Source organism: Pseudomonas sp. stari2, assembly GCF_040760005.1.
Taxonomy (GTDB): domain Bacteria; phylum Pseudomonadota; class Gammaproteobacteria; order Pseudomonadales; family Pseudomonadaceae; genus Aquipseudomonas.
On record NZ_CP099760.1, the window covers coordinates 228,308 to 284,251 of the forward strand.

Below are 55,944 nucleotides of genomic sequence, written 5' to 3' on the forward strand. Positions count from 1 at the left end.
CCGCCACCAGTTGCGCCTGGCCTTCGGAGAAGTCGATCACCTGCAAGGCGCCGGGATGCTGGATCAGGCGCTTGATGTAGTTGGTGACCACTTGCTCGGGGCTGATCAGCACGTCGACCGGAATCGCTTCGTTCTGGAACAGTTGCTCCTCGCGCGTCAGATACGAGGCTTCGCGTACCCGGGCGATCTTGGTCGGGGTGTGGAACAGGGTGTGGGCAACCTGGCAGGCAACCATGTTGGTTTCGTCGCTGTTGGTCACCGCCACCAGCATGTCGGCGTCGTCGGCACCGGCCTGACGCAGCACGGTCGGCAGCGAGCCACGGCCCTGCACGGTGCGGATATCGAGACGGTCGCCAAGGTCGCGCAGACGGTCGCCATCGGTGTCGACCACGGTGATGTCGTTGGCTTCGCTGGCCAGATGTTCAGCCAGCGAACCGCCGACCTGCCCTGCACCGAGGATGATGATTTTCATCCAGTCACTCCATTGAATCCGTTTAGCCGCGCGCGGCAGCGATCTTGATCAGCTTGGCGTAGTAGAACCCGTCATGCCCGCCCTGCTGGGCCAGCAATTGGCGACCATGGGGTTGCTTGATCCCGGCTGCGGTGGCCAGATCCAGTTCCCGGGCACCTGGCGTGCGCTCAAGGAATGCGCCGATGACTTCGGTGTTCTCGGTCGGCAAGGTCGAGCAGGTGGCGTACAGCAGGATGCCGCCCACTTCGAGGGTTTTCCACATCGCGTCGAGCAACTCGCCTTGCAGTTGCGCGAGGGCGACGATGTCGTCGGCCTGACGGGTCAGCTTGATGTCTGGATGGCGGCGGATCACCCCGGTGGCCGAGCACGGCGCGTCGAGCAGGATGCGCTGGAACGGTTTGCCGTCCCACCATGCCGCCGTGTCGCGACCGTCGGCGGCGATCAGTTCGGCGTTCAGACCGAGGCGTTCGAGGTTTTCTTTCACCCGCACCAGACGCTTGGCTTCCAGGTCCACCGCGACCACACCGGCCAGTGCCGGTTCGGCTTCGAGGATGTGGCAGGTCTTGCCGCCCGGTGCACAGCAGGCGTCCAGCACTCGTTGGCCCGGCGCGAGATCAAGAAGGTCTGCGGCCAGTTGCGCGGCTTCGTCCTGCACGCTGATCCAGCCCTCGGCGAAACCCGGGAGGCTGCGCACGTCAGCGGCGGCGTCGAGGACGATGCCGTCGCGGCTGAAGGTGCACGGCTGCGCGGCGATGCCCGCTTCAGTCAGCAGACCGAGGTAGGCGTCACGGCTGTGATGACGGCGGTTGACCCGCAGGATCATCGGCGGATGCGCGTTGTTGGCCTCGCAGATCGCTTCCCATTGCTCAGGCCAGAATGCTTTCAGGGATTTTTGTAGCCAGCGCGGGTGGGCGGTGCGCACCACCGGGTCGCGTTCCAGTTCGGCGAAGATCGCCTCACTTTCGCGCTGGGCGCTGCGCAGTACGGCGTTGAGCAGGCCTTTGGCCCACGGCTTTTTCAGCTTGTCCGCGCAACCGACGGTTTCGCCGATGGCGGCGTGCGGCGGGACGCGGGTGTAGAGCAACTGATAGAGACCGACCAGCAGCAACGCCTCGACATCGGCGTCGGCGGCCTTAAACGGCTTCTGCAGCAGTTTCTCCGCCAGCGCCGACAAACGTGGCTGCCAGCGGGCGGTGCCGAACGCCAGATCCTGGGTGAAACCGCGATCGCGATCCTCGACCTTGTCCAGTTGCGTCGGCAGAGAGCTGTTGAGCGAAGCCTTGCCGCTCAGGACGGCGGCGAGTGCCTTGGCGGCAGCCAGACGCGGGTTCATTGAGCGTCCACCGTTGCGCCCAGTACGGTGCCGGTGGCGAATTTCTCACGACGGCTGTTGAACAGATCGCTGAAGTTCAGTGCCTTGCCGCCGGGCAATTGCAAGCGGGTCAGGCACAGCGCCTGTTCGCCACAGGCGACGAGCAGACCGTCCTTGCTGGCGCCGAGGATGGTGCCCGGTGCGCCTTTGCCTTCGGCCAGTGTCGCCGCCAGCACTTTAAGTGCTTCGCCGTTGAGCGTGCTGTGGGTGATCGGCCATGGATTGAAGGCGCGGACCAGACGTTCCAGCTCGACGGCCGGACGGCTCCAGTCGATGCGCGCTTCGTCCTTGTTCAGTTTGTGCGCGTAGGTGGCGAGGTCGTCGTTCTGCACTTCGCCTTCCAGGGTGCCAGCAGCCAGACCGGCAATCGCTTGCACGACGGCTGGCGGGCCCATCTCGGCGAGACGGTCGTGGAGGCTGCCACCGGTGTCTTCGGCGCTGATCGGGGTGACGACCTTGAGCAGCATCGGCCCGGTATCGAGGCCCGCTTCCATGCGCATCACGGTCACGCCGCTTTCGGCATCGCCCGCTTCCACGGCGCGCTGGATTGGCGCCGCACCACGCCAGCGTGGCAGCAGCGAGGCGTGGCTGTTGATGCAACCCAGGCGCGGAATATCCAGCACCACTTGCGGCAGGATCAGGCCGTAGGCGACCACCACCATCAAGTCAGGCTTGAGAGCTGCGAGCTCGGCTTGAGCGTCAGCGTTGCGCAGGGTCGGCGGCTGCAACACCTGGATATTGTTTTCCAGAGCGAGCTGTTTGACCGGGCTCGGCATCAGTTTTTGCCCACGACCGGCCGGACGATCCGGTTGGGTGTAGACCGCAACGATCTCGTAAGGGCTGTCCAGCAAGGCCTTGAGGTGTTCGGCGGCGAATTCCGGGGTGCCGGCAAAAACGATGCGCAGTGGCTCAGTCATGGGGGAGTCTCATAAAAAGAAAAAGGCTTGCCGCAGCAAGCCTTTGGAGAGGGGCATCAAGCGTTCTGGCGGTGCTGCTTTTCCAGTTTCTTCTTGATCCGGTCGCGTTTGAGCGTGGACAGGTAATCGACGAACAACTTGCCGTTGAGGTGGTCGCATTCGTGCTGGATGCACACGGCGAGCAGGCCTTCGGCGATCAGTTCGTAAGGCTGGCCGTCACGATCCAGAGCCTTGATCTTGACCTTCTGCGGGCGGTCGACGTTTTCGTAGAAACCCGGCACCGAGAGGCAGCCTTCCTGGTATTGCTCCATTTCGTCGGTCAGCGATTCGAACTCGGGGTTGATGAACACCCGGGGTTCGGTGCGGTCTTCGGAAAGGTCCATCACGACGATACGTTTGTGCACGTTGACCTGGGTCGCGGCAAGGCCGATGCCCGGCGCTTCATACATTGTTTCAAACATGTCATCGACCAGCTGACGCACTTCGTCGTCCACTACAGCCACAGGTTTGGCGATAGTGCGCAGACGCGGGTCCGGAAATTCGAGGATGTTCAAAATGGCCATAAGCTTGATTGCTGCACGTGTGAGGTAAAGTCGGGCGATGGCCTGGCGGGTCCGAAGATGCAGGCTACCGTTGTGAAACGTAGCTCCTTGCTTTTAAGCATAGAGCAGGGAGCGAGCCACGGGGGCTCTGGCGTTTCACGCGAACGCACATAATAAAGGGATTCACCGCATGAGGAAATCACTACTCGCCCTGCTGTTTCTGGCTTCGGCCGGCGCAGCGCACGGGCAAGTGCAACTCAAGGAAGGTTTTCCACAGCAATACACAGTGGTTTCCGGGGATACGCTCTGGGACATCTCCGGTAAATATTTGCGCGAACCCTGGCAGTGGCCGCAGCTGTGGCGGGCCAATCCGCAGATCGAAAACCCCAACCTGATCTATCCGGGCGACACGCTGACGCTCAGTTACGTCAACGGCCAGCCCCGCCTGACCCTCAATCGCGGGGAGTCGCGCGGCACGATCAAGCTGTCGCCACGGATCCGCAGCAGCCCGGTGGCCGAAGCGATCCCGAGCATTCCGCTCAAATCCATCAACAGCTTTCTGCTGAGCAACCGCATCGTCGACAAGGTCGAGGACTTCGACAAGGCGCCGTACATCGTTGCCGGCGATGCCGAGCGGGTGCTCAGCGGCACCGGCGACCGGATCTTCGCCCGCGGGCATTTCGATCCGAACCAGCCGGTCTACGGCATCTTCCGCCAGGGCAAGGTCTACACCGATCCGCAGAGCAAGGAGTTTCTTGGGATCAACGCCGATGACATCGGCGGCGGTGAAATCGTCGCCACCGAGGGTGACGTTGCCACCCTCGCCCTGCAACGCACCACCCAGGAAGTGCGCCTCGGCGACCGTCTGTTCAGCGGCGAAGAGCGTTCGATCAACTCGACCTTCATGCCCAGCGCTCCCTCCACCGACATCAAAGGCCTGATCATCGACGTGCCACGGGGCGTAACACAGATCGGCGCAATGGACGTGGTGACCCTGAACAAGGGCAAACGCGACGGTTTGGTCGAAGGCAACGTGCTGGTGGTGATGAAGACCGGGGAAACCGTGCGTGACCGGATCACCGGCCAGCCGTTGAAAATCCCCGATGAACGTGCCGGATTGCTGATGGTGTTCCGTACCTACGACAAGCTCAGTTACGGCCTGGTACTCAACGCATCGCGCTCGCTGGCGGTGCTGGACAAGGTGCGAAATCCTTAGCTGGCTTCACAAGTTACCAACAGAGTTATCCACAGCTTGTTCCGAAAGGTTCGGGGCTTATAACGATCAAGGATGATCCATGATGATGTCTGTCTCTACGCCGGTTTCCCCGGCGGAACTGGAAGCGCGTTTGCGCCTGCACCGCTTGCCGGAAATCGGCCCGAAACGTTTTTCCCGGTTGCTCGAAGCGTTCGGCTCCGCCTCCAAAGCCATCAGTGCGCCGGCCAGTGCCTGGCGCTCGCTGGGTTTGCCGGTGGCGAGCGCCGACGCCCGCCGTTGTCCTGAAGTGCGTGATGGTGCCAGTCGCGCATTGGCCTGGCTAGAGCGCCCGGGCCAGCATTTGCTGATGTGGGACCAGCCGGATTACCCGGCATTGCTGGCGCAGATTCCTGATCCACCACCGCTGCTGTTCGTCGCCGGTAAACCGCTGATCCTGGAAAAACCGCAACTGGCGATGGTCGGTAGCCGCCGCGCTTCACGTCCGGGCATGGACACCGCCACGGCGTTTGCCCGCAGCCTGGCCGGAGCCGGTTTCGTCATCACCAGTGGCCTGGCGCTGGGCATCGATGCCGCCGTGCATCAAGCCGCGCTCGACGTCGGCGGGCAAACCGTGGGTGTGCTGGGCACCGGGCTGGAAAAATTTTATCCACAGCGCAATCGGCGGCTGGCGGAGACGATGATTGCCTCTGGCAGCGCGGTGATTTCGGAGTTTCCACTGGACGCCGGACCGACGGCGAGCAACTTCCCCAGGCGCAACCGGATCATCAGCGGTTTGTCCCTCGGCGTACTGGTGGTCGAGGCCAGTGTGGCCAGCGGCTCGCTGATCACCGCGCGACTGGCAGCGGAACAGGGTCGTGAGGTCTATGCGATTCCCGGCTCGATTCACCACCCCGGCGCGCGCGGTTGCCATCAACTGATCCGCGATGGCGCGGTACTGGTAGAAACCATCGAGCATATCCTCGAGGCCCTGCGTGGCTGGCAGCACTTGCCGGTATCCACCACTGCACCGGCTACGGACAATCCGTTGCTGCGCCTGCTGCACGCGGCACCTCACACCAGTGAGGGCTTGGCCGACAGCAGTGGCTGGGCTTTGCCCAAAGTGCTGGCGGCGTTGACCGAATTGGAGATGGATGGCCGCGCGGTATGCGAAAACGGCCGCTGGTTTGCGCGGGTAAGCTAGGTTTTACATTGAAGATCGGTAAACTGCGCAAAACCTGTTTTCGGAGAGTTTTTCATGGTCAACAGTTGGCGTGTGCAACAAGCCGCACGAGAGATTCGCGCCGGGGCGGTGATTGCCTATCCAACCGAAGCCGTCTGGGGGCTGGGGTGCGATCCGTGGAATGAAGAAGCGGTGGATCGCCTGTTGGCGATCAAGAACCGTTCGGTGGACAAGGGGTTGATCCTGGTCGCCGACAACATTCGTCAGTTCGATTTCCTGTTCGAGGATTTCCCCCAGGACTGGATCGATCGCATGGCCAGTACCTGGCCGGGGCCGAACACCTGGCTGGTGCCGCACCAGAACCTGTTGCCGGAGTGGGTGACCGGGGTGCATGACACCGTGGCATTGCGGGTCAGTGATCATCCGCAGGTGCGGGACTTGTGCTCGCTGGTCGGGCCGTTGATCTCGACCTCGGCCAACCCGCAAGGCAGGCCGGCGGCGAAGAGTCGCTTGCGGGTCGAGCAGTATTTCCGTGGTCAGGTCGATCTGGTGTTGGGCGGAATGCTCGGTGGGCGCAAGAACCCGAGCCTGATTCGCGATCTGGCGAGTGGCAGGGTTGTGCGCCCGTCCTGACTCCGCGTTGCCTGCAATAGCCGGCTTGCCGGCGATGGCGCACTCAAGGCAATAGAACAGTCGAACCTGTCGTGCGTCGCGCCGACAACTCGGTCTGCGCTTTTGCCGCTTCAGCCAGTGGATAACGCTGGCTGATATCCACTTTCAGCTTGCCGCTGGTGATCATCCCGAACAGCTCATCCGCCATGCGTTGCAGGTTCTCTGCGTTGTTGGCGTAGGTCGCGAGCGTTGGCCGGGTGACGTACAGCGATCCTTTCGCCGCCAGAATCCCCAGATTCACGCCTTCCACCGCGCCCGACGCATTGCCGAAGCTCACCAGCAGCCCACGGGGCGCCACGCTGTCCAGCGAGGCCAGCCAGGTGTCCTTGCCGACGCCGTCGTAGACTACCGGGACTTTTTTCCCGTCGGTCAATTCCAGCACCCGCTGGGCAACGTTTTCGTGGCTGTAGTCGATGGTTTCCCAGGCGCCATGGGCCTTGGCCAGATCGGCTTTGGCTTGCGAGCTGACGGTGCCGATCAGCTTCACTCCCAGCGCTTTCGCCCATTGGCAGGCCAGCAAACCGACGCCGCCGGCCGCCGCGTGGAACAGAATGGTTTCGCCGCCCTTGAGTTCATAGGTCTGACGCAGCAGGTACTGCACGGTCAGGCCCTTGAGCATCACGCCGGCGGCGGTTTCGAAGCTGATGGCGTCCGGCAGGTGCACCAGATTGGCCTCGGGCAGGACGTGCACGTCGCTGTACGCGCCCAGTGGGCCGCTGCCATACGCCACGCGGTCACCGACCTTGAACCGGGTGACGGCGCTGCCCACTGCCTCGACGATGCCCGCGCCTTCCGCCCCTACTCCGGACGGCAATGACGGTGGCGCGTAGAGACCGCTGCGGTAGTAGGTGTCGATGAAATTCAGGCCGATGGCCTTGTTGCTCACGCGAACTTGCTGCGGGCCGGGTTCGGCGGGCTGGTAGTCAACGTATTCGAGCACTTCGGGGCCGCCATGGGTGCGGAACTGGATTCGCTTTGCCATCTGCCTACTCCTTGGGACGATTCGGAAGGCCCCTATCGAACTCCCCTGCTTGATCTTCGTCAACTGCGGCGTGCCTACCTGCGATGGTATGCTACGCGCCCATTTGCGCCACCCCCTCGCCCACGGGGCGATGCCCGATCCAAGGTGAAGCCATGACGACCCGCACCGACGCCGTAAAGGCCTATCTGCTCGACCTGCAAGACCGCATCTGCGCGGCCCTGGAATCCGAAGACGGTGGCACGCGCTTCGTCGAAGACGCCTGGACCCGTGCAGCCGGCGGTGGCGGTCGCACCCGGGTGATCGAGAACGGCACAGTAATCGAAAAGGGCGGCGTCAACTTTTCCCACGTCTTCGGCAGTGGCCTGCCACCGTCCGCCAGCGCCCATCGGCCGGAACTGGCCGGGCGAGGTTTCGAAGCCCTCGGCGTGTCGCTGGTCATCCATCCGCACAACCCGCATGTGCCGACGTCCCACGCCAACGTGCGCTTTTTCATTGCCGAGAAGGAAGGCGAGGAGCCGGTCTGGTGGTTCGGCGGTGGCTTCGACCTGACGCCGTATTACGGCAACGAAGAAGACTGCATCCACTGGCACCGCATCGCCGAGCAGGCCTGCGCGCCGTTCGGCCCGGACGTCTATCCGCGCTACAAGGCCTGGTGCGACACCTATTTCCACATCAAGCATCGCCACGAGCCGCGTGGCATCGGCGGCCTGTTCTTCGACGACCTGAACGAGTGGGACTTCGATACCAGCTTCGCCTTCATGCGCGCCATCGGCGATGCATACATCGACGCTTACCTGCCAATCGTGCAACGCCGCAAGAACGATGCGTTCACCGCCAAACAGCGTGAGTTCCAGGAGTTCCGTCGCGGTCGCTACGTCGAGTTCAACCTGGTCTACGACCGTGGCACCCTGTTCGGCCTGCAGTCGGGCGGGCGAACCGAGTCGATCCTGATGTCGCTGCCGCCACAAGTACGCTGGGCCTACGACTGGAAAGCCGAGCCGGGCAGCGAAGAAGCACGCCTGACCGAGTACTTCCTGCAAGACCGCGACTGGCTGGCCCAGGCCTGAGGACTTCTGATGGATCGTTACGTCGTTTTCGGTAACCCGATCGGCCACAGCAAGTCGCCGATGATTCACAAACTGTTCGCCGAACAGACCGGGCAGAGCCTTGACTACAGCACGCTGCTGGCGCCGCTCGACGATTTTTCCGGCTGCGCCACGGCGTTTTTCCAGGAAGGTCGCGGTGCCAACGTGACCGTGCCGTTCAAGGAAGACGCCTACCGCCTGGCCAACAGCCTGACTGACCGTGCCCAGCGCGCGGGCGCGGTGAACACCTTGAGCAAACTCGCTGACGGCACCTTGCTCGGGGATAACACCGATGGTGCCGGGCTGGTGCGCGATCTGACGGTCAACGCCGGGTTCAGCCTCACCGGCAAACGCATTCTGCTGCTCGGCGCCGGTGGCGCGGTGCGCGGTGCGCTGGAGCCGTTGCTGGCAGAAAAACCGGCCTCGGTGATCATCGCCAACCGCACAGTGGACAAGGCCGAGCTGCTGGCTGAACTGTTCTGCGACCTCGGGCCGGTGTCGGCCAGCGGTTACGATTGGCTGCGCGAGCCGGTGGACGTGATCATCAACGCCACCTCTGCCAGTCTCACCGGCGATGTGCCGCCGATTGCAGAAAGTCTGATCGAACCCGGCAAGACCCTGTGCTACGACATGATGTACGGCAAGGAACCGACCGCGTTCTGCCGCTGGGCCAGCGAGCATGGTGCGGGCGTGGTGATGGATGGCTTGGGCATGCTGGCGGAACAGGCGGCGGAAGCCTTCTTCCTGTGGCGCGGTGTGCGTCCCGACACTGCGCCGGTTCTGGCGGAGTTGCGTCGACAACTGACGCTGTAAGGCGCTTTAGTCTTCGAAGCGGATCGGGCATTTCTCCGGCCCTTCGAGTTTGCGCAACTCCTCCACTACCTGTGGTCGCGCCTGACGCAAGGTCAGGCTGCGATCCTGACGCAGCAGGCGCCGGGCCTCCTGATGAAGCATTTCCACGCCGGAATAGTCGATGAAGTTGATCTGCTGCGCCTCGATCACCACCCGCGCGCCATGCATCCGTTGCAGACGCACTTGCAGGTAGTGGCTGGCGCCGAAAAAGATCGACCCGCCGACCCGCAAAACATCGTCTTCGCCATCGCGCCAATGCTGCACCCGGGGTTGCGAGGTGCGCTTGAGGTAGAAAAACAGCGACGCCAGCACCCCGGCATAAATCGCCGTCTGCAATTCCAGCAGCAACGTGGCAACGCAGGTGAGGCTCATCACCACAAACTCGGCCCGGCTGACCCGCAGCAACGCACGAATGCCACGGTAATCCACCAGCCCCCAGGCGATCAACAGAATGCTGCCGGCCATGGCCGGGATCGGAATGTGTGCAATCAACCCGGCGCCGAAAATCGCGAACAGCGCCACCCACAACGCCGAAAACACCCCGGCCAGCGGTGAACAGGCCCCGGCCTCATAGCTCAGTCCGGAGCGGGTGAACGAGCCGGCTGACAATGATCCCGAAAAGAACGCCCCGACGATGTTGGAAAGTCCCTGGGCACGGACTTCCTGATTGGCATCGAGCAGTTGCTGGGAACGCGCGGCAATCGAACGGGCGATCGACAGACTGGTGACCAGCCCGAGCATGCCCACCGCTACGGCGCTCGGCAGCAGGCGCAGGACCAGATCTACATCCAGCGGTAACCCGCTGAACGGCGGCAGGCGCCCGACAAAAGCGCTGACCAATTGAACATGGCCGAACATCGCCGGCCACAGCCACACCACCAGACTGCCGAGCACCAAGGTCATCAGCAGCGTCGGCCAGCGTGGCAGCAGTTGTTTGAGCAATACGCCAACCACCACCGTAGCGACACCGAGAACCAGCGACGGTTTATCCACAGCCCCCAGATGCCGCAGCAGATCCATCAGGCTGGCCAATGCCGTGGCCTTGGCCGGCAGATCCAGCCCCAGCAGATTCGGCAGTTGACCGATGGCAATCACCACCGCCGCGCCGAGGGTGAAACCCAGCACCACCGAGTGCGAGACGAAATTCACCAGCGCGCCGAAGCGCAACAGGCCAAGCAGCCACTGGAAAATCCCCGCCAGGAACGTCAGCAGCAGAATCAGGGTGATGTAGTCCTGTGATGCAGGCACGGCCAGTGGACTGACACTGGCGAACAGGACAATCGAAATGGCAGCGGTCGGGCCGCAGATCAAATGCCACGACGAGCCCCACAGGCAGGCGATCAGTACCGGGATGATCGCGGCATACAGGCCGTACTCGGGTGGGAGCCCGGCGATCAGGGCGTAGGCAATCGACTGCGGCAACGCGAGAATCGCGCCGCTGAGGCCGACGACCAGATCCCGCCCGACGCTGGCGCGGGTCTGCCGGGGCAGCCAGGTCAGGAAGGGGAAAAGTGAGCGACGGCTGGGGAGGGCCATGGATCCTCTCGGGTGAAATTTTGCGCATTGTACGCAGCCCGGGACGCCGAGCGTCCATTGCGGCGTTCCCACGCAGAGCGTGGGAACGATCGGCCGCGTAGTTACAGTTTGGCTTTTACGGCCGGCAACGCATCTTTGCCGTCCACGGTTTTCACACCATCAAGCCACTTATCCAACACCCCCGGATTTGCCTTGATCCAAGCCTTCACCGCATCCGCATTGCTGACCTTCTTGTTCACCACCTCAGCCATGATGCTGTTCTCCATCTCCTGAGTGAACGAAAGATTGGTCAGCAATTTACCCACATTCGGACAGGCCTCGGCGTAGCCCTTGCGGGTCAGGGTGTAGACGCTGCCCGTGTCGCCGAAGTATTTCTCGCCGCCCTTGAGGTAATGCATTTTCAGCTGCACGTTCATCGGGTGCGGGGTCCAGCCGAGGAAGGTGACGAATTTCTGTTTCTTCACCGCCCGCGAGACCTCGGCAAGCATCGCCTGTTCGCTGGACTCGATCAGCTTCCACTGGCCCATGTCGAAGTCGTTCTTCTTGATGATCTCTTGCAGCGAAATGTTCGCCGGCGCGCCGGAGCCGATGCCGTAGATCTTGCGCTCGAACTTGTCGGCGAATTTGTTCAGGTCAGCAAAGTTATGCACACCCGCATCCCACACATAATCCGGCACGGCCAGGGTGAATTCGGTGCCGTCGAGGTTCTTCGCCAGCTGCGTGACATCGCCGGTGGCGACGAACTTGTCGTAGAAACCCTGCTGCGCCGGCATCCAGTTGCCGAGGAACACGTCGACCTGGCCGTCCTTCAAACCACCGAAGGTGATTGGCACCGCGAGGGTGTCGACCTTGGCCTTGTAGCCCATGCCATCCAGCAGAAACCCGGTGATGGCATTGGTCGCGGCGATGTCGCTCCAGCCGGGATCGGCCATTTTCACCGTGTCGCAGCTCTCGGCGAACGCGGATGCGCTGCCCAGTGCCAGCAGACTGACCGTCACGACTGTGGATAACTTGACCATGGACTTCCCCTTAACGTTATTGGTTTTGGCAGGGTTGTGGATAACGGGCCTTGCGCTCCAGGTCATCGAGGTCGATGTGGTTGCGCATGTACTGCTGACTGGCGTCCACCAGCGGCTGGTGATCCCAGCTCTTCAGCTTGCCGATGGTCAGCGCCTCGGCAACGAAGCGCCGGCGCCGCTGGCTTTCGAGGACATCGCGGTGGATCGCCGGAATGTCCCACTTGGCCCGTGCTTCGGCGAGAAAATCGTCGAAAAGCTGGCGATGTTGCGAGGATTGACTGAGTTCTTCCTGTTCCCGTGGATCGTTATCCACATCGAAGAGTAGGCAAGGGTCGGTCTCGCTGTAGATAAATTTGTAGGCGCCACGCCGGATCATCATCAGCGGGCTGACGGTGCCTTCGGCCATGTATTCGCCGAACACCTCGTCATGGCCACCCTGCCCTTGCAGGTGCGACACCAGCGAGCGGCCATCCAGCGGCAGATTTTCTTCCAGGCTGCCGCCGGCCAGCTCCACGAAGGTCGGCAGCAGGTCGGCAGTGGACACGGCGGCGCTCACACGGCCCGCATTGAACTGACCCGGAGCACTTATCAACAGGGGCACTCGCGCTGCCATCTCGAACCAGTGCATTTTGTACCAGAGGCCTTTTTCCCCAAGCATGTCGCCGTGATCGCCGGAGAACACGATGATGGTGTCATCGATAAGCTCTGTATCCTCAAGGGTTTGCAGGAGTTTGCCGACGTTGGCGTCGATATAGCTACAGGCGCCGAAATAAGCGCGACGCGCATCGCGAATCTTATCCACAGGCAGCGGCTTGTCCCACAGGTCGTAAACCTTGAGCAATCGCTGGGAGTGCGGATCGAGCGAATGCTGATCCGGCGTTGTCGGAAGCGGGATATCCGCATCGTCGTACAAATCCCAGAAGGCCTTGGGAATCGTGTACGGGTCGTGGGGGTGAGTCATCGACACGGTCAGGCAGAACGGCTGGTCGCCGTCCTCGCGAATATGGTCGAACAGGTATTGCTGCGCCTTGAACACCACCTCTTCGTCGAAGTCGAGCTGGTTGGTGCGCACGCACGGCCCGGCCTGCAACACCGACGACATGTTGTGATACCAGCTCGGCCGCACGTCGGGCTCGTCCCAGTTCACCGCCCAGCCGTAGTCGGCCGGGTAGATGTCGCTGGTCAGGCGCTCTTCGTAACCGTGCAGTTGATCGGGGCCGCAGAAATGCATCTTGCCCGACAGCGCGGTGCGGTAACCGAGGCGGCGCAGGTAATGGGCGTAGGTGGGGATGTCGGCGGGGAAATCGGCGGCGTTGTCGTAGGCGCCGATCTTGCTCGGCAACTGGCCGCTGACCAGGGTGAAACGCGACGGCGCGCACAGCGGGCTGTTGCAGTACGCGGCATCGAACACCACGCCTTGTTCGGCGAGGCGGCTGAGATTCGGCAGTTTGATCGGCGACTGGCCGTAGAACGGCAACATTGGCGCGGCCATTTGATCGGCCATGATGAAAAGAATGTTCTTGCGCTTCATGTGATCGCGGCATTCCATAGTGAATATTTATGCGACATTGCTGCGATCGAGCATGGATTCCACGCAATTTCCGGTAAAGCCCGCGCCGGACAATGACTAGGATAAGCACAGCTTATGTATGAAGCCCTCGGTGATTTGTCGCTGGATCTGCTGCGTGCCTTCGAGGCGGCTGCCCGTCATCGCAGTTTTACCGCTGCAGCGGTGGAGCTCGGCACCACTCAGCCGGCCATCAGTCAGCAGATCAAAAGGCTGGAGGAGCAGCTCGGAACACGGCTGTTCGACCGGATCTACCGAGGCATTGAGCTGACCGAGGTCGGTTCGATCCTGTTTGAGCAGGTTACCCTCGGTTTGCAGAATATCGACGCAGGATTGAGCGCAATCAGCACGCAGCAGCAACATGAAGTGCTGCAGGTCGCCACCGATTTCGCCTTCGCCGCGTACTGGCTGATGCCACGCCTGTACCGTTTCCATGAAGCTTATCCACAGGTGGACGTGAGCCTGGTCACCAGCGAGCGCAATCACAACATGCTGCGCCCGGATATCGACGTTGCCGTACTGTTCGGCGACGGTCGTTTCAAGCAGGGCGAAAGTCACTGGCTGTTCAGCGAAGAAGTGTTTCCCGTGTGCAGTCCGCAATTGCTCAAGGATCGCGCCCTGCCCTTGCCGCTACAGGCGCTGCTGGAGTTTCCGCTGCTGCATTTGCGCGGTGAGAACAGCAGCAACTGGTTCGACTGGAGCGGTCTGTTCCGCGAACTCGGCATCAACACGCCGCCCGCGCCGGGCCAACTGCGTTTCGACAACTACACCTTGCTGATTCAAGCGGCGATTGGCGGTCAGGGTGTGGCCATCGGCTGGCGGCACCTTGTGGATAACTTATTAACCCAAGGGCTGTTGTGCCGGCCGATCGCCGAGACCACCCTGTCGCGCCTCGGTTATTACGTGGTGTTGCCGCAGCGCAAACGCCGGGGCGCATTGATCCAGACGTTCGTGGATTGGCTGATGGCCGAACAGGCCAGCAGCGCCGAGTCCCTGGCCGGACTGCCGTTACCCTCGATTGCTGTGTAACGGATCAGGTAGCAGCAACAAAATCCACGTGCTGACGCAGATGCAGATTCAACCGCAGCTCATCGGAAATCCCCACCGCCACCCGACTCAGGCGCTCCAGCGGCTCGGCGAGACCCGGTTCAAGCGTGCGGCCGACCTGACTGAAATGCTCGATTGTCAGCCCGGCGACACTGCGCGGTGCATTGACCAGCGTCCAGTGCAGCGGGCTGCTTTGCAGGGCTTCGCGTATTTCCTTGGCGGCGTGGCGTTGCAATGGGTCGGCGTTTTCCGGATCGTCCAGTGCTTCGAATTCGCCGATGACAAACAGCCGCGAGACGTTCGCAGCCTGCAACCCGTCGATCAACGCATCCACCGCCAAAACCTGTTCCACAGGCCCCAGCACCACGGATTTCTCGACATGATCGCTGCTCAACGGCAGGCCCGGCGCATTGAGCAGGCAGATCACCGCCGAGCTGCCGGCCACGCTCTGATTGACCCGCTTGGCGTCCAGCAGGTCGCCGCTTTTAGTACGCAGCCCCGGCCGTGGCGCGAGCGCCGTCAGATCGTCGAGGATCGCGATGACTTCGTGCTGGCGGCGCAGCAGTTCAGCCATCAACGCACTGCCCAGGCTACTCATGGCACCATAGAGCACCACTTTTACCACCGGGGTTTCGGCATTTTTCATGGCTGAGGTCCCTTTTGTTTTCCCTTGTATGGCGTGTGACATACGGCCAACGCCGAGGGTTCGAACCGATACAGAGGGTTTGCGATGCAGACGATCAAGGGTTATCACGCTCACGTTTATTACGACGCCAGCACCATCGAACAGGCGCGGACGCTGTGTGAGCAGGCCGCGAAATTATTCCCATTGAAGATGGGCCGTGTGCACGAACGCCCGGTCGGCCCGCATCCGGACTGGAGCTGCCAACTGGCCTTCGGGCCCGAGCTGATCGGCGAAGTGCTGCCGTGGCTGGCGCTCAATCGCAAGGGGTTGGTGGTGTTCCTGCACCCGGACACCGGTGATGACTTGCTCGACCACACCGAGCACGCAATCTGGATGGGCGCGATGCGGCCGCTGGATCTGTCTATTTTTTGATCAGGCTGTTTCTTTGCTGGTCGAGAAGTGGCAATGGGCAATGTCGCGCAAGGCTCCGCTGAACTGATAACGGATATGTCCGCAATGGCAGCCGCCGCTGTGCAATTCACTCATTGTCCCGCCCTCACGTATCCGTGTTCATTGCCTCTAGTCGCATCCGACGGTCGGTTGGCCGTTCGCATCGATGCTTTCACCTGCGAAAGCTGGCTGAAAGGTTGCCCCATTAGGATCGCCGCCACTGCCGGCAACAGACCGGTTGGCCAACGCGTGTGATTGCTCCCGCGACAGGCCCAATTAACAACAACAATGGTGATTCTGATGTCCTCTGTAACCCGCCTCCTTGCTCCAACTCCGCCCGTACGTCTCGTGCTTCCCGTTCTGCGCTGATCCCGCCCGATCCGCTCACTTACCTAGCCGCGCTACGCCTGGAGTATTCCCATGCTGACTTTCCTTGGCTTCGCCATGGTCATCACGTTCATGTTCCTGATCATGACCAAGCGCCTGTCCGCGCTGATCGCTCTGATCATCATCCCGATCCTGTTCGCCCTGTTCGGTGGCTTCGCGCCGAAGATCGGCCCGATGATGCTCGAAGGTATTACCAAGCTTGCGCCGACCGGCGTGATGCTGATGTTCGCGATTCTGTATTTCGCCCTGATGATCGACTCCGGCCTGTTCGACCCGGCTGTGCGCAAGATCCTCAAACTGGTCAAGGGCGACCCGCTGAAAGTTTCGGTCGGCACCGCCGTACTGGCGCTCGTCGTTTCCCTCGATGGTGACGGCGCGACCACTTACATGATCTGCGTGGCCGCCATGCTGCCGCTGTACAGCCGCATCGGCATGAGCCCGCGGATCATGGCCGGCCTGATCATCCTCGCCGGCGGCGTGATGAACATGACCCCATGGGGCGGCCCGACCGCCCGTGCCGCCAGTGCGCTGCACGTGGACCCGTCGGACATCTTCGTACCAATGATCCCGGCGATGGCTGCCGGTGTGGTGGCGATCCTGATCATTGCCTACTTCTACGGCAAACGTGAGCGTGCGCGTCTGGGTGAACTGCACCTGATCGGCGACGAAATCGATCACAGCGAAATCAGCGTGTCGCAGTTCCCGGATGCCCGTCGTCCGAAACTGATCTGGTTCAACGGTCTGCTGACTCTGGCGCTGATGTGCACCCTGATCGCCGGCCTGCTGCCGCTGCCGGTGCTGTTCATGGTGGCGTTCAGTATTGCCATGATCGTCAACTACCCTTGCCTGCAACAGCAGAAGGATCGCGTCGCGGCTCACGCCGGCAGCGTGCTGTCGGTGGTCAGTCTGATCTTCGCGGCGGGCATCTTCACCGGTATCCTGTCGGGCACCGGCATGGTCGATGCCATGTCGAAAAGCCTGCTGGCGGTGATCCCTGATTTCCTCGGCCCGTACCTGGCGGTGATTACCGCGCTGGTGAGCATGCCGTTCACGTTCTTCATGTCGAACGACGCGTTCTACTACGGTGTGCTGCCAGTGTTGTCCGAAGCGGCCAGCCATTACGGCATCACCGCCGTGGAAATGGCCCGTGCCTCGATCGTCGGTCAGCCGGTTCACCTGCTGAGCCCACTGGTGCCGTCGACGTATCTGCTGGTGGCACTGGCCGGGATCGAGTTTGGCGATCACCAGCGTTTCACCCTGAAGTGGGCAGTGCTGGTCTGCCTGTGCATACTGGCCGCAGCCTTGCTGTTGGGGACTTTCCCGCTGTTCAGCACTTTGTAACGGCATCAACTCACCAGAACGCCAGCTGCTTGCTGGCGTCCTGGTTTAACACACGCTCAAAGGAATACACATGGAATGGCTGACCAACCCTGAGATCTGGGTTGCCTTCTTCACCCTGACCGCCCTGGAAATCGTCTTGGGCATCGATAACATCATCATGATTTCGATCCTGGTCAGCCGCATGCCCAAACACATGCAGCAGCGCACCCGGATCTTCGGTCTTGGCCTGGCCATGATCACGCGGATCCTGTTGCTGCTGTCGATCACCTGGGTCATGCGCCTTACCGCCGACCTGTTCGTGGTGTTCGGCCAGGGTATTTCCGGGCGTGACCTGATCCTGTTCTTCGGTGGCTTGTTCCTGCTGTGGAAAAGCTCCCAGGAGATGTACCACGCGCTCGAAGGTGAAGATGAAAGCGAGGAGACGCCCGGCGGCAAGGGCGGCAACTTCCTCTACACCATCATCCAGATCGCGATCATCGACATCGTGTTCTCGCTGGACTCGGTCATTACCGCCGTCGGCATGGTGTCCCATGTGCCGGTCATGGTGGCGGCGATCATCGTGGCGGTGCTGGTGATGATGGCGGCCTCGGGCAAGATCAGCGAATTCATCGACAAGCATCCGTCGCTGAAAATGCTCGCACTGTCGTTCCTGCTGGTGGTCGGCACCGTGCTGATCGCCGAAGCGTTCGACGTGCACGTACCGAAAGGCTACGTCTACTTCGCCATGGGCTTCTCGCTGGCGGTTGAGGCCATCAACATCAAGCTGCGCACTGCGATGGCAAAAAAGAAGAAACAGCAGGATCCGGTGAAACTGCGTAAGGATGTTCCGGGTCAGTAACCGGAACGCTGCGCTGATGATCAAAGGGCCTTCGGGCCCTTTTTTCATGGCTGCATGAACCTGTTTTCATGACGCTTTTGTTTCAATCCCCACTTTAGCTGTGCAATGCTGGCGCCCGGACCGTTAGCCAACTACAGCTTAAGAACAACACGTAGAAATCGCGCGGTATCGTCAACTCGCCCCTTTGGGGCGCTGCAACTACAGGGGGTCTGCATGCTCACCCTGCTCAATCTGCTTTCTGCCGTGGCTCTGCTGATCTGGGGCACGCACATCGTTCGAACCGGCATCCTGCGGGTGTACGGCACCAATCTGCGGCATGTGATCGGCCAGAACATGTCCAGACGCTGGCTCGCCTTCATCGCCGGCATCCTCGTGACCGCGATGGTGCAGAGCAGTAACGCTACCGCCATGCTCGTCACCTCCTTCGTCGGCCAGGGCCTGATGGCGCTGACCCCGGCGTTGACCACCATGCTCGGTGCCGACGTCGGTACGGCGTTGATGGCGCGGGTGCTGACGTTCGATCTGTCATGGCTGTCGCCGCTGCTGATTTTTCTCGGGGTGATTTTCTTTCTGTCGCGCAAACAGACGCGGCTCGGGCAGATGGGTCGTGTAGCCATCGGGCTGGGGCTGATCATTCTGGCGTTGCAACTGATCGTCGAGGCCGCCGGGCCGATCACTCATGCCAAGGGCGTGAAGGTGATTTTTGCCTCGCTGACCGGCGACATCCTGCTCGACGCCCTGGTCGGCGCATTGTTCGCGATGATTTCCTACTCCAGCCTCGCCGCCGTGCTGCTGACCGCAACCCTTGCCGGCGCCAATGTGATCAGCCTGCCGGTGGCGCTCGGTCTGGTGATCGGCGCCAACATCGGCAGCGGCGTGCTGGCGTTCATGAGCACCAGCATGCAGAACTCCGCCGGCCGTCAGGTCGCGCTGGGCAGCCTGTTGTACAAACTGATCGGGCTGTTGCTGATCATCCCGGTGCTCGATCCGCTGGTGCACTGGATCGACAGCCTCGATTACAGCCCGCAGGAAATGGTCATCGGCTTCCACCTGCTCTACAACACCGCGCGCTGCCTGATCCTGCTGCCGACGGTCGCACCCATGGCGCGGCTGTGCGCCTGGCTGTTGCCGGAACGTCCGGAAGTCAATGGCACCGCCAAACCGCGTCACCTCGACCTGACCGCACTGGTCACGCCGAGTCTGGCGCTGGCCAACGCCGCCCGGGAAACCCTGCGCATGGGCGACCTGATCGACAACATGCTCGACGCGACCCTCGACGTGCTGCGCGGCAAACAAACCGCGGTCACCATGGAAATGCGTCGGCTGAACGATGACGTCGAGGCGCTGTACAGCGCGATCAAGCTGTATCTGGCGCAGATGCCACGCGAAGATCTTGGCGAGCAGGACAGTCGACGTTGGGCGGAAATCATCGAGCTGGCGATCAACCTCAAACTTGCCAGCGATCTGATCGAACGCATGTTGCGCAAGGTGCAACAGCAGAAGACCTCGCAGCGCCGCTCGTTTTCCGAAGACGGGCTGGAAGAACTTGCCGGGCTGCACAGCCAATTGATCTCCAATCTGCGGCTGGGGCTGTCGGTGTTTCTCAGCGGTGACAAGGAAAGCGCTCGCCAGTTGCTGCGCGAAAAACGGCGTTTTCGCGCACAGGAACGTCGTCTGGCCCACGCCCATGTCAGCCGTTTGCAACGCAAGATCGTGCAAAGTATCGAGACCAGTTCGCTGCACCTGGAGTTGATTGCTGACATGAAACGTTTGAACTCGCTGTTCTGCAGCAGCGCCTACGTGGTGCTGGAAACCGCCGATACCGGAGCGCTCGAGACCGAAGATATGGCGGACATCACGCATTCGCCTTGAACGTCTGGGGCTGTGGTCAGTCAGTAACTCAAGGTTCAGCCTCACGGCCGTACTGATGACACGGATCTCCAATTCAGCTGTATGGAAGCTCGTTATGCGTTGCCTGTTGTTCGCTTGTCTGCTACTCGGTTCCCTGCCCGCCTTCGCTCTGGATCGTTTCCAGGTCGAAGGTTATGCGCTGCCCAACGGCCTGCAATTGCTGCTCAAGCCCGGCACAGAACGCGGGCACGTGGCGATCAGGCTGGTGGTGGGCGTCGGTCTCGACGACTTCGACTGCAATGAGAAAGAGCTGCCGCACCTGCTCGAACACCTGTTGTTCAGCGGCATCGACGCCACCGGCGAAGGTGGCCTCGAAGAACGTATGCAGGCTTTGGGCGGCGACTGGAACGCCTTCACCAGCAACGCCGACACCACGTTCGTCATCGAAGCCCCGGCGAAAAACCAGCGCAAGGTGCTCGACCTGCTGCTGGACCTGCTGACCCAGACCCGTTTCGACGACAACGCGATCAACGCCGCCAAACGGGTGGTCGAGCGCGAGGATGGCGGCCATTACACCCGTCTGCGACGCTTTCTCGACCGTCAAGACCTGGGCCACAGCGCGAGCAATCAACTGGCGGTCGAGCTGGGCCTGAAATGCCCGCAACGTGCCGAAGTCGAGGGCCTGACCCGCGAACAGCTGGATAAGGTGCGCAAGGCCTGGTACGCACCGAACAACATGACCCTGATCGTCGTCGGCGACCTCGACAAGTTGCTGCCGGCCTATCTGGAGCGGGCGTGGGGCGCGTTGGAAGCGGTCGACCCGAGCGAACACCGGCCGTTGCCGGACATCCGTGCCAGCGCCGCCCACGAACGCACCATCACTCGCGGTTTCATCGGCAACAGCGCCAAGCTGCACTGGCTGGTGCCGGAGCCGGTGCTGGACGATCAGTACGACGAGACTTTCGACCTGCTCAAGGAATATCTGGAGTGGGCGCTTTACCGCGAGTTGCGCTTGAACCATGGCCTGTCCTACGGGCCCTGGGCCGAGCGCGAGGTGTTCGGTGGCGTTGGCTTCATGAGTCTCAACGCCGATCTGGATCGTGGCGATATCACCGAAGCCGAACAGGTGCTGGAAGACCTCAAGGCGGACCTGCTGAAAAATGGTCTTGATGCTGATACGTTCAATCGCATCAAACAGGCAGCCATCGCCCATCAGGCCTGGGCCGTGCAAGGCAACAGCGGCATGGCCGACTATTACTGGAGCGCGTTGGGCGACTACGAGGATGGTCGTTTTGCCAACCCGGCTCTGGAGCTGCAAGGCGTGACGCTGGAAGCCGCGAACAAGGCCATGCGCGAACTGCTGATGCAACCGGGATACCTGCGGATCGAGCAGCCCTTGCTCAGTGATGACGAGGTGTTGTGGCTGGTGGCGGGCGGGCTGGGTGTTCTGCTGCTGATCCTGCTGGGCTGGCGGCTGCATCGTGGTCCCACGGCCAAGTCTTGATCCCGTGGGTTTTTACTGATCGACAGCCTCGCCACAGCCCCCGGCGGGCGGTACTCTGTCGAGGTTTTTTTCTTCGACTGTCGTGAACCGCCCAAATGCCCAAATTGACCCTCCTGATCCAGCGCATCCTCGAACTGATGAAGCGCTACCCCGGGGTCATTGCGCTTGGTGGTTTCATCTCCGGAGTCGGCAGTTTCATCCTGGTCGACCGGCAACAGGGGCTGGCGAGCTGGATCACCACGATCATGCTGCTGAGCTGGATCTGGCTGATGCTGGAAAACAGCCTGACCGAGCTGTTCACCCGAGTCTTTAAACGGGAAATCCCCCAGCCGCTGCTGCGTTATGCGACGCAGATGATCCATCAGGAAAGCCTGTTTTTCGTCCTGCCTTTCTTCTTTATCACCACCACCTGGAACAGCGGCCAACTGGTGTTCACCGGGTTGCTGTGCATCGCCGCGCTGATCTCGATTGTCGACCCGCTCTACTACAAATGGCTGGCGCCCCGGCGCTGGGCGTTCCTTGCGTTGCATACCCTGACATTGTTCGCCGCCCTGCTCACCGCGTTGCCGGTGATCATGCACCTGACCACGTCGCAGAGTTTCAAATGGGCGCTGGGGACTGCCGTGGTGCTGTCGTTCCCGAGCCTGGCGTCGATCTTCCCGATCCGCACCGTGCGCAACGCGCTGGCGATCCTCAGCATCACCATCGGTATCGGCGGCGTCGGCTGGGTCCTGCGTTCGTGGGTGCCGCCGGCGACGCTGTGGATGACTGACGTTGCGATCAGCACCCAGTTGCAGGATCGCACTCCCGGCGCCAGCCTCGAGCAAGTCAGCGCCGAGCAGATCCGCAATGGCGGGCTCTACGCCTACACCGCGATCAACGCGCCGCGCGGGCTTGATGAGCGGATCTATCACGTGTGGCAGTTCAACGGCAAAGAGGTCGACCGCATTGCCCTCGATATCCATGGCGGGCGCAAGGAAGGCTACCGGGCGTGGACCCACAAGCAGGTTTTCCCCGGCAACCCGGTCGGTGACTGGCAGGTGCGAGTGCTGACCGAAGACGACCAGGTGATCGGCGTGCTGCGCTTCGAAGTCACGGACAGCACACCGACCAAAGAAAAGTAATCCGGTTCGTGCTATTACGTAGGTTCGCGAATTCAGCCGAACAAGCACGGAGCTTATGACCAGCAGCTCGATGACCGGTAATGCCCGACTGGACACCACGATCAGCCCTGCCCGCCTGCGGGTCACCGGGGACTGGACGCTTGCCCATTACGCCGAACTCAAGCACCTGAGCGAAACGCTCCGCGGTCAGTACGACGCCAGCACCACCATCGATCTCAACGGCCTCGGCGCCCTCGATACCGCCGGCGCCTCGCTGCTGGTGGAACTGCTCGGCTCCGAGCGTCTGGGCAAATCCGCCGAACATCCCGACTGCACGATTTCCACGGCCGACCGCGCGTTGCTGCAAACCGTGTATCGCTCGCTGACCGATTTCTGCGTTCCGATCAAGGAACCGGAAATCAGCGTCAGCGTGCAACTGCTGACCCGCATCGGCCGGGCCGTCGACACGGTCTGGCAAGACACCCTGCAATTGCTCGGCTTCGTCGGCCTGATCCTCGAAACCATCGCCCGCAGTCTGTTCCGGCCCAAGCGCTGGCGGATCACGCCGATGATCGCGCACATTGAACAGACTGGCCTCGACGCCGCGCCCATCGTGGCGTTGCTGACCTTTCTGGTGGGCGCGGTGGTGGCGTTTCTCGGGGCGACGGTGCTGGCCAGTTTCGGCGCCAGCGTGTTTACCGTGGATCTGGTGGGCTTCGCCTTTCTTCGGGAGTTCGGCGTATTGCTCACGGCAATCCTGATGGCCGGCCGAACCGCCAGTGCCTTTACCGCACAGATCGGCTCGATGAAGGCCAACGAGGAAATCGACGCCATCCGCACCCTCGGCCTCGACCCCATGGAGCTGCTGGTAGTGCCGCGCGTGTTGGCGTTGCTGGTGGCGCTGCCGATGCTGACCTTTCTGGCGATGATCTGCGGGATCATCGGTGGCGCCGTGGTCTGCGCGGTGTCGCTGGATATTTCGCCGGCGATGTTCCTGTCGCTGCTGCAAAGCGACATAGGGATTCAACATTTCCTGGTTGGCCTGGTCAAAGCTCCGATCTTTGCGTTCCTGATTGCCGCCATCGGCTGTCTGGAAGGCTTCAAGGTCAGTGGCAGCGCCGAATCGGTCGGCGCCCACACCACCTCGAGCGTGGTGCAATCGATCTTCGTGGTGATCGTGCTCGATGCGGTCGCCGCGCTGTTTTTCATGGAGATGGGCTGGTGAGTCGTCTACCCCGCGTGCCGTCCGAGGCGGTGATCGAAGTCCGTGGCCTGTGCAATCGCTTCGGCAGCCAGAGCGTGCACGAGAACCTCGATCTGGACTTGTACAAAGGCGAGATCCTGGCCGTGGTCGGTGGTTCCGGCAGCGGCAAGTCGGTGTTGCTGCGCAGCATCGTCGGCTTGCGCCGGCCCAGCGAAGGCAACGTGAAAGTGTTCGGTCAGAACCTGCCGAGCCTGTCCGAGCATGAGCGCTCGTTGGTCGAACGGCGTTTTGGCGTGCTGTTCCAGAAAGGCGCGCTGTTTTCGTCGCTGACCGTCACCGAGAACGTCGCTCTGCCCCTGATCGAACATGCCGGCCTGAGCCGTGACGACGCCGAGCATCTGGCGGCGGTGAAGCTGGCGCTGGCCGGGCTGCCGCTGTCGGCGGCAGACAAATACCCGGCGTCGCTGTCCGGCGGCATGATCAAGCGGGCGGCGCTGGCCCGGGCGCTGGCACTGGACCCGGATATCCTGTTTCTCGACGAACCCACTGCCGGTCTCGATCCGATTGGTGCGGCGCAGTTCGACCAATTGATCCTGACCCTGCGCGATGCGCTGGGCCTGAGTGTGTTTCTGGTGACCCACGACCTCGACACGCTCTACACCATCACCGACCGGGTGGCAGTGCTGGCGCAGAAGAAAGTGCTGGTGGCCGGGCCCATCGACGTGGTCTCGGAAACCGACGACGCGTGGATTCACGAATATTTCCACGGCCCTCGCGGCCGCTCGGCGCTGGACGCCGCCAAACTGCTCAACGAGGTCTGACATGGAAACCCGAGCCCATCATGTGTTGATCGGCCTGTTCACGGTGATTGTGGTGGCCGGCGCCCTGCTCTTCGGCCTTTGGCTGGCGAAATCCAGCGTCGACACCGAGTTCAAGGATTACGAAATCGTCTTCAACGAGGCGGTCAGCGGCCTGTCCCGGGGCAGCCCGGTGCAGTACAGCGGGATCAAGGTCGGCGACGTGGTCAGCCTGCGGCTCGATCCGCAGGACCCACGCCGGGTGCTGGCGCGGATTCGCCTCGGCGGCGACACGCCGGTCAAGGAGGACACCCTGGCCAAACTGGCCCTGGCCGGGATCACCGGCACTTCGATCATCCAGCTCAGCGGCGGCACGCCGGAAAGTCCGAAACTGCGCGGCCATGACGGCAATTTGCCGACCATCGTCGCCTCGCCCTCGCCTATCTCGCGGCTGCTCAATGACAGCAACGACCTGATGAGCGGGGTCAGTACGCTGCTGAGCAATGCCAATCAGATGTTCTCCTCCGACAACATCGAGCGCGTGAGCAAAACCCTCGAGCACCTGGAGCAGACCACCGGTTCGATCAATGATCAGCGCGGTGACCTGCGCCAGGCCATGCAACAACTGGCGACCGTCGGCAAACAGGCCGGCAGCATGCTCGAGCAGACATCGCTGCTGATGCGCAATGCCAACGGCCTGCTCAACGATCAGGGCAAACAGGCGCTGGGCAGCGCCGAACAAGCGATGAAGTCGCTGGAACAGAGCAGCGCCACCATCAACGGCTTGCTCAGCAAGAACCAGAATTCCCTCGACAGCGGCATGCAGGGCCTCAACGGCCTTGCGCCGGCAGTGCGCGAACTGCGTGAAACCCTGACCTCGCTGCGGGCCATTTCCCAACGTCTGGAGGCCAACCCCAGTGGTTACCTGCTGGGCAGTGACAAGAACAAGGAGTTCACGCCATGAAGCTGATTCGCCTCGCCCTCCTCGCCGGCTTCACGCTGATCGGCGCCTGCTCGATCCTGCCCAAGTCCGAGCCGCTGGACGTCTACCGCTTGCCGGCCGCACAGGCGCCCGCCTCGGCCAGCTCGGCGGCGACTCAGCACTGGTCGCTGCGCCTGAACAAATTGCAGGCCAGCGAGACGCTGAACCGACCGGGCATCGCGGTGATTCCCCAAGGTGACGTGATCAGCAGCTATAAGGCTTCGCGTTGGAGTGATCCGGCACCCGTGCTGGTGCGTAATCGGCTGCTCGATGGTTTCCAGCGTGACGGCCGGGTGTCGCTGTTGAGTACCGATGACAGCAATTTTGCTGCGGATCTTGAGCTGGGCGGCAGCTTGCAGGCGTTTCAGACCGAGTACCAGGGCAATCAGGCCAGCGTAGTCGTGCGGGTGGATGCGTTGCTGGTACGCGGCTATGACCAGAAGATTCTCGCCAGCCGCCGCTTTGAAGAGCGCCAGCCGCTAAGCGATCTGCAGGTGCCGGCGGTGGTGGCCGGATTCGGTCAGGCCAGTGATCGCCTCACCGCGAAGGTCGTGGCATGGGCGGTGGAGCAAGGGCAGAAAGTTGCCCCACCTGCCCGGCCTTGAGCCTTAACCGAAGAACCAATAGCAGACGCCGATAGCGCCGAGCACACCTGCCAGCTCGGCCAGCAATGCGCAACCGACGGCATGCCGGGCGCGCTGGATGCCCACCGCGCCGAAGTACACCGCCAGCACGTAGAACGTGGTCTCTGTGCTGCCCTGGATCGTCGCCGCCACCAGCGCCGGGAAGCTGTCGACGCCGGAGGTTTTCATGGTTTCGATGAGCATTGCCCGGGCGGCGCTGCCGGAGAACGGTTTGACCATCGCGGTCGGCAGCGCATCGACGAAGCGCGTGTCCCACCCTGCCCACTGCACCAGATGACGAATGCCGTCGAGGCCAAAATCCAATGCGCCTGACGCGCGCAATACGCCGATCGCACAAAGCATCGCCACCAGATACGGCAGCAGGTTCTTGGCGACGTCAAAACCTTCCTTCGCTCCTTCGACGAATGCCTCGTAGACCTTCACCTTGCGCAATGCGCCGATCACCAGGAACAGCATGATCAGGCCGAACAGCGTCAGGTTGCCGAGGATCGACGACAGCCCCGCCAGCGCAGTGGCGGACATCGTCGCGAGCAACGCCATGAAGCCGCCGAGAATCAGCGCGCCGGGGATCAGGTAAGCCAGCACCACCGGGTCCCAGACCCGCAGGCGCTGCATGAACGCCACCGACAGGAAGCCGACGATGGTCGAGCAACTGGTGGCCAGCAGGATTGGCAGGAACACCAGCGTCGGGTCCGGCGCGCCTTGCTGGGCGCGGTACATGAAGATCGTCACCGGCAACAGGGTCAGGGACGACGCGTTGAGCACCAGAAACAGGATCTGCGCGTTGCTGGCGATCGTCGAGCTGGGGTTGAGTTCCTGCAGCGCCTTCATTGCCTTCAGGCCGATCGGCGTGGCGGCGTTGTCCAGGCCCAGGCCGTTGGCGGCGAAGTTCAGGGTAATCAGGCCCAGCGCCGGATGCCCGGCCGGCACCTCCGGCATCAGCCGCAGGAACAGCGGCCCGAGTACCTTGGCCAGCCATTCGACAATCCCGGCTTTCTCGGCAATGCGCAGGAATCCCAGCCACAGGGTCAGGGTGCCGAACAACAGCACCATGACTTCGACCGACAGCTTGGCCATGGCAAAAATACTTTCCACCATCGCCGCGAAGATTCCGGCGTTACCGCCGACCAGCCACTGCACCAGTGCCGACACGGCTGCCACGATGAAGAAGCCAAGCCACAGGCCATTAAGCATCAGTCAAATCCCCCGGAAGATGCGGCGAATGATAGCGGGGTCGCCAGAAACGACAAACCCCGGATTTCTCCGGGGTTTGTCAGGGTGCCTTGCGGGCGGGGATCAGTTTTTCGAAACGTCACCGGCCGGCAGTTTTTCCTTGCTGCGCCAGTGCGGCAGCGAGTTCCAGTAGCGCTGGCCTTTCGCGTCGTCGTACATGCCTTCCCAACGTGCGATGACCAGTACGGCGAGGGCGTTGCCGATGACGTTCAGGGCGGTACGCGCCATGTCCATCACACGGTCGACACCGGCGATGAAGGCCAAGCCTTCCAGCGGAATACCCACGCTGCCCAGAGTGGCCAGCAGTACCACGAAGGACACGCCCGGCACACCGGCGATACCTTTGGAGGTAACCATCAGGGTCAGGACCAGCAGCAGTTGCTGGCTGATCGACAGGTCGATGCCGTACAGCTGAGCAATAAAGATGGCTGCGATGGACTGATACAGGGTCGAACCGTCTAGGTTGAACGAGTAACCGGTCGGCACCACGAAGCTGCAGATGGCTTTCGGTGCGCCGTAGGCTTCCATCTTCTCGATCACGCGTGGCAGCACGGTTTCCGAGGAAGCGGTGGAGTAAGCCAGCACCAGCTCATCCTTGAAGATGCGCATCAGCTTGATCACCGAGAAACCGAACATCTTGGCGATCAGGCCCAGAATCACGAAGGCGAAGAAGGCGATGGCGACGTAAACCAGAATCACCAGTTTGGCCAGCGGCAGCAGCGAAGCGAAACCGAAGTTGGCCACGGTCACCGCGATCAGGGCGAACACACCAATTGGCGCGTAGTTCATGATCATGTGGGTGACTTTGAACATGCTTTCCGAGACGCCCTGGAACATCTTCACCAGCGGCTCGCGCAGGTCCGACTGCAGGCTCGACAGACCAAGACCGAACAGCACGGAGAAGAAGATGATCGGCAGCATCTCGCCGCGAGCCATGGCCGCGAAGATGTTCGACGGAATCAGGTTGAGGATGGTCTCGATGAACGCGTGTTCATGCTGTACTTCGGCGGCGGTTGCCTGATACTTGGAGATGTCCACGGTGCCCAGGGTGCTCATGTCGATACCGGCACCCGGATGGAACAGGTTGGCCAGCAGCAGGCCGACGACAATGGCGATGGTGGTGACGATTTCGAAGTAGATGATGGTTTTCAGGCCGATACGCCCGAGCTTCTTGGCGTCGCCCACGCCGGCGATGCCGACGATAAGGGAAGAAATGACGATCGGGATCACGATCATCTTGATCAGACGGATAAAGATATCGCCTGCCGGTTGCAGGACGTTGCTGATCCACCAGGCCTTTTCGGCACTGAAATGGTTGAGCAACGCACCGATTGCAATCCCCAATACCAGACCGATGAGGATCTGCCAGGCGAGGCTAAGCTTTGCCTTCTTCATATTCTTTACCCTTACTTGCGTTTGACTCAAGGCACATGCAGGAACTGGAACGCTCTTGGCGGAAAAGTCTGTGCATCTGCCTCCGTATAAGGTGCCCCGAAGCGCGTGTTTACGGCTCTCCGGCAGGCGAAAAAAGGCGCAACTATTCCGATGCGGGGTTGCGCCGTCTAATGCCGTAAACGCCTACCCTATGCCGAATCGGCATGAGCTTTTTTAAATGAAACTGGCGTCCCAACCGGTTCGAATACGACATTTCGGCAGGCATAAGTGCCGTGAACCGGCCATTACAGCGTAGATTGGTTATTTTTTGAACGAGTGATTTCGACGAAAATTTTCGGAAAAAGCCTACGTTTGGAATCTAAAACGCCGACTGGCTTTATCGACTCTTTCTCGATATACGGTCGCGAGGAAACACCGCGAAACGCTTTTCGCGCGCAGTGTGATCGATAAAAAGACGAGCAGAACGCTCTGGATCAATGTTTTGTCACTTTGAAAGCTCAGCGCAAGTCCGTCGAACCGCTCCGGGTTGGCGAACTTGCGTCGCAGCTTTTACCCTGACCCGGCCCTCATCGCAGGCACTCCCTGTACCCGTAGGTCACTCCGACCCTGCAACAGTCAGAACGTCCCGGCCCCCTGGTCATGCACCGGCCTTCCTCGGGCAGGCGCAATGGAAGGCAGCTATCGACTGCCTTCATGTTCAATACCAGTTCGGATCTTTCTTCAGCGTTTCCATCAACAGATCCTGCATGCCCTGATCGGGTTTGCCGAGGAAGCGGTAGGTGGCATGTCGCGTGGGCGACTTGTCGGCCGGCAATCCTTCGGGCACATCGACCAGCATGGCGTAAGCGTGTTTCTTGTCGAAGCTGAATGCGACGATCAAGCGATGGTTGAGGCATTTGTCCTGCGATTCGCAGAGCGGCCCGACCAGATACTTGTCGCCGTCTTCAGTGACGGCATTCATCTGTTGGTCTGGCGTACCGGAGAGGTTCATCACCCATTCCGGCAGGCGTTCTTCCTTCTTCACCACGCCTTCCCAGGTTTCCCTGTAGTGCGGGTCCGAACTCAAAAGCTCATTGACCCGCGTCTGGCCATCATTGGCCGCCATCGCCACGGCACTACCGCCCAGAAGCAGGGCGGCTGCCAGTGTCTTTAAAGCACTCATGGTCAACCTCGGCCGCGACGGCCAAAGAAGAACGAGGCGATGAACATCACCAGGAACACGACAAAGAGAATTTTGGCGATACCCGTGGCGGTGCCCGCGATACCACCGAAGCCCAGTACTGCAGCGATGATGGCAATGATCAGGAATGTGATTGCCCAGCTCAACATGGTGATTCTCCTTGTTTCTATTTAGGGGTGTTGCCGGTCTCGGCGCAACGGCGCCCAGATTCGTTGATTAGAAAACCCAGCGTTCTTCGCGTGGCATGTCGCCCAGCGGCTGCGGCTGGTCGACGTCCATCATGCGCATCGCACCGTTGTCGGACTGGCTGCTGCTGACGGCGCTGAAGTGCGTTTGCGTAGCGTGCTGCATGGAGATCAGGGGCTCAGGCTGCTGACTCTGTTCCCAGCGCAGGTATTGCTGGCAGGCGATCAGGGTAATCAGCAGCGCAAGTGCGCCAAACAGAGCCTGCTGCAGATGCAGCGGCGAGATACGCATTTGGGCGGCACGTTGGCGAGTCATCCTGGGTTCCTCACTCTTATTCGGTTAGGGCAGTGCATATCTGCCCGGGCTGAGAGAGGTATTGCAGCCTGCATGCCAGCTTTTTTGTTTTAAAAAAACTAATAAAAACAGTTAGTTATAAACATAATGAGAAATCATGACGACGCATCCTGCACGATGGCTCATCCACGGTCGTGCGAATTGCACGAATGCTTCGTAGGAGAAATCATTCTTTTTGAATTGAGAGCAGGGTGCGGATGTCAGAAAAGAAAGCAGGCAAATGCCTGAAAAACGCCGGTTGTTTAAAAAATCAACAAATTCAGTGAATTAGCCGTGAGGGCAGGAGAGAGCTACCCTGCTATGACTGGAATCGATCAGAATCAACCATGCAACTTGCCCGATTTTTCCGGGACTAACCCAAGACATTCACTTATGGAGCGTAGGAAAAATGGAATCAGCCACTGAGCACCAAGGCCGCATTCTGCTGGTGGACGATGAATCCGCCATCCTGCGAACCTTCCGTTATTGCCTCGAAGACGAAGGTTATTCGGTCGCCACCGCCAACAGCGCAGCCCAGGCTGATGCGCTGCTGCAGCGTCAGGTGTTTGATCTGTGCTTCCTCGATCTGCGCCTCGGCGAAGACAACGGCCTCGACGTGCTGGCACAAATGCGTATTCAGGCGCCGTGGATGCGGGTGGTGATCGTCACCGCGCATTCGGCTGTCGATACGGCGGTGGACGCGATTCAGGCCGGTGCTGCCGATTATCTGGTCAAACCATGCAGCCCTGACCAGTTGCGTCTGGCCACCGCCAAGCAGCTCGAGGTCCGCCAGCTCTCGGCGCGTCTGGAAGCCCTCGAAGGCGAGATCCGCAAACCCAAGGATGGTCTCGATTCCCACAGCCCGGCGATGAAAGTCGTACTGGAAACCGCGCGGCAGGTGGCGAGCACCGACGCCAATATCCTGATCCTCGGCGAGTCCGGCACCGGTAAAGGTGAGCTGGCCCGGGCGATTCACGGCTGGAGCAAGCGCGAGAAGAAATCCTGCGTCACCATCAATTGCCCGTCGCTGACCGCCGAACTGATGGAAAGCGAGCTGTTCGGTCACAGTCGCGGCGCGTTCACCGGGGCCAGCGAAAGCACGCTGGGTCGGGTCAATCAGGCGGATGGTGGCACGCTGTTTCTCGACGAAATCGGCGACTTTCCTCTGACGTTGCAACCCAAGTTGCTGCGTTTTATCCAGGACAAGGAATACGAGCGGGTAGGGGATCCGGTTACTCGCCGCGCCGATGTGCGCATCCTCGCAGCCACCAACCTCAATCTAGAGGACATGGTGCGCGACGGGCGATTCCGCGAAGACCTGCTGTATCGTCTGAACGTCATCACCCTGCATTTGCCACCGTTGCGTGAGCGGGCCGAAGACATCCTGACCCTGGCCGACCGCTTCCTCGCCCGTTTCGTGAAGGAATACGCGCGCCCGGCCCGTGGCTTCAGTGACGAGGCCCGGGAAGCACTGTTGGGTTACCGCTGGCCCGGCAACATCCGTGAGCTGCGCAACGTGGTCGAGCGTGCGAGCATCATTTGCCCGCAGGAACGCGTGGAAATCAGCCACCTCGGTATGGCTGAACAGCCGGCCAACAATGCCCCGCGGGTTGGCGCGGCCTTGAGCCTCGACGAGCTCGAGAAGGCTCATATCGGCGCAGTGCTGGCGACCGCCGGCACCCTCGACCAGGCTGCCAAGACCCTCGGGATCGATGCCTCGACCCTGTATCGCAAGCGCAAGCAGTACAACCTGTGAGCGTGCGCCGATGAAACTGGCGATGAAGTTGCGGACCCGCTTGTTCCTGAGCATTTCCGCGCTGATCACCGTGGCCTTGCTCGGGCTTATGCTCGGGCTGGTCAGCGTGATGCAGATGGCCGGTAATCAGGAGGCGCTGATTCGCAACAACTTCGTCACCCTCGACCTGGGCCTCAAGCTGCGCCAGACCCTGGGCGATCAACTGATCATGATGCTTGCCGAGAAGCCCGATCCGGTGGCCTTCGAAGCATCGAAACAGCATTACTTCGAACTGCTCGACGAGGGCATCGCCCAGGAACAGAAGGACGACGGACGCCAGTACGGGTTCAGTCAGGCCAAAGCGGATTATCTGAATTTCCTCCAGGCGTTCGATGTGTCCCGCGACCCGGCTGCAGCCCTGAGCGGCAGCGGCGATCTGCGTGAACGCTTCAACACCCTGCGCAACGGCTTGATCGCTGAACACAAGCACGCACTGGATAACATCAACTCCGTACAACACGCCGCCCGCGACCGGGCCCTGCTGATTGCCGGCCTGTTAGGGCTGGTGGGGCTGGCGGTGTTGATCATCGGCTTCATCACCGCTCAAGGAATTGCCCGCCGGTTCGGTGCACCGATCGAGGCGCTGGCGAAAGCGGCGGACAACATCGGCCAGGGCAATTTCGAAGTGACTCTGCCGGTGTCCTCGGCCATGGAAATCAACCTGTTGACCCGGCGTTTCGGGCTGATGGCCGAAGCGCTGCGCGAGCATCAGGCGACCAATGTCGATGAACTACTGGCCGGGCAGCAGCGGTTGCAGGCCGTGCTCGACAGTATCGATGACGGCTTGCTGATGATCGACCGCCAGGGGCATCTGGAGCACTTGAACCCGGTGGCCCAGCGGCAATTGGGCTGGGACAGCGACCGTTTCGGCGAAGGCCTGGGCACGGCGCTCCAGCGCCCGGAGCTGGATGCACAACTGCAACTGGTGCTGCGCGGTGGCTCCCTTGAGCGCGCGCCTGAAGACCTGAGCATCGAAGTCGATGGCGAGTCGCGACTACTGACCTACAGCCTGACGCCAGTCAGCCACACCCAGGGGCATATCCTCGGTGCGGTGATGGTGTTGCACGACGTCACCGAACAGCGTGCCTTTGAACGGGTGCGCAGCGAATTCGTGTTGCGCGCGTCCCACGAATTGCGCACACCGGTGACTGGCATGCACATGGCATTCGGGTTGTTTCGCGAGCGGGCGAAGTTTCCGGCCGAATCCCGCGAATCGGACCTGCTCGACACGGTCAATGAAGAAATGCAGCGCTTGATGCAGTTGATCAACGACTTGCTGAATTTCTCGCGATATCAAAGCGGTTTGCAGAAACTCACGCTGGCGCCGTGCTCCATCGAGGATTTGCTGGCTCAGGCGCAATCACGTTTTGCCGAGACGGCGGCGCAGAAGGGCGTTGCGTTGAACGTCGAGGTACAGAGCCCCTTGCCACGGTTGCAGGCTGATAAGGCGCAACTGGATCGGGTCCTGGACAACCTGATCGACAACGCCTTGCGTCACACCGCCCGCGACGGCCTGATCCGTTTGCAGGCGCGCCGCCACGGCGAGCGGGTGATCATCAGCGTCGAGGACAATGGCGAAGGCATCGCCTACGGTCAGCAAGGGCGGATCTTCGAACCGTTCGTTCAGGTCGGACGTAAAAAGGGCGGGGCCGGGCTCGGGCTGGCGCTGTGCAAGGAGATCGTCCAGTTGCACGGCGGGCGGATGGGCGTCTATTCGCGGCCGGGGCAGGGCACGCAGTTCTACATGGCGCTGGCGGTCTAGGCTTCGTCGTCCATCCGCCGGCCGGCGAGCCGCCGCCCTCGGGTGATCAGCTCGATGAATTGCACGGCGCTCAAGGCATGGGCGAACAACCAGCCCTGACCGAACTTCACGCCTTCGCTGCTGAGTAGCGCCGCCTGGGATTCATATTCGATGCCTTCGGCGATTACTTTCAGATCCAGTGCCTGGGCCATGTGAATGATGTGCGGTGCCACGCCGCTGCTGGCGGCGTCATGGCCGAGCGCATCGATGAACGCCTTGTCGATTTTCAGGCAATCCACCGGCAGGGTCTGCAGGTAGGCGAGGCTGCAATAGCCGGTGCCGAAATCGTCGATCAGCACTTGATGACCGACATCGCGCAGCGCTTGCAGGTTTTCCCGCGCCACCACCACATCGATCAGGCCGCGCTCGGTCACTTCGAACGCAATCTGCCGTGCCGCCACCCGATGCAGGGTCAGCAGCCGTGCCATGACCTGGCCGATGCGCGGCACCATCACGTCACAGGCCGCCAGGTTCACCGAGATGTACAACTGCGGGTTGGCCCGCAGCAATTGACCCAGTTGCTCCAACAGGCGCTGGAGGACGAAATCGGTCATCTGGCGGATCTGTCCGGTGTTTTCCGCCATCGGGATAAACAGGTCGGGGCTGGTCAGCGTGCCGTCCGGCCGGCGCCAGCGCAGCAGGGCTTCGGCGCCGACGCAGTTGCGGCTGTCGAGGTCGAAGATCGGTTGATACAGCACCTGCAACTCGCCCCGGCGGATCGCGCCGTGCAGCTCGGCATCCAGAGACTGACGCTGACGCACGATCCAGAACACCAGCACACCCACCAGCGCTCCGAGCACCAGACAGAACGGCACCATCCACCACCACAGCTCCGGAATGTGCATGCCTGTGCGCGGACTGATCAGTACCAACTGATATTCCGGGTTGTCGGTGGGCATGCGATAGATGAGATGTGTCTGGGTAACCTGCAACGCGTCGGTGGACTTCGGTGGCCACGGTTCAGTGGGCGGCCAGGCCTGTGGCACGCCAAGCACCGGAATCGCCCGGGTTCCGTGATCCAGCACCACCAGCAGGCTGCTGCCGGGGGACAGGTCGACCATGTCGGTCAGATGCCCGCGGGAAGTAGCTACGCGAAAGTTGCCGCGCCCGAGCATCAGCGCCGCGCGGTTTTCATCGGGTTCGGTGGTGGTATTCAACCAGTAGCTGTAGGTCGGGCCCTTGATGTCCGGCGGGCGGACGACTGACAGGCCTTCCTGGCGCGGGCGGTTGGAACAGATGCGCGAGGCATCCATGTAGGCGGCTTCATAGACGAAGCGATAGTTGAAGGTCACTTGCTGCAGCGTGGCGATCATTTCGTCATCGCAACTGCGAAGGGGCTGGGCCTCGAGGTCGTCGAGGCTTTCACGCAACTGGCCGAACAATTGCTCGAGGCGGGCTAGGAAACGCTCGCCTTGGGCGTTCATTTCCTGGCTTTCGTTTTGTTCGACCTGATGCATGGCGACGAACAATCCGCCGGTAATCAGCAGGCCTGCACTGAGGACAGCCGCCAGCATCGCCAGAAACCAGGGGCGATAGAACCAGCTACGCAGCGTCTCTCGGGTAGCAACCATCATGGATATCCGAAGAGTTACCAATGAGTTATAGCTGCTGATTGCACTTTTGCCCTGACCGTCGGGCGGGCGTCATTATTTTGTCTGGTTCAGCACCAGCAGCAACGCTGCCGTTTGCGCATCCGGAGTACCGTCGAAGCGGGAAGGGCGGAAGTGCATCTGGAAGGCTGCGAGGACATGGCGGGTCGCCACGTCCAGCTCGCCGTTCTGCGGCGTTGCGTAGCCCAGGCGCGCCAGTTGGGTCTGGAACCAGCTGATGCTCGGTAACTCCACCTCGAACCGCACTTGCTGACGGGCTACTGCCTGTTCGTCAGGCCACAAGCCAAGGCCTTCGGCAGCCAGGCGCTTCCACGGGAACAATGGGCCCGGATCAAGCTTGCGCAACGGTGCGATATCGCTGTGTCCGATGATGTGGTCCGGGCTGATGCCGTTGCGTTTGCTGATGTCCTTGAGCAGGACGATCAGCGACTGAACCTGGGCTTCACTGTACGGATACCACACGCGCCCGGTCGGAGTGTCCTTGAAGCCAGGGTTGACGATTTCGATGCCGATCGAGCTTGAGTTGAGCCAGGTACGACCCTGCCATTCGCTTTCGCCGGCATGCCAGGCGCGCAGGTTTTCGTCCATCAGCTTGTAGATCGTGCCTTTCTTGTCGTCGCCGATCAGGTAGTGGCTGCTGACTTCACCGTGGGTCAGCAGTTGCAGCGAACGCTCGAGGGAGGCGGAGGTGTAATGCACGATCACGAATTGCACGCGGCTGTCGTGATTGGCAGAAGGATGGCTGGTGTCATAGCGCGGGCCGCTGGCACAACCGGCCAGAATGAGCAGCGACGTGATGAGGGCAAGGAATTTCATGGCAGTACACGTAAGTCAGTAATGCAACAGTGTAACGTACTGACTTGCGTGCGAACGGCAAAAGGGCTGATTTAAATGAAATGGAACAATTGTCTTCAGCCCAGCTCCACCCGGTTGCGACCCGCATTTTTGGCCCGGTACAACGCCTGATCGGCTCTTTTGAGCACCAGATCGCTGTGTTCTCCCGGCCTGAACGCCGCCAGTCCCATGGAAATGGTGATCGTGACTCGCTCACCCTTGAAGTGGAACGGGCAGGCCTCGATGGCGGCGCGCATGGTTTCCAGCAGTTTGACACCGACGGTGGGCGGGGTGGCCGGTAGCAGCAAGACGAACTCTTCACCACCGAAGCGGGCAATGAAATCGCTGCCACGCAGGCGTTTGCGCAGCACTGTGGCGATGATCTTCAACACCTTGTCGCCGGCCAGGTGCCCGTAGTTGTCGTTGATCCGTTTGAAGTGATCGAGGTCGAGAATCGCCAGGCTCAGAGTATTGCCATGCTGCTGCCATTGGGCGATTTCGTGGTCGAGCCGTTCGCTCCAGGCGGCGCGGTTGGGCAGGCCGGTAAGCGGATCGATCAGGGCTTTCTGGCGCTGCTCTTCAAGGTGCTCGCGGTAACCAAGGGCTTCCTGTTCCATGTGCGCCACACGCTCGGCCAGGCTTTTCAGGCGTCCGGCCACTTCCTGCTCCCGGGCATCACGTTGTTTCCGGTGCTGGTCCATCGTGCCGAGCAGGCCTTCGAGATGGTTTTCCAGTACCTGCTTGAGGTCGTTCAGGTCCGCCGCTTCCTGCACGCTGTTCTGCAGGCCATCGACCTGTTCACGAATCTGCGTGTCCATCGCTCGCGCCGCAGAGCTGTTGTCGGCGTGACCTTCGCTGGCCGCCTGCAGGTTGCTCTGAAACGCTTCGAGGCGTTCGTTGAGTCGTTGCAGGTAGGTCTCGAATTCGTGCTGACCGCTATCGGTGATGGCCAGCATCAAGGTCGCCAGATCGTCGAGGATCGGTAACAGTTCGTACCAGTTCAGGCCATTTTTCAGCCGGTCGCGCATGGCTTCGGCTTGCGGGCGGTGGCGTTCCGGCAGGGTCAGGTCGTCCAGCAGGCCGATCAGCGTGTCTTCGATGTGCTTGGCCACTGAGCTGTAGGAGGGTTCGGGCGAATCCGGCAGGGCGTAGAGAATGTCGTGCTCGGACTGCTCCGGATCGATGGCCGCCAGGGCCTGCGCGATGGGCTCGGGCAGGGGCAGGCTGTCGAGGAAGACCGGAGGCGGGTTGTCGCCGGGGTGGATCAGTTCGTCAGGGTTGATGGCGATCGGTGTCGATGGCGCAAAGACTGGAGGCGGCGTGAAGGCTTGCGGCTCGGGTTCTGGCTCGGAGGGTTCCGGTTCGCTGGGAGCCGTAACGACTTCTGTGATGATCCGGGCAGGCTCGAAGGCAACCACTTCCGGCTCTGCAACAGGCTCGGGTGTTGATATTGGCGTTGGTGCTGAAGCTTGCAGTGGCGCGACCAGAGGTGCGGCGACCGGTGCTTCACTGACGGAGGCAATGGCTGCCGGTTCGGCGATTGCGGCAGGCGCTTCTGGCATTGGCGTGCTTTCAGGCGCGGGGTGCGGTTGCTCTGGCTGAGCGGCTGGAGAGGTCACGGCAGGCTGAGCCACAGGTGCAGGGGTTTCCTCGCTGTCACGGCTGCCGAACAGGCGCTGCAACAATCCCGGACGTCCCGGTTCCGCCGGTGTCTCCAGTTGGCTCAACGCCTTGCCCTGCAAACCGCTGAGTTCGCTCAGCAATAGCGGCATTTCCCGGGCCTGACTGACTCGTCCGTCGAGCTGCTTGGCGAATTTCTTCAACGGCTGGGCGACTTCACGGGATAGCGGCAGCGCTTGCAACTGAGTAACCAGCGAGTTCAGCGCGGTGCTGACCTGCTCGATCCGGGTTTCACGGCGTTGCTCGGAGTCGAGCACGGCTTTTTCAAGGCGCGGCAACAGGGCGGCGAGGCCGGCATCCATGTCGTCGGTGCGCACTACATCGCGCATTTCCTTCATGCATTGGTCGACCACACGATCGGTGCCTTCCGCCGCGAGTGTGCTACGTACCAGGCCGCGGCGCAGCAGATCGAGCCGGGCGTCCCATCGACGTTCAAGCTTTTCCTGTTGTTCGATGCTTTTGAGGTATTTCTCTTTCCAGCGCTGGGCTTCGTCGCTCATTCAGGCGTTCCGCGAGGGGCAGGACTCAACGCGGGCAATGCATCGGCCGTGAGCGAACCCGGCAGACGAATCTCTACCGCGACGGGCAGGTGATCGGAAATCGGTTGGGCCAGCACTTCGACCTTTTCCAGCGTCAGGGTCGGGCTGAGCAGAATATGGTCCAGGCAGCGCTGCGGGCGCCAGCTGGGGAACGTCGCTTCGAGTTGCGGGGCCAGCAGGCCGAGGTCGCGCAAGGGCGAGCGTTGCAGCAGGTCGCTGGCGTGGGTGTTCATGTCCCCCATCAGCACCTGATGCTTGTAGCCGCCGATCAGCTCGCGGATATAGGCCAGTTGCATGGTGCGTACCCGGGCGCCGAGCGCCAGGTGCATCATTACCACCACCAGCGCCTCGGGACCTTCGCCGAAACGCACCAGAATTGCCCCGCGACCTTTCGGCCCCGGCAGCGGATGGTCTTCGATCGCCCACGGGCGCAGGCGACTGAGCACGCCGTTGCTGTGCTGGGCCAGTCGGCCGAGGTTGCGATTGAGTTGTTGATACCAGTAGGGAAAGGCGCCGAGATGGGCCAGGTGTTCGACCTGATTGACATAGCCTGAACGCAGGCTGCCGCCATCGGCTTCCTGCAGAGCGACTAGGTCGAAGTCGCCGAGCAGATTGCCGATCTTTTGCAGATTGCCGGAGCGCCCGGTGTGTGGCAGCAGATGCTGCCAGCTGCGAGTCAGGTAGTGCCGATACCGCTCGGTGCTGATGCCGACCTGGATATTGAAGCTGAGCAAGCGCAAACGGCTGTCTGCGGGCAGGCCCGTGGATTCCAGGTGATGCTCGTTGACCTGCGGATCATGCAGGCCGACGAGTCGTTCGGTTCCCCAGCGGCGCATGGCGATTGCCGCGCTTAGTTGGCGGCCGCCTTGTTGGCCGCTCGTTCTTTGGCCACCAGTTGGTCAGCCAGTTTCAGAGCTTCCTCGGCACCACCGGCAGACCCGATGTCAAAGCGGTATTTGCCGTTGACGATCATGGTTGGAACGCCGGAGATTTCATATTTCTTGGCCAGTTCACGAGCCTTGACGATCTGACCCTTGATGGCGAAGGAGTCGAAGGTGGCCAGGAACTTGTCCTTGTCTACGCCTTGGGTGGCGAGGAAGTCGGCCATGTCGTTCTTGTCGGTCAGCTTCTTGTGTTCTTTCTGGATCGCGTTGAACACGGCTGCGTGAACGCTGTGCTCGACGCCCATGGCCTCCAGGGTCAGGAACATCTGACCGTGTGCGTCCCAAGGGCCGCCGAACATGGCAGGAATGCGGACGAAGTTGACGTCGGAAGGCAGTTTTTCAACCCATGGATTGATCACGGGTTCGAAGGCATAGCAGTGCGGGCAGCCGTACCAGAACAGCTCCACCACTTCGATCTTGCCAGGTACGGCAACCGGTACCGGATTGCTCAGTTCGACGTACGGGGCGGCAGGTGCTTCGGCGGCCTGGGCCGTCACGCCGAACAGGCTGGCAGCGACGAGGGCGGCGCTGATGATCAGATTACGCATGCTTTACTCCTGGGCAAATTGGTCGCCTCGCGCGACCTGTTTTCAGACAGATCCTGGCGGGCATGAGTTCTGTAGTGTAACGGCAGCGGCCACAAAAAAGGGCGGCCAAAGCCACCCTTTTTATACTTCATGCAACGGATTAATCGAGCGTTAAAGTGGCGGGCTTTGCCCTTCGCACGCAACGCTCGAATCACCATCGCACGCCTGGCCTTAGTGCAGGCCTTGAATGTAGCTGGAGACCGCCGCGATGTCTTCGTCGCTCAGCTTGCGAGCGATGGTGCGCATGGTCATGGCATCGCCGTCGTTGTTGCGACCGGCTTCTTCCTTGCGGAAATCGGTCAGCTGTTTGGCGATGTATTGAGCGTGCTGGCCACCCAGGTGCGGGAAGCCGGCGGCTGCGTTGCCGGCGCCGTTTGGCGAGTGGCAACCGGTGCAGGCTGGCAGGCCTTTTTCCAGGTTGCCGCCACGGAACAGGGCTTCACCGCGAGCGACGATCTTCGGATCGGCGGCGCCGACGCTGCCTTTCTGGCTGGCGAAGTAGGCGGCGATGTCGGACAGGTCCTGATCGCTAAGGTTGGTCAGCAGTCCGGTCATTTCCAGAACGGTGCGCTTGCCTGACTTGATGTCGTGCAGTTGCTTGGTCAGGTAGCGTTCACCCTGGCCGGCCAGTTTTGGAAAGTTTGGCGCCATGCTGTTGCCATCCGGGCCATGGCAGGCCCCGCATACGGCAGCCTTCGCCTGGCCTGCGGCGGCATCGCCTGCAGCATGGGCGAAACCTGAAATTCCCACGGTCAACAGCAGACTCACGATCAATTTGTTCATCAGCTAATCCAACTACGGCTAAGGGTTAAGAGTTATGGACCGGGTTTACTTCCGCTCATCCAGAGGATGATGGCCTGGTAATCCTCGGCACTGCAGTCCATGCACAAACCACGCGGCGGCATCGCCTTGAAACCCTGGGTCACGTGTTGCACCAGCGTCTCCATACCTTTCGCCAACCTCGGCGTCCAAGCTTCCTGATCGCCTCTTCTGGGCGCCATGGGTAGTTGGCCGGAATGACAGGCACCACAAACACGGTTGTACACGGCTTCCGGATCCTGTGTAGCCTGTGCGCTGTAAAGCGGCATCAGAACTCCGGCAGCCAGCAGCCATTTCGTCATAAAACGACCTTTTCAGGGTTGAGAGCGATCTGCGTTCTGTTGCGCAATCAAAGTCTGTCGCTCTCGTGAACTTCATCCTTCGCTGGGACAAAGCACACACAAAATCTGCGGCATTATATACTGGCGTCACTGAAACGGAAGCGACACCGCGTTCCGCGCCCAATCCCGGCGCCGCCCACATCGGAAATCCCATGCAACTCAAGAATCCCATCCTCGGCCTGTGCCAACAGTCCACGTTCATGCTCAGTGCCGCCAAAGTCGATCAGTGCCCCGACGACGAAGGCTTCGAAGTGGCGTTCGCCGGTCGTTCCAACGCCGGTAAATCCAGCGCGCTGAACACTCTGACTCACGCCAGCCTGGCGCGCACCTCGAAAACCCCGGGTCGCACACAGCTGTTGAACTTCTTCAAGCTAGACGATGAACGGCGTCTGGTCGACCTCCCGGGCTACGGTTATGCAAAAGTACCGATCCCGCTCAAGCAACACTGGCAGCGTCACCTCGAGGCTTACCTCGGTGGCCGCGAGAGTTTGAAGGGTTTGATTCTGATGATGGACATCCGTCATCCAATGACCGACTTCGACCTGCTGATGCTCGATTGGGCCGTTGCGGCCGGCATGCCGATGCACATTCTGCTGACCAAGGCGGACAAGCTGACCTACGGCGCAGCCAAGAACACGCTGCTCAAGGTGCAGTCGGAAATCCGTAAGGGGTGGGGCGATCTGGTGACGATCCAGCTGTTCTCCGCTCCAAAACGCATGGGCCTGGAAGAGGCCTACACCAAACTGGCGGGCTGGATGGAGTTGGCAGACAAAGGCGCAGAAGCGGCGACCGAATAATCGGAATATGGAAAATTGGCTGTAGTGCGGTCAGGCAAGGCAAAAGTGTTAGTAAAACGGCCGGGGTCGCGCTCGACTTTAGGGGACCTGAATGAGCATTTTTAGTACCGCTTTTAACGCAGCATGACCGTGCTACAGCCAATTTTTGGGCAAAAAAAGCCCCGGACTTCATATGGGGAGGGAGAAGTTCCGGGGTTCAAGTTCCGAACCGCTAGGGCGGGGTTCAGATATCTGCCAACACTTAACACAACATAGGAGCATCGAAGGGCTTCACCAGCCATTCAGTATCTCTGAGTGGCCTGTCGCAAGATTAGTTCAGATTCTTTTCAAAAAACTTTGGAATAAGCTCAAGATCGATCAGAACTAAGCCCCTTTCGATGCCTTTGCCGCGACGTCATGTCGCGGCAAAATCCCGTCCCAGAGGCCTCAGTGCGCCTCGTCCCAGTTGTTGCCGACTCCCACTTCCACCAGCAACGGCACATCCAGCTTCGCCGCTTCGCTCATGTGCACGCGAATTTCGTCGCGAACCTGATCGACCAGATCCTCACGAACCTCCAGCACCAGTTCGTCGTGCACCTGCAGGATGACTTTGGCGTCCAGCCCGGAAACGCTCAGCCAGTTGTCCACCGCCACCATGGCTTTCTTGATGATGTCAGCTGCGGTGCCCTGCATCGGCGCGTTGATCGCCGTGCGTTCAGCGGCAGCTCGTTCCTGTGGCTTGTTGGAGTTGATGTCCGGCAGGTACAGACGGCGGCCGAAAATCGTTTCCACGTAGCCTTGATCTGCAGCCTGCGCGCGGGTGCGATCCATGTATTCACGAACGCCGGGGTAGCGCGCGAAGTAGGTGTCGATGTAGGCCTTGGCGGTCTTGGTGTCGACGCCGATGTCCTTGCCCAGCTTCTGCGCACCCATGCCGTAGATCAGGCCGAAGTTGATCGCCTTGGCGCCACGGCGCTGGTCGGACGTCACTTCGTTCAGTTTGGCCTTGAACACTTCCGCCGCAGTGGCGGTGTGCACGTCCAGGTTGTTGCGGAAGGCGTTCATCAGCCCTTCGTCGCGGGACAGGTGCGCCATGATCCGCAATTCGATCTGCGAGTAGTCCGCCGCCAGCAGTTTGTAGCCTTTCGGCGCGACAAAGGCCTGACGGATGCGTCGGCCTTCAGCGGTACGCACCGGAATGTTCTGCAGGTTCGGATCGCTCGACGACAAGCGGCCGGTCGATGCCACCGCCTGATGGTACGAGGTGTGAATGCGCCCGGTACGCGGGTTGATCTGCTCCGGCAGGCGATCGGTGTAGGTGCTTTTCAGCTTGCTCATGGAGCGGTGTTCCATCAGCACTTTCGGCAGGCGGTGATCGTCTTCGGCCAGTTTTGCCAGGACTTCTTCGGCAGTGGACGGCTGGCCCTTGGCGGTTTTCTTCAGCACCGGCAGGCCGAGTTTTTCGTAGAGGATCACGCCCAGTTGCTTCGGTGAACCCAAGTTGAATTCTTCACCGGCAATTTCGAAGGCTTCACGCTCCAGCGCAACCATCTTGTCGCCCAGCTCGATGCTCTGAACGCCGAGCAGTGCCGCGTCAACGAACGCACCCTGACGCTCGATGCGCGCCAGTACCGGCACCAGCGGAATCTCGATGTCGGTCAGCACGCTGGCCAGGCTCGGGATGGCGCTGAGCTTTTCAAACAGCGTCTGGTGCAGGCGCAGGGTCACGTCGGCATCTTCGGCGGCGTACGGTCCGGCCTGCTCCAGCGCGATCTGGTCGAAGGTCAGTTGCTTGGCGCCTTTGCCGGCGATGTCCTGGAAACTCACGGTGGTGTGATCCAGGTACTTCTGCGCCAGGCTGTCCATGTCGTGGCGGGTGGCGGTGGAGTTGAGCACGTAGGACTCAAGCATCGTGTCGAAGGCAATCCCGCGCACGGTGATGCCTTCGTTCTGGTCGCCACCGATGGCGCAGTTGGCCAGGATGTTGATGTCGAACTTGGCGTGCTGGCCGACCTTGAGTTTGTTCGGGTCTTCCAGGATCGGCTTGAGCGCGCGCAGCACGGTGTCGCGATCCAGTTGCTCCGGCACGCCGATGTAGGAGTGGGTCAGCGGGATGTAGGCCGCTTCGTTGGCTTGCACCGCGAAGGACAGACCGACCAGTTGCGCTTGTTGCGCGTCGACGCCGGTGGTTTCGGTGTCGAAGGCAAACAGCTTGGCGTTCTTGAGTTTTTCCAGCCAGACGTCGAAGCGGGCCTGATCGAGGATGGTCTCGTACGCGGCTTCAGTCGGAGCGGCAGGCGCTTCCTCAGCGGGTGCGTTGAACAGATCGACGGCCGGTTCCGGTGCAGCGGCGCTGCTCAGCTCCAGACGCTTGGCATCGCGCTCCAGGTCGTTGATCCAGCTCTTGAACTCCAGCAGGGTGTAAAGCTCAAGCAGCTTGGCCGGATCTTCCGGGCCCATTTGCAGGTCGTCGAGGCCGATGTCCAGTGGCACGTCGACCTTGATGGTCGCCAGTTGATAGGAGAGGAATGCCATCTCCTTGTGCTCTTCGAGTTTGGCCGGCAGGGTCTTGGCGCCGCGAATCGGCAGGGTCGGCACGATGTCGAGGTGCGCATAGAGCTCGGTCAGGCCGCCGTTGACGCCGACCAGCAGGCCGGAAGCGGTTTTCGGCCCGATGCCGGGAACACCGGGGATGTTGTCGGAAGAGTCGCCCATCAGGGCGAGATAATCGATGATCTGCTCCGGAGCGACGCCGAATTTCTCCTTCACGCCCTCCACATCCATCGAGCTACCGGACATGGTGTTGACCAAGGTAATGTGACCGTCGACCAGTTGCGCCATGTCCTTGTCGCCGGTGGAAATGATCACCGGACGATTGGCGGCCGCGCTGCTGCGGGCCAGGGTGCCGATCACGTCATCGGCCTCGACGCCTTCGACGCACAGCAGCGGGAAGCCGAGGGCTTTCACGCTCTGGTGCAGCGGCTCGATCTGCAGGCGCATGTCGTCGGGCATGCTTGGGCGGTTGGCCTTGTACTCGGCGTACATCTCATCGCGAAATGTCCCGCCCTTGGCGTCGAACACCACGGCGAACGGGCTGTCCGGATACTGTTTGCGCAAGCTCTTGAGCATGTTCAACACGCCTTTGACCGCACCGGTCGGCATGCCTTTGGAGGTGGTCAGCGGTGGCAGCGCGTGAAAAGCGCGGTAAAGGTAAGACGAACCGTCCACCAGGACGAGGGGGGCTTGGCTCATGAGCAGGATCAACCTTTTCGGCGGGTCCGGCGCTAGAATAGCGGGACCGTTGACGACAAAGGGACAAGGTTATCATGCGTACGTTAAATCGCTTGCTGCTGGTCAGTTTGATTGCTCTCTCACCGTTGCCTGCGATCGCGGCGGATGATGCGCCGTCAGCGGAGCCGGAAGTCACCATCCGCACCGAGGGTGACAAAACCATCCAGGAGTACCGGCAGAACGGTTTCCTGTACGCGATCAAGGTGACCAAGAAGGGTTTTCCGCCCTATTTTCTGGTGCGCGCGGACGGTACTGATGCAAACTTCATCCGCTCGGACCAGCCGGATATGCTGATCCCGGCGTGGAAGATTTTCGAGTGGAAGTAGTTTCTTAATTTCAACCGGCGCCGGCTCGATGGCGGCGCCAGAACTGAGCAGTTTTTAACCATGTCTGTGTTTACCCCCCTGGCTCGGCCCGAGCTGGAAACCTTTCTCGCCCCATACGGGCTCGGCCGTCTGCTCGATTTCCAGGGGATCGCCGCCGGCAGCGAAAACACCAACTTCTTCATCAGCATGGAAAAGGGCGAGTTCGTCCTGACCCTGGTCGAGCGCGGCCCGGTGCAGGAAATGCCGTTCTTCATCGACCTGCTCGACGTCCTGCACGAAGCCGACCTGCCAGTGCCTTACGCACTGCGCACCATTGATGGCGTGGCCCTGCGCGAGCTGAAAGGCAAGCCGGCGCTGCTGCAGCCGCGCCTTGCCGGCAAGCACATCAAGCAGGCCAATGCCCAGCATTGCGCGCAGGTCGGTGACTTGCAGGCGCACCTGCACCTGGCGACCCAGGGCGACAGCATGATCAAGCGCAAGACCGATCGTGGCCTGGACTGGATGCTGGAGGAGGGCACCGAGTTTCTTTCGCACCTGAGCGACGAGCCGCGTGCGCTGCTGCAAAAGGCGCTGGAAGAAATCACCCAACAGAAAGAGAAAATTCTCGCACTGCCACGGGCGAATATCCACGCTGACCTGTTTCGCGACAACGCGATGTTCGAAGGCACGCACCTGACCGGGCTGATCGACTTCTACAACGCCTGCTCGGGGCCAATGCTCTACGATGTGGCGATTGCCTTGAACGACTGGTGTTCAGACGATGACGGCCTGATCGACGGTCCGCGTGCGCGGGCCTTCCTGGGTGCCTACGCGGCGCTGCGCCCGTTCACCGCGGCCGAGGCCGAGTTGTGGCCGACCATGTTGCGAGTAGCATGTGTGCGGTTCTGGCTGTCGCGGTTGATTGCGGCGGAATCGTTCGCCGGGCAGGACGTGCTGATTCACGATCCGAAAGAGTTCGAGCAGCGGCTGGCGCAGCGTCAGACTGTCAATACGCCGCTACCTTTCGCCCTGTAAAAGGAAAAACCGCAGCCTGTGCAGGCTGCGGTTTTTTGTATCAGAGCGATTCGAGACAACCCGCCAGATCATTCCCCAGCTTCTCCAGCACGTGCTCGTAACCCTGAGCCGTCGCTGGCGTGTACCCGCCCAACGCATCCAGCTCCGCCAGCTTCACCGGCAGGCCCGCCACCAGAGTTTCGGCCAGTCGTGGGCGCAGCGGCGGCTCGCTGAATACGCACGTCTTTCCGACTTCCTGCAAGCGTGCGCGCATCGCGGCCACATGCTGAGCGCCCGGCTGCACTTCCGCCGCCACGCTGAACACACCGGTATGTTTCAAGCCGTAGGCATCTTCGAAGTAGTCGAAGGCTTCGTGGAAGACGAAGTAGGGTTTGCCTTCAACGCTGGCCAGACGTTTCTTCAAGCGCTGATCCAATGCATCGAGACGCTCGTCGAACGCCTTGGCGTTGCTCTGATAGCGTTCGGCATTGGCCGGATCGACGGCGCTCAGATCAGCGGCCATTTTGTCGGCAATAACCCGCGCGTTTACCGGCGATAGCCACAAATGCGCATCGAGGGTGCCTGGGCGGTGATCGTGATCATGCTCGTCGGCGTCTTCGGCGTGGGAGTGGCTGTCTTCGGCGAAGCGGCGCAGCTTCATGCCCGGCAGATTCTGCACGGCGACGCTCGGCAGCGTACGACCGTTCAGCACGCGGGGCAGGAAACCTTCCATGTCCGGGCCAATCCAGTACAGCAGATCCACCGATTGCACCTTGCGCACGTCGGACGGGCGCAACGCGTAGTTATGCGGGGAGGCCCCCGGCGGCAGCAACACTTCCGGAATCGCCACGCCGTCCTGCACGGCGGCAGCAATCAATTGCAGCGGCTTGATGCTGGTGAGGACTCTGACTTCGGCCTGAGCCGAACCGATCAGCAGAAAACTGGCGACAAATGCCACAAAAACAGAAAAAAGTCGGGACACGATGACCACTCAAGGAGGCGAGAACGGGTAACATAATAACGTCTCTAACCAAACTCGTCGCCGCTCATGCCTATTACCCCGATTGCCAGCCGTCCCCACGACCACTCCCATTGCGTCCACAGCGCCCTGTCCGAGGCCGATGCCTTGTGTGCACAGAAAGGCCTGCGCCTGACCGCATTGCGTCGGCGGGTGCTGGAACTGGTCTGGCAGAGCCATAAGCCGCTGGGTGCCTACGACATTCTGGCGGTGCTCAGCGAGCAGGACGGCCGTCGCGCTGCGCCGCCGACTGTGTACCGCGCACTGGATTTCCTGCTGGAAAACGGCCTGGTGCACCGCATCTCCTCGCTGAACGCCTTTGTCGGCTGCGTTCACCCGAAACATTCGCACCAGGGTCAGTTCCTGATCTGTCGCGAGTGCCATGCGGCCATCGAGCTTGAGCAAAAAACCATCAGCGACGCCATCGTTCACAGCGCCAAGGACGTCGGCTTCATCGTCGAAGCCCAGACCGTCGAAGTGGTCGGCCTCTGCTCCGGTTGCCGGGGGGCTTGATGAGCGATGCGTTGATCCGTCTGGAGCAGGTGGCTGTCCGGTTTGCCGGGCAGAACGTGCTGGACAACATTCACCTTAGCGTCGAGCCGGGGCAGATTGTCACCCTGATCGGCCCCAATGGCGCCGGCAAGACCACGCTGGTGCGCGCCGTGCTCGGGCTGCTGAGACCCGACAGCGGCAGCGTCTGGCGCAAGCCGAAACTGCGCATCGGTTACATGCCGCAAAAGCTGCACGTTGATCCGACCCTGCCGTTGTCAGTCCTGCGCTTTCTGCGACTGGTACCGGGCGTCGATCGCCCGCGTGCGCTGGCGGCACTCAAGGAAGTCGGCGCCGAGCACGTCATCGACAGCCCGGTGCAAAGCGTTTCCGGCGGTGAAATGCAGCGCGTGCTGCTGGCCCGGGCGCTGTTGCGCGAGCCCGAACTGCTGGTGCTCGACGAGCCGGTGCAAGGTGTCGATGTCGCCGGCCAGGCCGAGCTGTACAGCCTGATCACCCGCCTGCGCGACCGTCATGGCTGCGGCGTGTTAATGGTGTCCCACGACCTGCATCTGGTGATGAGCACCACCGACCAAGTGGTGTGCCTCAACCGTCATGTCTGCTGCTCCGGGCATCCCGAGCAGGTCAGTGGCGACCCGGCCTTCGTTGAGCTGTTCGGCAATCACGCGCCGAGCCTGGCGGTCTATCACCACCATCACGACCACGCCCATGACCTGCATGGCTCGGTGGTCAAAGGGCCTGTGACGGGCCAACCTCACGTTCACGGAGATAGCTGCAAGCATGGCTGATTTTCTGTTCTACGCCCTGCTTGCAGGTCTGGCGCTGGCGGTGGTCGCGGGGCCGCTGGGCTCGTTCGTGGTCTGGCGGCGCATGGCCTATTTCGGCGACACCCTGTCCCACGCCGCGCTGCTCGGCGTGGCGCTGGGCTTTCTGCTGGATGTCAGCCCGACCGTCGCGGTCACCGTGGGCTGCCTGTTGCTGGCGGTGCTGCTGGTGACCCTGCAACAGCGTCAGCCGCTGGCGTCCGACACGTTGCTGGGCATTCTTGCGCCGAGCACGCTCTCTCTCGGCCTGGTAGTACTAAGCTTCATGCATGAAGTGCGGATCGACCTGATGGCCTACCTGTTCGGCGACCTGCTGGCGATCAGCCCGACTGATCTTGCGTGGATCCTCGGCGGCAGCGCGGCGGTGCTGGTGTTGCTGGTGACGCTATGGCGGCCGTTGCTGGCGATCACCGTGCACGAAGAACTGGCCCGGGTCGAAGGCCTGCCGGTGGCCGGTTTGCGCATGGCGTTGATGTTGCTGATCGCGGTGGTGATCGCCGTGGCGATGAAAATCGTCGGTGTGTTGCTGATTACGTCTCTGTTGATCATCCCGGCGGCTGCGGCACAACGTCACGCCCGTTCGCCGGAGCAGATGGCACTGGGCGCGAGCCTGCTGGGCATGCTCGCCGTGTGTGGCGGGCTGGCGCTGTCCTGGTTCAAGGACACCCCGGCCGGTCCGTCAATCGTTGTGACGGCGGCCGCACTGTTTCTGCTGAGTTTTGTTCTGCCCCGTCGAGGGGTGTAGACTTGCTCGTTTTTTGCGCAAATAGAGAGTCGCAGGAATGAAGCCGTTCGCCTCCCGTTATCTGCTCCTTGTCGCATTTTCAATGCTGCTGGGCGCCTGCCAAAGCACGCCGCCGGTGGCCGAAGTCCCCGATGCGCGGGCCACGGCCATCGCACAGCTGGAGCAAAGCCTGGCCAGCAGCGAACTGGCCACTGCCGAAGACCAACTGGCAGCCTTGCAGGCCGAAACACCCAACGATCAATCCCTGGAGCAATACCAGCGTCAGTTGGCCGAAGCCTATCTGCGCCGCAGCCAGATCGTCCTGCAAAAGGGCGATGTGAATGCTGCCGCAACCGCTTTGGCCCGTGCCCGCGCGCTGATGCCCAAGGCCCCGGCGCTGACTGGTGGCGTCAACGGCGCCATCACCGAAGCGCGCAAGGCTGAGCTGGAGAAAGCCGAAGCAGCGCTCCAGGCCGCTGAAGCCAAGCCGAAGGCCAAGGTGATCGATCCGACTGCCGAAAGCACCACGGTTGCGCTGAATATCACCGATAGCCGCAAACTTCGCCGCCAACTGGATGCGATCGCCGCCGATGTGGTGAATTACGACTGTGCGGTGAGCATTCAGGCCCCGCGCACCAATGATTACCCGTGGCTGGCGACGTTGATCACCAAGCGCGTGAAGAAGCTTGATCCGGATTTCGATTTGAAGATCGAGAAGCAGATTCTGCGCACGGTGCCGGCGCAGATGGTTCTGAGCCCGCGCAAACCTTGAAAAGCTTCATCGGAACGCCGCCCGGAGCAAGCCCGCTCCCACATTTAGGTTCGTGTGCGACACAGAACCAATGTGGGAGCGGGCTTGCTCGCGAAGGCGTCCTTTCAGTCAACCAACAGCCTTAAGCTGGAATAGCCTTGGCCTTGGGCTCCCGGTCCCAAACCCGATGCTGCCCGATCGCAGCAAAGAATGGCTTGGTCAGCGCGCCAACATCCTTGCCCTCCAGCAATCCGGCATCCGTCTCCAGCTTCAGCACGTCCAGCAACTGTTTGGCCTCGCCATGCAGCGCGATTGCCTTCAAGTGTTTGTACGCCTCCAGCAGGTAGTGCAACGCCACGCCGTCACCGCTCAACGCCTTGACCGACGCCGCGCCACCCGGCACGAATACCGCGTCGAACGCAATTGATGGCATGCCTTCCATCGACGCATCCACCGCCAGGGTTTTGCCATCGGCGGTCTTCAGTGGCGCCGAAGTCGGGCCAAGCAGCTTGGCGTGTGCACCTTCTGCCGCCAGCGCCTTCTTCATCGCATCAATCGCCGCATCATCGACACCGTTGGCCGCAAGGATCGCGACTTTCCGTGTCTTGATGTTTTCCGGCAACAGGTTGGCCTGACTCAACGCTGGCGAGCGCTCCAGTGATGTTTTCGGCACGTCCACGGTACCTTTGCCTGGCGCTGGCAGACCCAGGTTGGCCGCCACGCGTTTGGCCAACTCTAGGTCGATGTTGGCGAGAATCTCGTTCACTTCCCGCGCCCGGATGAATTCACGCTCAACCTTGCCCAACTCGAAGCTGTAGGCAGCGATGATGTGCTCTTTCTCGTGCGGGCTCATGCTGTTGAAAAACAGTCGCGCCTGGGAAAAGTGATCGCTGAACGATTCGCTGCGCTGGCGGATCTTGTTGGCGTCGATGCGCTCCGGGTAGCTCTCGAACCCGCCGTCCTGTGCGGCCGGTGGTGTTTCTTTGGGCCATCCGCCATCGATGGAATTCGGTTCGTAAGAGGCACGGCCCTTGTCGATCACCGTACGGTGCTGGGCATCGCGCTGGCCGTTATGGAACGGTGCGACCGGGCGATTGATCGGCAGTTCATGAAAGTTCGGCCCGCCGAGTCGGCTGATCTGCGTATCGGTGTAGGAAAACAACCGGCCTTGCAGCAAAGGGTCATTGGAGAAGTCGATCCCCGGCACGATATGGCCGGGGCAGAACGCGACCTGCTCGGTCTCGGCGAAGAAATTATCCGGGTTGCGGTTGAGGGTCATCTTGCCCAGCGGCGTGATCGGGACGATTTCCTCGGGAATCAGTTTGGTCGGGTCAAGGATGTCGAAATCGAAGTCGTGCTCGTTTTCCTCCTCGATGACCTGTACGCCAAGTTCCCATTCCGGGTAGTCACCCATCTCGATGGCCTCCCAGAGATCGCGCCGATGGTAGTCGGTGTCTTTACCGGCCAGCTTCTGCGCCTCGTCCCACACCAGCGAGCATGTGCCGGCAGTAGGGCGCCAGTGGAATTTGACGAAGCGCGATTTGCCCTCGGCGTTGATCAGCCGGAAGGTGTGCACGCCGAAGCCCTGCATGCTGCGCAGACTTTTCGGGATGGCTCGGTCGGACATGGCCCAGATGACCATGTGTGCCGACTCAGGCACCAGCGACACGAAGTCCCAGAATGTGTCGTGGGCCGAGCCACCGGTGGGGATTTCGTTGTGTGGCTCGGGTTTCACGGCATGGACGAAGTCGGGAAACTTGATCGCGTCCTGTATGAAAAATACCGGCATGTTGTTGCCGACCAGATCGAAGTTGCCTTCGTCGGTGAAAAACTTCACGGCAAAACCACGCACGTCACGCACCGTGTCGCCGGAACCGCGAGGGCCCTGCACTGTGGAAAAGCGTACGAACACCGGGGTTTTCTTACCCGGATCCCGTAGGAATCCGGCCTTGGTCAGTGCGGAATGGTTCTCGTAGGTTTGAAAGAAACCATGTGCACCCGTGCCGCGAGCATGGACGATGCGCTCGGGAATCCGTTCATGGTCAAAGTGCGTGATTTTCTCACGCATGATGAAGTCTTCCAGCAGCGACGGCCCGCGCGGCCCGGCCTTGAGGGTGTTCTGGTTGTCCGCGACCTTCACGCCCTGATTGGTGCGCAGGGCCTGGCCGGTGGCGTCGGAACGAAATTTTTCCAGGCTATCTAGTTTGGCGTTGGTATTGGCGCGATCCGGGGTGTCGGTGCCGGCCAGCTGGGTTTTGTCTGTGGCAGTTTTTTTCGTACTCATCAGTCGTGAACTCCTGTTTGCCCCGGCGTTGCGCCGGGACGCTTGAGTGGCTCCCGGGCACGGCACCCAGGGTTTTGAAGTCGCTTACCTAGTGACTGACGAGGAATTTGGGCGTTCCTTTTTTATGACCTTTGATCTTGTTATTGCCAAATCGAAGGTTAATTGCGAAATAAATGCTAAGAACCTCTATACGGACAGGCTAAAATGCGCGCCCGGCTAACCGCTGATCCTTTTCCAACGCGCCCCACAAGGTTCGCTACGTGATCGAGTTTCAAAACGTCCATAAGACTTACCGCGTCGCCGGTAAGGACATCACCGCGCTGCATCCGACCAGTCTCTCCATCGAGAACGGTCAGGTGTTCGGCCTGATTGGCCATTCCGGCGCGGGAAAAAGTACCCTGCTGCGTCTGATCAATCGCCTGGAAGATTCCAGTGGCGGCAAGATCATCGTCGACGGCGAAGAAGTCACCGCGCTGGACGCCAACGGCCTGCGCCGTTTTCGTCAGCAGGTCGGGATGATCTTCCAGCACTTCAACCTGCTGGCGTCCAAGACCGTGGCCGACAACGTTGCGCTGCCGCTGACCCTGGCCGGTGAACTGTCCCGCGCCGAAATCGATCAGCGTGTGGCCGAATTGCTGGCGCGGGTCGGCCTGTCCGATCACGCCAGGAAGTATCCGGCTCAGTTGTCCGGTGGCCAGAAGCAGCGCGTCGGCATCGCCCGCGCCCTGGCGACCAAGCCGAAAATCCTGCTGTGCGACGAAGCCACCAGCGCTCTCGATCCACAGACCACCGCTTCGGTCCTGCAACTGCTGGCCGAGATCAACCGCGAGCTGAAACTGACCATCGTGCTGATCACCCACGAGATGGACGTGATCCGCCGTGTCTGCGATCAGGTGGCGGTGATGGATGCCGGCGTGATCGTCGAGCAAGGCTCGGTGGCCGAGGTGTTCCTGCATCCGAAGCACCCGACCACCAAGCGTTTCGTCCAGGAAGACGAGCAGATCGACGAAAGCGAGCAGCGCGATGACTTCGCTCACGTGCCGGGCCGCATCGTACGTCTGACCTTCCAGGGCGAAGCGACCTACGCGCCGTTGCTCGGAACCGTCGCCCGGGAAACCGGCGTGGACTACAGCATCCTGGCCGGTCGCATCGACCGCATCAAAGATATTCCTTACGGGCAATTGACCCTCGCCGTCACCGGTGGCGACATGGACGCGGCGTTCGCCCGCTTCACCGCCGCTGACGTTCACATGGAGGTGTTGCGCTAATGGCAGACCTGATGAGTTTCTTCACCAATATCGACTGGTACGAAATCTGGCTGGCCACCGGCGACACCATGATGATGCTCGGCGGTTCGCTGCTGTTCACGGTCCTGCTAGGTCTGCCGCTGGGCGTGCTGCTGTTTCTGTGTAGCCCGCGTCAGTTACTCGAAGCCAAAGGTGTTTATGCCTTGCTGTCGCTGGTGGTGAACATCCTGCGTTCGCTGCCGTTCATCATTCTGTTGATCGTGATGATCCCGTTCACCGTGCTGATCACTGGCACCTCGCTGGGCGTGGCCGGTGCGATTCCGCCGCTGGTCGTGGGTGCAACGCCGTTCTTCGCGCGGCTGGTGGAAACCGCCCTGCGTGAAGTCGATCGCGGCATCATCGAAGCGACCCAGTCCATGGGCGCGACCACTCGGCAGATCATCATGAACGCCTTGCTGCCGGAGGCCCGTCCGGGCATCTTCGCGGCGATTACGGTGACGGCGATTACATTGGTTTCCTACACGGCGATGGCCGGTGTGGTTGGCGCTGGTGGCCTGGGTGACCTGGCGATCCGTTTCGGCTACCAACGTTTCCAGACCGATGTGATGATCGTCACCGTGGTGTTGCTGCTGATTCTGGTGCAAGTGCTGCAAATGGTTGGCGACCGACTGGTCGTTCATTTCTCGCGCAAATAACCGGTTTTGTAATGACATGAGCCGGCCATTCGCTGGCAGGCGCCAGACGGGCGCCGTAAAAAGGAGTTAGCTGAATGAAAAAACTGATCGCTGCTTTCGCTGCCGTAGCCGCTTTTTCGGCCCACGCTGAAACCCTGACCGTTGCTGCCACCCCGGTGCCGCACGCGGAAATCCTCGAATTCGTGAAGCCGGCACTGGCCAAAGAAGGCGTGGATCTGAAGGTCAAGGTCTTCACCGACTACATCCAGCCGAACGTGCAGGTGGCCGAGAAGCGTCTGGACGCCAACTTCTTCCAGCACCAGCCGTACCTCGATGAGTTCAACAAGGCCAAGGGCACCAGCCTGGTGGCCGTGACCGGTGTGCACCTGGAGCCGCTGGGCGCTTACTCCAGCAAGTTCAAGAAGCTTGACGAGCTGCCAGGCGGCGCCAACGTGGTGATCCCGAACGACGCCACCAACGGCGGCCGTGCGCTGTTGCTGCTGGCCAAGGCTGGCGTGATCACCCTGAAGGATCCGACCAACATCCTGTCGACCGTCAAGGACATCGCCCAGAACCCGAAAGACCTGAAAATCCGTGAACTGGAAGCCGCGACCATCCCGCGCGTGCTGACCCAGGTCGACCTGGCGCTGATCAACACCAACTACGCGCTCGAAGCCAAGCTCGATCCGTCCAAGGACGCGTTGGTCATCGAAGGCAACGATTCGCCGTACGTGAACATCCTGGTGTCCCGCGCGGACAACAAGGACAGCGATGCGATGAAGAAACTGGCCGCTGCACTGCACAGCCCGGAAGTGAAGAAATTCATTACCGAGAAGTACAAAGGCGCGGTGTTGCCGGCGTTCTGATCCCGGCTTACAGGCATAAAAAACCGCAGCTAAGGCTGCGGTTTTTTTTGGTCCGGGTTTTTACTTGCGGTTCAGCATCACCGGCAACTGCGCCACCAGCTTGGCATTGTTCAACGGCGCACGAATGAACCCGCGCTGCGTTCCGTCCGGCCCGATCACCGCCAGATTCCCGCTGTGATCCACCGTGTAATTCGGCTTGCTGGTGTCCGCTGGAATGAA

Annotated in this window: 53 protein-coding genes and 1 pseudogene (2 of these 54 only partly in view); 28 read left to right on the forward strand and 26 right to left on the reverse strand. The window is 61.2% G+C overall.

The window, feature by feature from the left end:
- The 4 genes in view from trkA to def are tightly spaced (at most 56 nt apart) and all read right to left on the reverse strand, a layout consistent with a single transcriptional unit that may run on beyond the window.
- Positions 1-472 carry the 5' end (the start) of a Trk system potassium transporter TrkA gene (gene trkA, locus NH234_RS01035; RefSeq protein ID WP_085733891.1) on the reverse strand. Its footprint begins 905 nt before the window's first position, so only the first 472 of its 1,377 coding nucleotides appear in the window; its start codon is at positions 470-472; its stop codon lies off the left edge, out of view.
- A gap of 22 nt (positions 473-494) precedes the next feature.
- Entirely contained in the window at positions 495-1,805 is a 1,311-nt protein-coding gene (rsmB, locus tag NH234_RS01040) for a 16S rRNA (cytosine(967)-C(5))-methyltransferase RsmB (RefSeq protein ID WP_367255400.1), read from the reverse strand.
- A complete protein-coding gene (gene fmt / locus NH234_RS01045) occupies positions 1,802-2,761 on the reverse strand; it encodes a methionyl-tRNA formyltransferase (protein WP_085733889.1) in 960 nt (319 codons plus the stop codon). The genes rsmB and fmt overlap by 4 nt, the downstream gene beginning before the upstream one ends.
- 56 nt (positions 2,762-2,817) lie before the next feature.
- On the reverse strand, positions 2,818-3,324 hold the full coding sequence (gene def / locus NH234_RS01050) for a peptide deformylase (protein ID WP_085733888.1): 507 nt from the start codon (positions 3,322-3,324) through the stop codon (positions 2,818-2,820).
- Between the two features lie 169 nt (positions 3,325-3,493).
- On the opposite strand from def, the gene NH234_RS01055 reads away from it, so the two are divergent.
- From NH234_RS01055 to NH234_RS01065, 3 genes are all read left to right on the forward strand, one after another.
- Complete coding sequence (locus NH234_RS01055; RefSeq protein WP_085733887.1) at positions 3,494-4,519, forward strand: LysM peptidoglycan-binding domain-containing protein; 1,026 nt, start codon at positions 3,494-3,496, stop codon at positions 4,517-4,519.
- Between the two features lie 79 nt (positions 4,520-4,598).
- The gene (gene dprA, locus NH234_RS01060) at positions 4,599-5,699 is read left to right on the forward strand and encodes a DNA-processing protein DprA (RefSeq protein ID WP_085733886.1); all 1,101 of its coding nucleotides are present in this window, start codon (positions 4,599-4,601) and stop codon (positions 5,697-5,699) included.
- 54 nt (positions 5,700-5,753) lie between these two features.
- A complete protein-coding gene (locus NH234_RS01065; protein WP_085733885.1) occupies positions 5,754-6,311 on the forward strand; it encodes an L-threonylcarbamoyladenylate synthase in 558 nt (185 codons plus the stop codon).
- A gap of 43 nt (positions 6,312-6,354) precedes the next feature.
- On the opposite strand, the gene NH234_RS01070 is transcribed toward NH234_RS01065, so the two are convergent.
- On the reverse strand, positions 6,355-7,332 hold the full coding sequence (locus NH234_RS01070; protein WP_367255403.1) for an NADPH:quinone reductase: 978 nt from the start codon (positions 7,330-7,332) through the stop codon (positions 6,355-6,357).
- Between the two features lie 152 nt (positions 7,333-7,484).
- Between NH234_RS01070 and hemF the strand changes: the two genes are divergently transcribed.
- Positions 7,485-8,399 carry an oxygen-dependent coproporphyrinogen oxidase gene (gene hemF, locus NH234_RS01075; protein ID WP_085733883.1) on the forward strand — a complete coding sequence of 305 codons (915 nt, stop codon included), beginning with the start codon at positions 7,485-7,487 and terminating at the stop codon, positions 8,397-8,399.
- Between the two features lie 9 nt (positions 8,400-8,408).
- Complete coding sequence (gene aroE / locus NH234_RS01080) at positions 8,409-9,230, forward strand: shikimate dehydrogenase (RefSeq protein WP_367255406.1); 822 nt, start codon at positions 8,409-8,411, stop codon at positions 9,228-9,230.
- Between the two features lie 6 nt (positions 9,231-9,236).
- Here aroE and NH234_RS01085 read toward each other — a convergent pair whose 3' ends face one another.
- The 3 genes from NH234_RS01085 to betC all read right to left on the reverse strand — a co-directional run bounded on the left by NH234_RS01085 (position 9,237) and on the right by betC (position 13,355).
- On the reverse strand, positions 9,237-10,805 hold the full coding sequence (locus tag NH234_RS01085) for a SulP family inorganic anion transporter (RefSeq protein WP_085733881.1): 1,569 nt from the start codon (positions 10,803-10,805) through the stop codon (positions 9,237-9,239).
- 101 nt (positions 10,806-10,906) lie between these two features.
- Positions 10,907-11,824: a choline ABC transporter substrate-binding protein gene (gene choX / locus NH234_RS01090; RefSeq protein WP_085733880.1), complete on the reverse strand. Its 918-nt coding sequence runs from the start codon at positions 11,822-11,824 to the stop codon at positions 10,907-10,909.
- Between the two features lie 16 nt (positions 11,825-11,840).
- On the reverse strand, positions 11,841-13,355 hold the full coding sequence (gene betC / locus NH234_RS01095) for a choline-sulfatase (RefSeq protein WP_367255408.1): 1,515 nt from the start codon (positions 13,353-13,355) through the stop codon (positions 11,841-11,843).
- Between the two features lie 114 nt (positions 13,356-13,469).
- Here betC and NH234_RS01100 point away from each other — a divergent pair, with 114 nt between their 5' ends.
- On the forward strand, positions 13,470-14,420 hold the full coding sequence (locus tag NH234_RS01100) for a LysR family transcriptional regulator (protein WP_085733878.1): 951 nt from the start codon (positions 13,470-13,472) through the stop codon (positions 14,418-14,420).
- Positions 14,421-14,424: 4 nt separating this feature from the next.
- Here the strand turns inward: NH234_RS01100 and NH234_RS01105 are convergent, their stop codons facing one another.
- A complete protein-coding gene (locus NH234_RS01105; RefSeq protein ID WP_085733877.1) occupies positions 14,425-15,084 on the reverse strand; it encodes an NAD(P)-dependent oxidoreductase in 660 nt (219 codons plus the stop codon).
- Positions 15,085-15,168: 84 nt separating this feature from the next.
- Between NH234_RS01105 and NH234_RS01110 the strand changes: the two genes are divergently transcribed.
- The gene (locus NH234_RS01110; protein ID WP_085733876.1) at positions 15,169-15,495 is read left to right on the forward strand and encodes a DOPA 4,5-dioxygenase family protein; all 327 of its coding nucleotides are present in this window, start codon (positions 15,169-15,171) and stop codon (positions 15,493-15,495) included.
- Positions 15,496-15,516: 21 nt separating this feature from the next.
- Here NH234_RS01110 and NH234_RS01115 read toward each other — a convergent pair.
- A pseudogene (locus NH234_RS01115) lies at positions 15,517-15,609 on the reverse strand (GFA family protein); the annotation flags it as partial.
- A 324-nt stretch (positions 15,610-15,933) separates the two neighbouring features.
- Between NH234_RS01115 and NH234_RS01120 the strand changes: the two are divergent.
- From NH234_RS01120 to NH234_RS01160, 9 genes are all read left to right on the forward strand, one after another.
- The gene (locus NH234_RS01120; protein WP_085733875.1) at positions 15,934-17,241 is read left to right on the forward strand and encodes a CitMHS family transporter; all 1,308 of its coding nucleotides are present in this window, start codon (positions 15,934-15,936) and stop codon (positions 17,239-17,241) included.
- Between the two features lie 70 nt (positions 17,242-17,311).
- The gene (locus tag NH234_RS01125) at positions 17,312-18,079 is read left to right on the forward strand and encodes a TerC family protein (RefSeq protein WP_085733874.1); all 768 of its coding nucleotides are present in this window, start codon (positions 17,312-17,314) and stop codon (positions 18,077-18,079) included.
- Between the two features lie 213 nt (positions 18,080-18,292).
- Complete coding sequence (locus NH234_RS01130; RefSeq protein ID WP_367255410.1) at positions 18,293-19,951, forward strand: Na/Pi cotransporter family protein; 1,659 nt, start codon at positions 18,293-18,295, stop codon at positions 19,949-19,951.
- A gap of 94 nt (positions 19,952-20,045) precedes the next feature.
- A complete protein-coding gene (locus NH234_RS01135) occupies positions 20,046-21,434 on the forward strand; it encodes an insulinase family protein (RefSeq protein ID WP_085733872.1) in 1,389 nt (462 codons plus the stop codon).
- A 95-nt stretch (positions 21,435-21,529) separates the two neighbouring features.
- The gene (locus NH234_RS01140; protein ID WP_119429912.1) at positions 21,530-22,558 is read left to right on the forward strand and encodes a DUF5924 family protein; all 1,029 of its coding nucleotides are present in this window, start codon (positions 21,530-21,532) and stop codon (positions 22,556-22,558) included.
- Positions 22,559-22,613: 55 nt separating this feature from the next.
- On the forward strand, positions 22,614-23,762 hold the full coding sequence (locus NH234_RS01145) for an ABC transporter permease (protein WP_085713058.1): 1,149 nt from the start codon (positions 22,614-22,616) through the stop codon (positions 23,760-23,762).
- Positions 23,759-24,562 carry an ABC transporter ATP-binding protein gene (locus NH234_RS01150; RefSeq protein WP_085733869.1) on the forward strand — a complete coding sequence of 268 codons (804 nt, stop codon included), beginning with the start codon at positions 23,759-23,761 and terminating at the stop codon, positions 24,560-24,562. Before NH234_RS01145 ends, NH234_RS01150 begins: the two co-directional genes overlap by 4 nt.
- 1 nt (position 24,563) lies before the next feature.
- A complete protein-coding gene (locus NH234_RS01155) occupies positions 24,564-25,502 on the forward strand; it encodes an MlaD family protein (protein WP_085733868.1) in 939 nt (312 codons plus the stop codon).
- Positions 25,499-26,125, forward strand: coding sequence for an ABC-type transport auxiliary lipoprotein family protein (locus tag NH234_RS01160; protein WP_367255413.1), 627 nt, complete (start codon positions 25,499-25,501; stop codon positions 26,123-26,125). Before NH234_RS01155 ends, NH234_RS01160 begins: the two co-directional genes overlap by 4 nt.
- Positions 26,126-26,128: 3 nt before the next feature.
- On the opposite strand, the gene NH234_RS01165 is transcribed toward NH234_RS01160, so the two are convergent.
- The 5 genes from NH234_RS01165 to NH234_RS01185 all read right to left on the reverse strand — a co-directional run bounded on the left by NH234_RS01165 (position 26,129) and on the right by NH234_RS01185 (position 30,473).
- Entirely contained in the window at positions 26,129-27,358 is a 1,230-nt protein-coding gene (locus tag NH234_RS01165; RefSeq protein ID WP_085713054.1) for a nucleoside recognition domain-containing protein, read from the reverse strand.
- Positions 27,359-27,460: 102 nt separating this feature from the next.
- Positions 27,461-28,792, reverse strand: a complete 1,332-nt coding sequence (gene gltP / locus NH234_RS01170) for a glutamate/aspartate:proton symporter GltP (RefSeq protein ID WP_011331769.1) — start codon at positions 28,790-28,792, stop codon at positions 27,461-27,463.
- Between the two features lie 697 nt (positions 28,793-29,489).
- Positions 29,490-29,954 (reverse strand): inhibitor of vertebrate lysozyme family protein, encoded by a 465-nt coding sequence (locus NH234_RS01175; protein WP_367255414.1) that lies wholly within the window; start codon positions 29,952-29,954, stop codon positions 29,490-29,492.
- Positions 29,955-29,956: 2 nt separating this feature from the next.
- Positions 29,957-30,121: a DUF1328 domain-containing protein gene (locus NH234_RS01180; protein ID WP_003177151.1), complete on the reverse strand. Its 165-nt coding sequence runs from the start codon at positions 30,119-30,121 to the stop codon at positions 29,957-29,959.
- Positions 30,122-30,188: 67 nt separating this feature from the next.
- Positions 30,189-30,473: a hypothetical protein gene (locus NH234_RS01185; RefSeq protein ID WP_085733865.1), complete on the reverse strand. Its 285-nt coding sequence runs from the start codon at positions 30,471-30,473 to the stop codon at positions 30,189-30,191.
- Between the two features lie 427 nt (positions 30,474-30,900).
- On the opposite strand from NH234_RS01185, the gene algB reads away from it, so the two are divergent.
- Both algB and NH234_RS01195 read left to right on the forward strand, forming a co-directional pair.
- Positions 30,901-32,247: a sigma-54-dependent response regulator transcription factor AlgB gene (gene algB / locus NH234_RS01190; protein WP_085733864.1), complete on the forward strand. Its 1,347-nt coding sequence runs from the start codon at positions 30,901-30,903 to the stop codon at positions 32,245-32,247.
- Positions 32,248-32,257: 10 nt separating this feature from the next.
- Positions 32,258-34,048: a KinB sensor domain-containing domain gene (locus NH234_RS01195; RefSeq protein ID WP_367255417.1), complete on the forward strand. Its 1,791-nt coding sequence runs from the start codon at positions 32,258-32,260 to the stop codon at positions 34,046-34,048.
- Here the strand turns inward: NH234_RS01195 and NH234_RS01200 are convergent.
- The 7 genes from NH234_RS01200 to NH234_RS01230 form a co-directional block, all read right to left on the reverse strand.
- The gene (locus NH234_RS01200; RefSeq protein ID WP_085733862.1) at positions 34,045-35,661 is read right to left on the reverse strand and encodes an EAL domain-containing protein; all 1,617 of its coding nucleotides are present in this window, start codon (positions 35,659-35,661) and stop codon (positions 34,045-34,047) included. The two genes, NH234_RS01195 and NH234_RS01200, sit on opposite strands and share 4 nt — an antisense overlap.
- A 72-nt stretch (positions 35,662-35,733) precedes the next feature.
- Positions 35,734-36,513: an N-acetylmuramoyl-L-alanine amidase gene (locus NH234_RS01205; protein ID WP_367255419.1), complete on the reverse strand. Its 780-nt coding sequence runs from the start codon at positions 36,511-36,513 to the stop codon at positions 35,734-35,736.
- Between the two features lie 95 nt (positions 36,514-36,608).
- Positions 36,609-38,711 carry a diguanylate cyclase gene (locus NH234_RS01210; RefSeq protein ID WP_367255420.1) on the reverse strand — a complete coding sequence of 701 codons (2,103 nt, stop codon included), beginning with the start codon at positions 38,709-38,711 and terminating at the stop codon, positions 36,609-36,611.
- Positions 38,708-39,586: an endonuclease/exonuclease/phosphatase family protein gene (locus NH234_RS01215; RefSeq protein ID WP_085733859.1), complete on the reverse strand. Its 879-nt coding sequence runs from the start codon at positions 39,584-39,586 to the stop codon at positions 38,708-38,710. Before NH234_RS01215 ends, NH234_RS01210 begins: the two co-directional genes overlap by 4 nt.
- 14 nt (positions 39,587-39,600) lie before the next feature.
- Positions 39,601-40,242, reverse strand: a complete 642-nt coding sequence (locus NH234_RS01220; protein ID WP_085713046.1) for a thiol:disulfide interchange protein DsbA/DsbL — start codon at positions 40,240-40,242, stop codon at positions 39,601-39,603.
- Positions 40,243-40,452: 210 nt separating this feature from the next.
- A complete protein-coding gene (locus tag NH234_RS01225) occupies positions 40,453-41,064 on the reverse strand; it encodes a c-type cytochrome (RefSeq protein ID WP_065260178.1) in 612 nt (203 codons plus the stop codon).
- A gap of 32 nt (positions 41,065-41,096) precedes the next feature.
- Complete coding sequence (locus NH234_RS01230) at positions 41,097-41,402, reverse strand: c-type cytochrome (protein ID WP_085713044.1); 306 nt, start codon at positions 41,400-41,402, stop codon at positions 41,097-41,099.
- A 191-nt stretch (positions 41,403-41,593) separates the two neighbouring features.
- On the opposite strand from NH234_RS01230, the gene yihA reads away from it, so the two are divergent.
- Positions 41,594-42,238, forward strand: a complete 645-nt coding sequence (gene yihA, locus NH234_RS01235) for a ribosome biogenesis GTP-binding protein YihA/YsxC (protein ID WP_085733858.1) — start codon at positions 41,594-41,596, stop codon at positions 42,236-42,238.
- A 426-nt stretch (positions 42,239-42,664) separates the two neighbouring features.
- On the opposite strand, the gene polA is transcribed toward yihA, so the two are convergent.
- Positions 42,665-45,469, reverse strand: a complete 2,805-nt coding sequence (polA, locus tag NH234_RS01240; protein ID WP_367255421.1) for a DNA polymerase I — start codon at positions 45,467-45,469, stop codon at positions 42,665-42,667.
- 74 nt (positions 45,470-45,543) lie between these two features.
- On the opposite strand from polA, the gene NH234_RS01245 reads away from it, so the two are divergent.
- Both NH234_RS01245 and NH234_RS01250 read left to right on the forward strand, forming a co-directional pair.
- Positions 45,544-45,834, forward strand: a complete 291-nt coding sequence (locus tag NH234_RS01245; RefSeq protein WP_085733856.1) for a DUF2782 domain-containing protein — start codon at positions 45,544-45,546, stop codon at positions 45,832-45,834.
- 60 nt (positions 45,835-45,894) lie between these two features.
- Positions 45,895-46,848: a homoserine kinase gene (locus NH234_RS01250; RefSeq protein ID WP_085733855.1), complete on the forward strand. Its 954-nt coding sequence runs from the start codon at positions 45,895-45,897 to the stop codon at positions 46,846-46,848.
- Between the two features lie 40 nt (positions 46,849-46,888).
- Here NH234_RS01250 and NH234_RS01255 read toward each other — a convergent pair whose 3' ends face one another.
- On the reverse strand, positions 46,889-47,809 hold the full coding sequence (locus NH234_RS01255) for a zinc ABC transporter substrate-binding protein (RefSeq protein ID WP_367255422.1): 921 nt from the start codon (positions 47,807-47,809) through the stop codon (positions 46,889-46,891).
- Between the two features lie 66 nt (positions 47,810-47,875).
- Here NH234_RS01255 and zur point away from each other — a divergent pair, with 66 nt between their 5' ends.
- From zur to NH234_RS01275, 4 genes are read left to right on the forward strand one after another with little or no spacing between them, the layout of a single operon-like run.
- Positions 47,876-48,358: a zinc uptake transcriptional repressor Zur gene (zur, locus tag NH234_RS01260; protein ID WP_011331783.1), complete on the forward strand. Its 483-nt coding sequence runs from the start codon at positions 47,876-47,878 to the stop codon at positions 48,356-48,358.
- Positions 48,358-49,143 carry a zinc ABC transporter ATP-binding protein ZnuC gene (gene znuC / locus NH234_RS01265; RefSeq protein ID WP_085733853.1) on the forward strand — a complete coding sequence of 262 codons (786 nt, stop codon included), beginning with the start codon at positions 48,358-48,360 and terminating at the stop codon, positions 49,141-49,143. Before zur ends, znuC begins: the two co-directional genes overlap by 1 nt.
- Positions 49,136-49,924, forward strand: a complete 789-nt coding sequence (gene znuB, locus NH234_RS01270) for a zinc ABC transporter permease subunit ZnuB (RefSeq protein ID WP_065260666.1) — start codon at positions 49,136-49,138, stop codon at positions 49,922-49,924. Before znuC ends, znuB begins: the two co-directional genes overlap by 8 nt.
- Before the next feature lie 37 nt (positions 49,925-49,961).
- Positions 49,962-50,675, forward strand: a complete 714-nt coding sequence (locus tag NH234_RS01275) for a PA5502 family lipoprotein (protein WP_085733852.1) — start codon at positions 49,962-49,964, stop codon at positions 50,673-50,675.
- A gap of 121 nt (positions 50,676-50,796) precedes the next feature.
- Here the strand turns inward: NH234_RS01275 and katE are convergent, their stop codons facing one another.
- Entirely contained in the window at positions 50,797-53,004 is a 2,208-nt protein-coding gene (gene katE, locus NH234_RS01280; RefSeq protein ID WP_367255423.1) for a catalase HPII, read from the reverse strand.
- Between the two features lie 194 nt (positions 53,005-53,198).
- Here katE and NH234_RS01285 point away from each other — a divergent pair, with 194 nt between their 5' ends.
- The 3 genes from NH234_RS01285 (at position 53,199) to NH234_RS01295 (ending at position 55,725) form a co-directional block, all read left to right on the forward strand.
- Complete coding sequence (locus NH234_RS01285; RefSeq protein ID WP_085733850.1) at positions 53,199-54,206, forward strand: methionine ABC transporter ATP-binding protein; 1,008 nt, start codon at positions 53,199-53,201, stop codon at positions 54,204-54,206.
- Entirely contained in the window at positions 54,206-54,880 is a 675-nt protein-coding gene (locus tag NH234_RS01290; protein ID WP_065260662.1) for a methionine ABC transporter permease, read from the forward strand. Before NH234_RS01285 ends, NH234_RS01290 begins: the two co-directional genes overlap by 1 nt.
- Positions 54,881-54,954: 74 nt before the next feature.
- Positions 54,955-55,725: a MetQ/NlpA family ABC transporter substrate-binding protein gene (locus tag NH234_RS01295; RefSeq protein ID WP_085733849.1), complete on the forward strand. Its 771-nt coding sequence runs from the start codon at positions 54,955-54,957 to the stop codon at positions 55,723-55,725.
- A gap of 60 nt (positions 55,726-55,785) precedes the next feature.
- Here NH234_RS01295 and NH234_RS01300 read toward each other — a convergent pair whose 3' ends face one another.
- On the reverse strand, positions 55,786-55,944 hold the 3' end of the coding sequence (locus NH234_RS01300; protein WP_085733848.1) for an SCO family protein. The gene runs 477 nt beyond the window's last position; 159 of the gene's 636 nt are visible here — the last part of the coding sequence; its start codon lies beyond the right edge, outside the window — the gene reads right to left on this strand; the stop codon is at positions 55,786-55,788.

What these genes read in the sequence shown, in the direction of transcription:
- rsmB (WP_367255400.1), bottom strand. Translation starts at nt 1,805, where the DNA reads ATGAACCCGCGTCTGGCTGCCGCCAAGGCACTCGCCGCCGTCCTGAGC.
- fmt (WP_085733889.1), bottom strand. Translation starts at nt 2,761, where the DNA reads ATGACTGAGCCACTGCGCATCGTTTTTGCCGGCACCCCGGAATTCGCC.
- def (WP_085733888.1), bottom strand. Translation starts at nt 3,324, where the DNA reads ATGGCCATTTTGAACATCCTCGAATTTCCGGACCCGCGTCTGCGCACT.
- NH234_RS01055 (WP_085733887.1), top strand. Translation starts at nt 3,494, where the DNA reads ATGAGGAAATCACTACTCGCCCTGCTGTTTCTGGCTTCGGCCGGCGCA.
- dprA (WP_085733886.1), top strand. Translation starts at nt 4,599, where the DNA reads ATGATGATGTCTGTCTCTACGCCGGTTTCCCCGGCGGAACTGGAAGCG.
- NH234_RS01065 (WP_085733885.1), top strand. Translation starts at nt 5,754, where the DNA reads ATGGTCAACAGTTGGCGTGTGCAACAAGCCGCACGAGAGATTCGCGCC.
- NH234_RS01070 (WP_367255403.1), bottom strand. Translation starts at nt 7,332, where the DNA reads ATGGCAAAGCGAATCCAGTTCCGCACCCATGGCGGCCCCGAAGTGCTC.
- hemF (WP_085733883.1), top strand. Translation starts at nt 7,485, where the DNA reads ATGACGACCCGCACCGACGCCGTAAAGGCCTATCTGCTCGACCTGCAA.
- aroE (WP_367255406.1), top strand. Translation starts at nt 8,409, where the DNA reads ATGGATCGTTACGTCGTTTTCGGTAACCCGATCGGCCACAGCAAGTCG.
- NH234_RS01085 (WP_085733881.1), bottom strand. Translation starts at nt 10,805, where the DNA reads ATGGCCCTCCCCAGCCGTCGCTCACTTTTCCCCTTCCTGACCTGGCTG.
- choX (WP_085733880.1), bottom strand. Translation starts at nt 11,824, where the DNA reads ATGGTCAAGTTATCCACAGTCGTGACGGTCAGTCTGCTGGCACTGGGC.
- betC (WP_367255408.1), bottom strand. Translation starts at nt 13,355, where the DNA reads ATGAAGCGCAAGAACATTCTTTTCATCATGGCCGATCAAATGGCCGCG.
- NH234_RS01100 (WP_085733878.1), top strand. Translation starts at nt 13,470, where the DNA reads ATGTATGAAGCCCTCGGTGATTTGTCGCTGGATCTGCTGCGTGCCTTC.
- NH234_RS01105 (WP_085733877.1), bottom strand. Translation starts at nt 15,084, where the DNA reads ATGAAAAATGCCGAAACCCCGGTGGTAAAAGTGGTGCTCTATGGTGCC.
- NH234_RS01110 (WP_085733876.1), top strand. Translation starts at nt 15,169, where the DNA reads ATGCAGACGATCAAGGGTTATCACGCTCACGTTTATTACGACGCCAGC.
- NH234_RS01120 (WP_085733875.1), top strand. Translation starts at nt 15,934, where the DNA reads ATGCTGACTTTCCTTGGCTTCGCCATGGTCATCACGTTCATGTTCCTG.
- NH234_RS01125 (WP_085733874.1), top strand. Translation starts at nt 17,312, where the DNA reads ATGGAATGGCTGACCAACCCTGAGATCTGGGTTGCCTTCTTCACCCTG.
- NH234_RS01130 (WP_367255410.1), top strand. Translation starts at nt 18,293, where the DNA reads ATGCTCACCCTGCTCAATCTGCTTTCTGCCGTGGCTCTGCTGATCTGG.
- NH234_RS01135 (WP_085733872.1), top strand. Translation starts at nt 20,046, where the DNA reads ATGCGTTGCCTGTTGTTCGCTTGTCTGCTACTCGGTTCCCTGCCCGCC.
- NH234_RS01140 (WP_119429912.1), top strand. Translation starts at nt 21,530, where the DNA reads ATGCCCAAATTGACCCTCCTGATCCAGCGCATCCTCGAACTGATGAAG.
- NH234_RS01145 (WP_085713058.1), top strand. Translation starts at nt 22,614, where the DNA reads ATGACCAGCAGCTCGATGACCGGTAATGCCCGACTGGACACCACGATC.
- NH234_RS01155 (WP_085733868.1), top strand. Translation starts at nt 24,564, where the DNA reads ATGGAAACCCGAGCCCATCATGTGTTGATCGGCCTGTTCACGGTGATT.
- NH234_RS01160 (WP_367255413.1), top strand. Translation starts at nt 25,499, where the DNA reads ATGAAGCTGATTCGCCTCGCCCTCCTCGCCGGCTTCACGCTGATCGGC.
- NH234_RS01165 (WP_085713054.1), bottom strand. Translation starts at nt 27,358, where the DNA reads ATGCTTAATGGCCTGTGGCTTGGCTTCTTCATCGTGGCAGCCGTGTCG.
- gltP (WP_011331769.1), bottom strand. Translation starts at nt 28,792, where the DNA reads ATGAAGAAGGCAAAGCTTAGCCTCGCCTGGCAGATCCTCATCGGTCTG.
- NH234_RS01175 (WP_367255414.1), bottom strand. Translation starts at nt 29,954, where the DNA reads ATGAGTGCTTTAAAGACACTGGCAGCCGCCCTGCTTCTGGGCGGTAGT.
- NH234_RS01180 (WP_003177151.1), bottom strand. Translation starts at nt 30,121, where the DNA reads ATGTTGAGCTGGGCAATCACATTCCTGATCATTGCCATCATCGCTGCA.
- NH234_RS01185 (WP_085733865.1), bottom strand. Translation starts at nt 30,473, where the DNA reads ATGACTCGCCAACGTGCCGCCCAAATGCGTATCTCGCCGCTGCATCTG.
- algB (WP_085733864.1), top strand. Translation starts at nt 30,901, where the DNA reads ATGGAATCAGCCACTGAGCACCAAGGCCGCATTCTGCTGGTGGACGAT.
- NH234_RS01195 (WP_367255417.1), top strand. Translation starts at nt 32,258, where the DNA reads ATGAAACTGGCGATGAAGTTGCGGACCCGCTTGTTCCTGAGCATTTCC.
- NH234_RS01200 (WP_085733862.1), bottom strand. Translation starts at nt 35,661, where the DNA reads ATGATGGTTGCTACCCGAGAGACGCTGCGTAGCTGGTTCTATCGCCCC.
- NH234_RS01205 (WP_367255419.1), bottom strand. Translation starts at nt 36,513, where the DNA reads ATGAAATTCCTTGCCCTCATCACGTCGCTGCTCATTCTGGCCGGTTGT.
- NH234_RS01210 (WP_367255420.1), bottom strand. Translation starts at nt 38,711, where the DNA reads ATGAGCGACGAAGCCCAGCGCTGGAAAGAGAAATACCTCAAAAGCATC.
- NH234_RS01215 (WP_085733859.1), bottom strand. Translation starts at nt 39,586, where the DNA reads ATGCGCCGCTGGGGAACCGAACGACTCGTCGGCCTGCATGATCCGCAG.
- NH234_RS01220 (WP_085713046.1), bottom strand. Translation starts at nt 40,242, where the DNA reads ATGCGTAATCTGATCATCAGCGCCGCCCTCGTCGCTGCCAGCCTGTTC.
- NH234_RS01225 (WP_065260178.1), bottom strand. Translation starts at nt 41,064, where the DNA reads ATGAACAAATTGATCGTGAGTCTGCTGTTGACCGTGGGAATTTCAGGT.
- NH234_RS01230 (WP_085713044.1), bottom strand. Translation starts at nt 41,402, where the DNA reads ATGACGAAATGGCTGCTGGCTGCCGGAGTTCTGATGCCGCTTTACAGC.
- yihA (WP_085733858.1), top strand. Translation starts at nt 41,594, where the DNA reads ATGCAACTCAAGAATCCCATCCTCGGCCTGTGCCAACAGTCCACGTTC.
- polA (WP_367255421.1), bottom strand. Translation starts at nt 45,469, where the DNA reads ATGAGCCAAGCCCCCCTCGTCCTGGTGGACGGTTCGTCTTACCTTTAC.
- NH234_RS01245 (WP_085733856.1), top strand. Translation starts at nt 45,544, where the DNA reads ATGCGTACGTTAAATCGCTTGCTGCTGGTCAGTTTGATTGCTCTCTCA.
- NH234_RS01250 (WP_085733855.1), top strand. Translation starts at nt 45,895, where the DNA reads ATGTCTGTGTTTACCCCCCTGGCTCGGCCCGAGCTGGAAACCTTTCTC.
- zur (WP_011331783.1), top strand. Translation starts at nt 47,876, where the DNA reads ATGCCTATTACCCCGATTGCCAGCCGTCCCCACGACCACTCCCATTGC.
- znuC (WP_085733853.1), top strand. Translation starts at nt 48,358, where the DNA reads ATGAGCGATGCGTTGATCCGTCTGGAGCAGGTGGCTGTCCGGTTTGCC.
- znuB (WP_065260666.1), top strand. Translation starts at nt 49,136, where the DNA reads ATGGCTGATTTTCTGTTCTACGCCCTGCTTGCAGGTCTGGCGCTGGCG.
- NH234_RS01275 (WP_085733852.1), top strand. Translation starts at nt 49,962, where the DNA reads ATGAAGCCGTTCGCCTCCCGTTATCTGCTCCTTGTCGCATTTTCAATG.
- NH234_RS01290 (WP_065260662.1), top strand. Translation starts at nt 54,206, where the DNA reads ATGGCAGACCTGATGAGTTTCTTCACCAATATCGACTGGTACGAAATC.
- NH234_RS01295 (WP_085733849.1), top strand. Translation starts at nt 54,955, where the DNA reads ATGAAAAAACTGATCGCTGCTTTCGCTGCCGTAGCCGCTTTTTCGGCC.